The following is a 56,541-nucleotide window of genomic DNA, read 5'->3' as shown; positions in this document are numbered from 1 at the left end:
TCAGGCCGATCACGCCGACGATCTGCCCGTCAATACGCAACGGCAGGTTGATCCCCGGACGCACACCGTGCAAATGCCTGGCGACGCCTTCATCAATATCGACAATACGTTCCTGTGAAATTGCCAGCAATGCGCCTTCGTGCAATTCACCAAGACGCTGATCGTCGCCACTACCGATTATTCTTCCGCGGCCATCCATGACATTCACATTACTATCAATAATTTGCATGGTGCGGGCAACAATCTGTTGCGCCAGCTTTGCATCGAGATGATACGCCGACATGGATCCCCTGCCTTGGCTTATTGTTTTTTGTTCAGAGAGCATACCCACCGCGTTGCTGCCATACATTATGCAAATGCCCAAAGAGCAGAAGCACCTGTTGAAGTTGCGGCGAAAGTCACATTTTTAAGCAAATGCCCAACTGACACAAAGCATTGGCATAAAATACGGGCATAAAAAAAGGCACGCCGGAGCGTGCCTTACACAAGAGCCGTGCTGACGAATTACTGTGCCAGCAGGTAAATCGAGGTGTCACCACGCTGAATGTCCAGCGCCAGAACATTTGGTTTGGTGTCGAGAATTTTACGCAGTTCACCCAGATTGGTGACTTTCTGCTGGTTAACACCCAGGATCACGTCGCCTTTTTTCAGGCCGATGCGTGCTGCGGTAGAACCGGCTTTCACTTCATCGACTTTCACGCCTTTCTGATCACCTGCTGAACCGTTGCTGAGTTCAGCACCTTCGATGCCGGTGTAAATGTTGCCGGATTCGACTTTAGGCGTCTGCGTGCTTTGTTCAATGGTGACATCCACGTTCATCGGTTTGCCTTCGCGCAGCAGACCCAGCGTGACTTTTGTACCAATTGGCATGGTGCCGATATCAGCACGGAACGAGGCGAAGCTGCTGATTGGCTTGCCGTTCATGCTCAGGATCACGTCACCGGCTTTGATGCCCGCTTTCTCTGCCGCAGATTTCGGCATGACCTGGCTGATGAATGCGCCGCGCTGTGCGTCGACTTTCATGGCTTTCGCCAGTTCAGAGTTCAGCTCGGTACCCATGATGCCCAGTTCGCCACGTTTCACCTGACCGAACTCAATCATCTGTTTGGACAGGTTTTTCACCATGTTACTTGGGATCGCAAAACCGATACCAATGTTGCCGCCGTCCGGAGCCAGGATCGCGGTATTCAGACCGATCAGCTCACCGTTCAGGTTCACCAGCGCACCGCCGGAGTTACCGCGGTTGATCGCCGCATCCGTCTGGATGAAGTTTTCGTAGTTTTCAATATTCAGGCCGGAACGTCCCAGTGCAGAAACGATACCGGAAGTCACGGTTTCGCCCAGACCATACGGGTTACCGATAGCCACGGTGTAATCACCGACGCGCAGTTGCTCGGAATCGGCCATTTTAATGGCTGTCAGGTTTTTCGCGTTTTGCAGCTGGATAACCGCGATGTCTGAACGCGGATCTTTACCGATCACTTTCGCGTCGAATTTACGGCCATCGTTCAGCTGAACGCTGATTTTTGTCGCGTTATCAACTACATGATTGTTGGTAACCACATAACCTTTATCGGCATCAATGATGACGCCGGAACCCAGCGCGCGGAAATCTTCTTTCTGCTCAGGTGCTGGCTGACCATCCGGTCCCTGGCCGCCGCCCTGACAAACCGGTGAGCCCTGGAACGGAGAACCGTCCTGGCACAGCGGCGAGTTCTGACCAAAGAACTGCTGGAACTGCTGGCCCATGCGCGGTGTTTTTACCGGCGCACTGCCTTCCACGTTAACACTCACCACGGATGGCATCACTTTCTCAAGCATCGGCGCCAGGCTTGGCAGCTGTGTAGAGCTGGCGGACGAAGACGCTGTTTCAGCAGCCAGTGCAGAAGAAACCGGGGCCATTGCCATACCGATACTTAACGCTAATGCGCTGAGGAATAAACTCGATTTTTTCATTTTTCAGGATCTCTTAAAATTATTGTGGCAACCAAAATAGTCGCTTTGCTTGGTAGTCGTGATACTGAGATGGTATTAATAGCGTGAAGTTCATCAGGGTCGATCTGACAATGGTAAAAAATTATTGTCAGTATTTACAAATGGCGTTTTTTCAGACAGTTCCGTAAAGAAAATTAAAGAGAATTCAACTTGTCTTTTTAAAAACAAATTACTCAGCCGCCATGAGTCTTCTGTATTCATCATACGCATAAAGGTCAGTCATTCCGCTGATATAATCCTGAATCATTCTCGCCCGGTAATAAAACTCCTGCGCCGCATGGTTTGCGACCGGTAATCCTTCCAGCGCCGTCACGGCATTGTTGTAAGCCAGACGATGCTTGGCAGAGATCTTATGCAGCAGACGGGTTTCTATAGGATATTTCCTGTGTGTATCTTCCTGAACCAGCTGCGAAAAATCCGAAAGCGGCATGTCCAGCAGCGGGCTGTAAATATCCAGTAGTCCGCTGATCACCCGATAGCCCTGCAATTCCAGCTCTTCAACTTCGTGATGATTGAAAACCTGTTTGAAAGCCACGCTTTTATAAATCTCTAACAAACGATTAGCCTGACTGTCATCTTCGAGCAGGGCATGATTAAACGTGCCCTGGTAAATATCTTCTATATTATCAATGAAGCGGCGTGCAGCGTGCGGGACAAGTTGTTTAACAGTCTGAACACGCAATTCCATAAAGAAGTAATCGACCGGATTACGGAACGTTTTGGCTTTATCCATTTTCTCGTAAGCGGTGCGAACCACTTTATCGAAGAAGTCATTTTTCTCAATCTCGCCCCATTCGCGACACAGATAATGATAGAGCTGATCGACGCTAAAAATGTTTTTTTCGACCGCATCTTCGAGATCCGCAATACAGTAAGAAATATCATCCGCCGCTTCCATAATGTAGGTGAGCGGAAAACGGTTGAACTCACCCAGACTCAGTTCGCTGCGCAACTCTTTAATAAACGGCTCTTCCGCCAGATAAAAACCCGGTTTTTTCATCAGGTAATCATGCGAAGGCAGTTTAGCCATTGAATACGCCGGACGGGTATATTTCAAAATGCAGGCGGTCTGGCTGTAAGTCAGATTGAGTTTGAGCAGGGTAAATACCAGCCGGATGGCCTGCGCGTTGCCTTCAAAATTAGACAGATCGTAGCGGATTTTGCTGCGCAACTGATTGAGTTCAACGTCCCCGGACGTCAGGCGTAAACAGGCCACCAGACAGGAATCTGTTTCCTGCGGCGTTTCGCCACAACTGTCAGTATCCATCCTTTTGGCAAACCAGTTATTAATCGCCGATTCACCAAAATGTCCGAACGGGGGATTGCCAATATCGTGCATCAGGCAGGCCATTTCGACCACGCTTTCGAAAGGATCGGTGACATCGTCAAGGCCATATGCCTCGAGCTTTCCCTGACGCCGCAGACGGTGGAGCACTTCTTTGGCGATATGACGGCCAACCTGCTGAACTTCAAGAGAATGGGTCAGACGGCTGCGGACGGCGGCGTTTTTCTCCAGCGGAAAAACCTGCGTTTTTTGCTGCAAACGGCGGATGGCGGCGGAGTTGATAATACGCCCGCGATCACTTTCAAACTGGCGAACCACGTCGTACGCATCACGCGCCTCAATCGGGGCGCTGAAAGGACGCTGAAAATTGAATTTCGCTTTAAAATCGATCCCGGACATGATTTCCCACCTTTTCAGCCACTCGCGCGTCAAACCGACACCAGGACAGCATCCCAAACGCATTATCTCTTGTCATTAGCCATGATAGACTATCGGCCATTGTTTTCGTGATTAAACCGTCAATTCCGCACAAGCTGCGGCTTATTCCAACCACATCTGCGAGTATTTATATGAAAGTAGGCATCATCGGTGCAATGGAGCAGGAAGTCACCCTGCTGCGCGACAAAATCATCAATCGTCAGACTATCGAACGCGCGGGCTGCGAAATCTACACCGGTCAGTTGCACGGCGTAGACGTGGCGCTGCTGAAATCTGGCATCGGTAAAGTGTCTGCGGCGATGGGCACCACGCTGTTGCTGGAACATTGCCGTCCTGATGTGGTGATTAACACCGGTTCCGCGGGTGGTCTGGCAAAAACGCTGAAAGTGGGCGATATCGTGGTATCTGATGAAGTGCGTTATCACGATGCTGACGTCACCGCGTTTGGTTATGAACCAGGCCAGATGGCCGGTTGCCCTGCGGCATTCACTGCGGATCCGGAACTGATTACGCTGGCTGAAAACTGCATCCGTGAACTGAATTTAAACGCCGTCCGCGGTCTGGTGTGCAGCGGTGACGCATTCATTAATGGTGCTGCGCCTCTGGCCCGTATCCGCGCCACCTTCCCGCAGGTAGCGGCAGTGGAAATGGAAGCGGCGGCTATCGGTCACGTGTGCCATCTGTTTGAAACGCCGTTTGTGGTCGTTCGCGCCATTTCTGACGTGGCAGACGGTGAATCGCACCTGAGCTTTGAAGAGTTCCTGGTCGTTGCAGCACAGCAATCTACCCTGATGGTTGATGCGATGCTGAAAGCGCTGGCAGCGTCAGAAGAGTGATTGTTCGCGGGTTTTGTCTGGCACTGTGCTGCCTGTGGCTGCCTCTGATGGCCACAGCAGCACCGGCGCAACGGGTGGTCAGTCTGGCGCCCAATCTGACAGAACTGGCGTACGCGGCGGGTCTCGGTGGTCAGTTAGTCGGAGTTAGTGCTTACTCCGATTATCCGCCGCAGGCCAGCAAGCTGGAACAGGTGGCGAACTGGCAGGGGATCAACGTCGAACGCATTCTGACGCTGAAACCCGATCTGGTGCTCGCCTGGCGCGGCGGAAATCCTCAGCGTCCGCTGGATCAGCTGACGTCTCTTGGCATCAAAGTGCTTTATCTTGACCCGCAGAATGCGGATCAGGTGGCGCAGGCGCTGGAACAACTCGCCTCCTACAGCCCTTCTCCTGCCACCGCGCAAAACGCCGCAAAAACATTTCGCCAGCAATGGCTGGCACTTAAGCAGAAGTATCACCGGCAAACACCGGTTCCGGCGTTCATCCAGTTCGGCACGCAGCCCCTGTTTACGGCTTCTGCCGCCACGATGCAAAGCGAAGTGCTGGATGTCTGCGGAGCAAAAAACATTTTTGCCGACAGCCGTGTTCCCTGGCCTCAGGTTAGCCGGGAACAGGTTTTAACCCGTCGGCCACAGGTTATTGTTATTTCTGGCGGAAAATCGCAAAAACAGGTTATTGAGGATTACTGGCATTCGCTGCTTAAAGCGCAGGTCATTGCGCTGGATGCGGACTGGTTCAGCCGTGCGGGACCGCGGATTTTGCTGGCAGCACAACAGCTGTGTCCCCAGCTGGCAGCTCTGCCTGAAAGGTAAATGCTTACTAACAAAAAGTGCCACGGGTTCTCTTCCCTCTCTGTCGCACTTTTCTGAATTGTTCCTTTATTAACCAAAATCAATAATTCAGTGCTGTCATCTGGTAACATGTCCGGCGTAAAATCTTCGCTGCAATGCCGTTCCCCGCTTTGTTATTATCTCTTTGTTATACAACGTTGTTATACGACGAAATATAAAAAGTCTGATGTGTGCGTAAAAAAGAAACGTCAGAGAAAAGCGTGATTTCCATCCGGAACATAAGAAATCCGGATTAAAGGCTTCGAAAACTTTACCGATAACTTTTTCAGCCTGGGCTGAATTTTTATTACACCAGCAGGAAAGAAATTTAATGAAAGCTTTATTACTCAGTGCGTTGCTCGCCTTGAGCCCGCTGGTTGCTGTCGCTGGCATGACAAGTGGCGAGATTCATATCAGCCTGACCATTTTACCCAGCTGCAAAATTGATGCTGCGCACAGCGGCACGTCCGTCACCTGCGCCAGCCGGACAATGATGCAACCGCATATCAGCGAAATGATGCTCACCGCCGTTCCGGGGATCAGCATGGATTCAAAGCTGGTGACCGTTGAATGGTAACCGCTTGGTGAATGCTTACTTACCTGAACACCCGCGTCTGACCATTAAAAAAGCCCGTCTGCATCAGCACACGGGCTTTTAATTTATACGAAATCTCTACCCCAAATCATTCGAGCTGTATCAAGGCGGCAATTGAATGCAATCCCCGGGAGCTTACACAAGTAAGTGACCGGGGTGAATGAAAGCAGCCAACGCAGAGACAGCTTGAAGGATGAAGGGTAATTAGATGCTAAAGGAAGAGCCGCACCCACAGGTTGTCTTAGCATTCGGGTTGGTCACAACGAAACGTGAACCTTCCAGACCTTCTGTGTAATCCACTGAACCGCCGACCAGATATTGCAGGCTCATCGGGTCAACCACCAGCGCCACACCGGCTTTCTCGATGGTCATGTCGCCGTCGTTAATTTTATCGTCGAAGGTAAAGCCGTACTGAAAACCACTGCAACCGCCGCCGGTGATATAAACACGCAGCTTCAGGTTTGGATTTTCTTCATCCGAAATAAGGTGCTGTACCTTACGTGCCGCGGCCTCAGTAAACTGTAACGGCAACGCGGCTGTGTCATTCATCAATGCTTCGCTCATAATCTCTCACTCCCAATCCGCATTTGTTCAGGCCGCCGGATTGACTGTCTGAATAATGTACTCATTATCTAATACCTGAAAGTATGGTTCAAGTATGGGCATTTTTTGCTGCGCTGTCCTGCTTATTGGTGCCTTCGGCGTCGGGTTCTGCCTGCGCTTTCTCTGCATTTTCACGTTCCTGCCTCTGCAAGGTGCGGGTCAGGATCGCGGAATACAAGGGTTTACCGCCTAAAAACTGTGCCAGCAGGGTCGCGCCAAGGCAGGTAATGATCATCGGTAAAATAAGCTGATAGTTATCGGTCATTTCGAGAACCAGCACAATACCGGTGAGCGGGGCGCGGACACTGGCGGCAAACAGCGCCCCCATCCCGGCTATCGCAAACGTCGCGGGCTGGATACCGTACTGCGGGAACCACGTTAGCGCGGCGGTACCAAATGCCGTGCCCAGCAGCGTGCCAAGCGCCAGCATCGGGGCGAAAATCCCGCCCGGTGCGCCGGAAGCAAAGCACAAAAGCGTTGTCACCACGCGAACAAGAAAGATCACCAGTAACATCATCAGGCTGTATTTTCCTGCTGCTGCCAGCGGGATCAGCGCAAAACCGCCGCCGGTGACTTCCTGATGAACCAGCCCGAGCAGGCCACAGAATCCACCCAGCATCCCGCCAATCACCAGGATATTTCGCAGATTACCGCCATGAACACGGGCAAACATGTCCTGCGTGCGGAAAATCAGGGCGTTGAACGCCACCCCGACCACGCCAAAAACCATCCCCAATACCAGATATAACCACAGCGTATTCAGCGGTGCGTTGGCCAGCCGGCCCACTTCGATCACTGCGCCGTCGCCGTTGAAAATCCGGAAAACGATGCTCGACATGATCACACCGATAAACACTGCTTTTATCGATATCAGGCTGTAACGAAATTGCAGGCGCATCTCTTCGAGGATGAACAAAATACCTGCCAGCGGTGCGTTAAAGGCCGCAGAAAGCCCGGCCGCCGCACCGGTCGCCAGCAGTGAGTGGCGCGCTTCCGCACTGCGCAGACGGAAAATATCGAACATCATTTTCCCGACATTGGCACCCATCTGTACGGTCGGCCCTTCCCTGCCCAGCACCATTCCCGCGCCGAGCGTACCCAGACCGCCAAAAAATTTCACCGGGATCACCCGCCACCAGCGAACAGGACGCAACTCTTCCAGCGCCCCTTCGATTTCCGGGATCCCCGAACCGCCCGCTTCCGGCGCGTATTTGCGCACCAGATAATATCCAAACATCGCCATGACCGCCGAGATAACAAAGGTCAGCGGCCACAGCAGGATCCAGTAATCACTGAACATCCCAACGCTCGAAAGCCGCAACGCCATCACCAGATTCACGGTTTTTTCAAAAGCAACGCCCAGCAGACCGGCAACCGTGCCCACCAGTGCGGCCATGATCAAAATCGTGACCGGTGTTTTGTCACGGCGAAGTAAAAGGCGCAGCGCTTCGCTGCGTTTACGGGGGCCGCGGACCTGCGCGCCCGCTACATTCTCAGTTTCAGATTCATTCATCACGGAAAGGAAAATACAGAAATGGTTATGGAAGATGAATGAATTTAATCATACAAAGTGGCTCCCTGACAGGATCAGCAACAAAATGCAGCACGGTTTACGGTTTTATAACGCCGCTCAGTTCACTAGAATGGGCGCAACAAAATTTCTTTACCCAGAACCCAGCAATTTCAGGAGTTGAATAATGAGTAAGTCAGAAAGTCTGTTCACGCAGGCGCAAGCGCTAATCCCGGGCGGTGTTAACTCGCCGGTACGTGCCTTCTCCGGCGTTGGCGGCGTGCCATTATTCATCGCTCGCGCTGACGGTGCTTTCCTGTTTGATGCCGATGGCAAAGCGTATATCGACTATGTCGGTTCGTGGGGCCCGATGGTGCTTGGTCATAACAACGCCGAAATCCGCAGCGCGGTGATTGAAGCCGCAGAACGTGGCCTGAGCTTTGGCGCGCCGACCGAAATGGAAGTCAAAATGGCCGAACTGGTCACCGGTCTGGTGCCAAGCATGGACATGGTGCGCATGGTCAACTCCGGCACCGAAGCCACCATGAGCGCGATTCGTCTGGCGCGCGGCTTCACCCATCGCGATAAAATCGTCAAATTCGAAGGCTGCTATCATGGCCACGCCGACTGCCTGCTGGTGAAAGCCGGCTCCGGCGCGCTGACTCTCGGCCAGCCAAACTCTCCGGGCGTCCCGGCTGATTTCGCCAAACACACCCTGACCTGTACCTATAACGATCTGGATTCAGTGCGTGCCGCGTTCGCACAATTCCCTGACGACATCGCCTGCATCATCGTTGAGCCGGTCGCGGGCAACATGAACTGTGTGCCGCCTTTGCCGGAATTCCTGCCGGGCCTGCGCAAGATTTGTGACGAGTTTGGCGCGCTGCTGATTATCGACGAAGTGATGACCGGTTTCCGCGTCGCGCTGGGCGGTGCTCAGGAGTATTACGATGTGATGCCTGACCTGACCTGTCTGGGCAAAATCATCGGCGGCGGTATGCCGGTGGGCGCATTTGGTGGCCGTCGTGACGTGATGGAAGCACTGGCACCGACCGGCCCTGTCTATCAGGCAGGAACGCTTTCCGGCAACCCGATTGCCATGGCAGCGGGTATCGCCTGTCTGACGCAAGTCGCACAACCGGGCGTGCATCAGACCCTGACCGAGCGCACCACACAACTGGCCGAAGGCTTGCTGGATGCGGCGCAGGAAGAAAATATTCCGTTCGTGGTGAACCACGTCGGCGGAATGTTCGGTCTGTTCTTCACTGATGCCAAAACCGTGACCTGCTACCAGGACGTGATGAAGTGCGACGTTGAGCGCTTTAAGAAGTTTTTCCATCTGATGCTGGAAGAAGGCGTTTATCTGGCGCCTTCCGCGTTTGAGGCTGGCTTTATGTCTCTTGCCCACACGCAGGAAGACATCCAGCGCACCATCGACGCCGCACGCCGTTGTTTTGCTAAGCTTTAATATCTGGTGAAGTCGGCTCCTCCCCTGCGAAGGGGAGGAGCAAAAGCCACTTCCAAAGAAAGATCCGTTCTCAATATCTCTCTTTTTTGTTCACTGAAACTTTCTATTTCGCCTGTTTTCTCAGCAAATAGATGAAGTACGGCGCGCCGATAAATGTCGCGAGCAAACCTGCGGGGATCTGGTTGGGGAAGATAATCATCCGGCCGCACCAGTCGGCAAATACCATCAGTAAACCGCCGAGAATGCTGGCGACCATCCACTGCGGAACCGCACGACGAAAGCCCATCATACGCGCCATATGCGGTGCCATCAGACCGACAAAGCTCAGCGGCCCGATGGTCAGCGTCGCGGCAGCCGTCATCACCGCCGCCAGCAATAAAATCGCCATACGCGTTGGCGTCAGTGCAACGCCGACTGATTTGGCCGTCACGCTGCCCAGTGGCAAAATATTAATCCAGCGACGACAGAACGGCACAATCACCATCAGCACCGCAGCCAGAATGAGCGTCCGCCATGCGGCTTCAGCGGACACAGAATAAGTAGAACCGGAAAGCCAGGTCAGCAAACCGCCCATACGCGGATCACCGCTCGCCAGCAGCAGTGACATCAGCGTGGTGAATGCGGTACTCAGCGCGATACCGGTCAGCAGCATACGTTCAGCGGAAAAACTGCGCAGCCCCGATGCCATCATAATCACCAGCAACGTCAGCGCCGCACCGAGACTCCCCGCCGGTAACAGCCACGCAAAGGCATCACCCGGCACGATAAACATCATCACGACCACGCCGGTCGCTGCACCCGAGCTTATTCCCAGCACTTCCGGGCTCGCCATCGCATTACCGGTGAGTTTCTGAATCAGCACCCCGGAAGACGCCAGCATGATGCCCGCCGCCAGCGCCGCCATCACGCGTGGTAAACGCCACGGCAGCAGCGCCTGTAGATCCGCACCTGTTGACCAGTTCCAGCCTGTCGCGTTACGTCCGGCCATCAGCGCGATAACCAGCCCGATGAACAGCACCGCCAGCGCCAGCGCGACCCAGCGCACCAGATGGTGACGTTCAGCCGGCACGTTATCGCCCTGATCCATCGGCGGCGGCGTCATGCTGTTGCGAAGACGAGGCAGCAGCCACAGCAGCAACGGCGCGCCGACCAGCGCGGTCGCGGCACCGGTCGGAATTTCCATCCAGAACGTGGTGATGTACTGCATCACCTGATCGGTGAACCACAGCAGCAACGCACCTATCAGCGGCGCCATAATCAGACGTGAAGGCAAACGCCGCGCTCCGAGCATTTTCGCCAGCAGCGGGGCGAACAGGCCGATAAAACCGACGATGCCGACTGCGTTAACCAGCTGCGCACTCATCAGGATGGCCAGCGTCAGCACCGCCAGACGTGCCGCAGAAAGCCCGAGACCGAGATTTTTGGCCACGCCATCGTCCAGTCCCAGCAGCGTCATCGGACGCTGCAACAGAAACGCCAGCAGCCAGACAATAATCACACGCGGCAACAGGAAACTGGCGACATCCCAGTCCTGCTGCGTCAGTGAACCACTGCTCCACATGTACAGGCTTTGCAGGCTCTGATAATTGAAGATGCCGATCAGGCCGTTGACCGCACCGCAATACAAACCGAGCACCAGACCCGCCAGGACTAACGTGACCGGCGACATGCGTTTGCCCCAGGCGATACCGAACACCAGTGCACCAATCACCACCGCGCCGATCATGGCAGCAAACTGCTGGGTGATCATTCCGCCCGGCAGCGCCCACAACGTGGCAACCGTCAGGCCGAGTTGCGCGCCCGCCGAAACGCCCAGCGTCGCAGGTTCAGCCAGCGGATTACGCAACACCTGCTGGAACAGTAAACCGACCAGCCCGAGCCCGGCTCCCGCGAGCAATGCCACGGCGATGCGCGGCAGTGAGCTGTAATGGAAAAGCATCTGCTGCACGTTGTCGATATCCGGCTGCCACAGTGCGCCGCGCCATTGTGCGTAAGGCAATTGCAGATGCAGGTTGTAAATACTGAGCGCACCCGCAGCCAGTGCCAGAATAATCAGAAGAGTCAGCGAAACGCTGAGCGAACGGCGGTTCATACCGGTTTCCTCAGCGTGTTGGTTAAAATATTGCAGAAATGCATCGCGCTGAAGGTTGCGCCGTAGTACCAGACGGCAGGAATGACGGTGAACTGGTTCGCACGAACGAACGGCATGGATTTCCACAGCGGCGTTTTTTCGACGGCCTTCATGATGTCAGCGCTGTCGTGATCGAAGCACAACACGCGGGCATTTTTGATCGCCGCCAGCCTTTCCACTCCGACGGAAACACTGCCCCAGAAACTGCCCTCACCCTGCCAGGCGTTGGTGAGCCCGACATCGTTCATCACTTCATGCAGCATACTGCCTTGTCCGAAGACCAGAACATGGCGCGGATCGATGAACGTGATCAGCAACAACGGCTGCTGTGCTACTGGCTTCAGCTGTTCGCGGGTTCTGGCTAAAGTGTCCTGATACCGCTGCAAATGCTGTTCTGCACGATCTTGCAAACCGAGCGTATCCGCCAGTTTGTGCAGCGAACGGATCGCCAGATCTAATGGCTTCGCAGAGCCGTCATTGGCTTTGACACTCAGCACCGGCGCGATGGTTTCCAGCTGAGCGGTCGCCGGGCCGTAACCCTGCGTCAGCAGCACCAGTGACGGTTTCAGCTGCTGGATAAGTTCCATATTCGGCTCGGTGCGCTGACCGACGTCAATCACGCCCGACGCCAGCGGCGGTTCGGCTACCCAGATGTTGTAATTGCGAATATCCGCAATCGCCAGCGGCATCACGCCGAGTGCAATCAGAAGTTCAGCGGGAAGCCATTCGAGCGCAATAATGCGGCTGAGATCGGGGCGGGACGCAGAAAGCGCGGGCAAAGATGTCAGCAACGGAGAAAGCGCCATCATCTGCAAAATACGACGGCGCGTTATTCCGGAAAAGTGTGAAATATCAGACATATCAGTATACGAAGCTCACCGGTGCGCCACCCGCAGGATGCGGCAAAATACCCATCGGAATGCCATAGATTTGTTCGAGCACGTCACCGCGCATCATTTCTTCAGGTTCACCCTGAGCGATCATCTCGCCGCCACGCAGCGCCATCAGTTGGTCACAATAGCGGGCTGCCATATTCAGGTCATGCAGCACCGCAATCACGGTGAGGCCTTTTTCACGGCTCAGACGCTGGATCAACGCCAGAACGTCTTTCTGATGGGCGATATCGAGCGCAGAAGTCGGTTCGTCAAGCAGCAGGCAGCGGCTGTCCTGCGCCACCATCATCGCCAGCCACGCACGCTGACGTTCGCCGCCGGACAGGCTGTCGACCAGACGATGTGCAAAGGGTTTCAGCCCCACCAGCGAAATCGCTTCTTCGACTTTTTCTTTATCGTGATGTTTGAAACGCCCGAGCGCGCCGTGCCACGGATAGCGGCCAATCGCCACCAGCTCCTGCACGGTCATGCCTTCTGCCGCCGGAAGTTGCTGCGGTAAATACGCGACCTGCCGCGCAAAAGCTTTGCTGTCCCACTGCGCCAGCGGCGTTTCATTGAGGTAAATCGTTCCGGATGTCGCCGCCTGATGACGTCCCAGCATTTTTAACAACGTCGACTTCCCTGAGCCATTGTGACCAATCAGCCCGCACACTTTTCCTTGCGGGAAAGTCAGTGACAGTGGCGCAAGAAGCGTGCGGCCCGGGACGGAAAAACTCACATCCTGCAGGCGAAAGACGCTGTCTGGCAGCGGAGAAGAAGGATGTACGTTGTTATCAGGCATAAGATTTTCTACGTCGACATCTGGTTGAGAACAGGAAACGGGCACGACCAGCGTGCCCGGATTTTAGTACTTATGACGCTATCGATATCCTAAGTAATTCGGCTTGCAGGAAGGCGACAAGTTCGCGAATCCCCGGGAGCTTAGTCAGCTAAGTGACCGGGGTGAACGAACGCCGTCAACGCATCTGCGGCCTGAATTACGACGGATATCAGAAGCGGAATGTGGCGGTAGCTACCACCTGACGATCTGAACCCCAGTAACAGGCGTAATCGCGGTAGCAGCTGGCGACATATTCGCGATCCAGCAAGTTGTTGATGTTCAGACCCACGGAAGAACCTGGCAGGCCGAAGCGACCCAGATCGTATTTCACTGTGGCATCTACCAGCGTATAGGACGAAACGTTGAACGCTTCATTCTCTCTGGATGCATTCACACCATTCGCTGTATAGAAGCTGGAGCTGGCACCAACATAACGCACACCGGAACCGACTGTCAGGCCGCTGAGCGCAGTTTCGTGGAAGGTATAATCCGCCCACAGAGACGCCATATTCGCCGGTACCTCAACAGGACGCTTGCCTTCGAAATTGGTGTCATGCGTGTATTTTGCATCGGTGTAGGTGTAAGACGCCGTGACGTTGATGTTGGCGTTAACCGCGGCTTTGGCTTCGAGTTCCACACCACGCGAACGTATTTCACCAGACTGAACGCTAAAGGCAGCATCAGCAGGATTGGCGGTCAGGTTTTTGTCTTTGGTCAGCTGGTATACCGCTGCCGTCAGGCTGATCGGACGATCGTTCGGGATATATTTGATCCCGGCTTCGTACTGTTTGCCCATTGAAGGATCGAATGGCTTCCCTTCTTTGGTCGCGCCTGCGGTCGGTTCAAAGGATTCGCTATAACTGAAGTACGGAGAAATACCGTTGTCGAACAGGTAGTTCAGACCGCCACGCCAGGTGAACTGCTCATCGTTGATCTGCGACGCGCTGTTGGTCGTGCGGGTAAAGGTTGAGCTTTTCGCGAAGTCGTAACGACCGCCAACAGTCAGGATCCACTTGTTCCACTCCGCCTGATCCTGCACATACAGACCGGTTTGTTCCTGACGATTAAGGATTTCGTACGGGAAGTACAGGGAAACGTTGCCGTTACCATATTGCGGATTTGCCAGATTCAGGTTACTTGCACTGCCGTAGTCTGCGTCAATATCGTTACGCATACGCATGTAATCAACACCAGCCAGCACGGTATGATCGATATCGCCGGTGCCGAATTTGGCCTGTGCCTGTGTATCGACATCAAAGTTCGCCAGCTTCTCTTTAGACTGAACATAGCTGCGCGTAATGTTGCCGTTACCGAGGTAACCGAAGCCGTAAACGGATTTATATTCGGTATCGAGTTTGGTGTAGCGCAGGTTCTGACGAACCGTCCAGGTATCATCAAACTGATGCGCGAAGCTGTAACCGACCATTTTCTGGTTGCGGGACATACGGTTACCCGCTTCACCTTCGTTGAAATCTGTCGGGAGTTTATGTGCTTTACCGTTGGCATCGTAATACGGCACCACGGTACCTTCACGCGGCAACCAGCCGTAGTAACCCGCATCCGGATCGTTCTGGAAATTGCTCAGGAAGGTAAAATCAGTTTTATCATCAGGACGCCATGAGAAAGACGGGGCAATGGAATAGCGTTTCTCTTTCGCCATTTCCTGTTGCGCATCCTGACTGCGCGCCACACCGGTCAGACGGTAGGAATACACGCCTGCATCATCAATGGCATCGCTGAAATCAAATCCGGTCTGGTACAGGTTATCTGTACCCATTTTGAACTGCACTTCTTTCAGCGGTTCAGTGGTCGGGCGCTTGCTGACCATACTGACAACGCCGCCCGGATTGCTTTTACCGTACAAAACGGAAGACGGCCCGCGAAGCACTTCGACACGCTCAAGCATGTACGGATCCATCGATACTTCAGAATAGTTATCACCCTGAAGTTTGATGCCGTCGAGATACTGGTTAGTGTTAACAGAGGTGAAGCCGCGGATTGCCATGGCGTCGATGGTGTTAGAACTGCCACGGCTGGCAAAGACACCCGGCGTATAACCCAGGGCTTCTTTCACCGTCACCGGTTGCTTCATGTCCATTTCTTCGCGAGTCACCACGGAAACAGATTGTGGTGTCTTCACCAGTGGCGTATCGGTTTTTGTACCGGTAGCGCTATGTTTTGCTGCGATGGTCGCCGCAGGGCCCCATGCAGATTCCTGTGCCGCTTCGGGAGCAGAAGAAGCCGTCACATTAATGGTATCTTCCTTCGCAGGCGCGGTGGTGGCGGCACCGGCGTAAAATGCGGCAGTACCCAGTGCTGCGGTAATGGTTAAAGCTAACGTCCGACGCTTAAATGCGCCTTTTGGGACAGAATTTGAAAGCGAGCGTTGAGAAGCCATTGCATAATCTCTGGAGTGGAAATGGGAATGTAAACGATAATTATTATTATGACCGTCGCATATTATGCGCAATGCTTGCCCGCCTGCAACACTAATTCACATATAGATCGTCTGAATGAATAAAAAATATCCCCATGTTAAACATGGGTAAAAATGCCTATAAATTAAACGGGGATGAATGTGACGGGTTTGCGAAAAATGTAAAACGTGCGGGTTAATTTGCGTTAAGAATAACAAATAAAAAGGGCACGATTTTCATCGCACCCTTTTTTAATATCCTAAATCATTCAAGTTGATTTAACGCAGCCAACACCGAGCCAGCCTGAAGGATGACGGATATTTAGTTGCCTGAACCAAACATATCCTTAATCCAGCCCGCAACGCCGTTGCTGTCTTTCTTCTCATCCTGAGATTGTGGCTGTTGTTGTTGCCCAGATTGCTGTTGTTGTTGCTGCTGCATCTGTTGCTGTTGTTGCTGTTGCTGTTGCTGTTGCTGAACAGCGGTCACAGAAGCCTGGCACATGGCGTCCGGCGAATCCGTCCAGACCGGAATGGAACGCGTTGCGCCACCGCCGCCCAGCATTCCGCCGCTGTTGTTGCCGCAGACAAAGTTACCGCTGCTATCAATGTTCATCGTGCTGATGCCTTCCGGCATTTGCAGATCCAGAGGCTGCGGCGTGCCGTTCTCCAGATAACGTCCGTACAGCACCAGCGCACCGGTTGAACCCCACAGTTTTGACGGGCCGTTGTTATCGCGGCCAACCCAGGTAATCGCCACCTGATTGCCGTCGATGCCCGCAAACCAGCTGTCACGCAGTTCGTTGGAGGTACCCGTTTTTGCTGCCAGATGCAGTTTCGGGAACTTGTTCGCCAGCGCGCGCGAGGTCCCTTCCTGCACAACCTGCTGCATCGCATACAGCGTCAGATACGCCGCCTGGGATGGGATCACGCGAACCGCCTGCGGGAAGCTCTGATAAAGTACCGTACCGTCTTCCGCTATTACCGAGCGCACCGCGGACAGTGGCGCTTTGTTACCGCCGCTGGCAATGGTCTGGTATTCCTGCGCGACTTCCATCGGCGTCAGTGCAATCGCACCAAGCAGCATCGACGGTGTCTGGTTCAGGGATTCTTTCGGGATCCCCAGATTGATCAGCGTTTGGGTGATGTTATCCAGCCCTACCGCCATACCCAGATTTACCGTCGGGACGTTCATGGAACGCGCCAGCGCATCCACCAGCAGAACCTGACCACGGAACTGATGGTCATCGTTTTTCGGTGACCACGTCTGGCCATTTGCCAGTTTCAGCGTCAGCGGCTGGTCGGCCAGAATGGTGTTCAGACGGTATTTGTCCGGCTGAGAAAGCGCGGTCAGATAGGTCGCCGGTTTAGCCAGAGAACCGACCTGACGACGCGCCTGCATCGCACGGTTAAAGCCTGCGAACTGCGTTTCCGCGCCGCCGACCATCGCCCGCACTTCGCCGGTGTAACGGTCAACAATCACCATCGCGGTTTCGATGTCATTCAGGCCGCTTTTCTTACGCAGTAACGGAATGCCTTCTTCGACCGCTTTTTCCGCCGCATCCTGCGAAATAGGATCCAGTGTGGTGAAGATTTTCACCCCGGACATGTCCTGAACTTTATCGCCCAGTTTGGCCTGAAGCTCCTGACGCACCATCTGCATAAACGCAGGCTGAGGTGAAATCACGCCGCCTTTCGGCTGCACGCCGAGCGGACGCGCGCTGAGCATGTCATACAGTTCCTGATCGATAACTTTCTGATCAACCAGTAAACGCAGCACCAGATTACGACGCTGCAACGCCATTTGCGGGTTACGCCACGGGTTATACAGCGACGCACCTTTCACCATGCCGACCAGCAATGCCTGCTGATCCAGACTCAGTTCATTCACCGGACGACCAAAGTAATACAGGCTCGCCAGCGGGAAACCGCGGATCTGATCGGAACCGCTCTGGCCGAGATACACTTCATTCAGATACAGCTCGAGAATGCGGTCTTTGCTGTAATCCGCGTCCAGCAGGATCGCCATAATGGCTTCACGCGCTTTACGGCTCAGTGAACGTTCATTGGTCAGGAACAGGTTTTTCACCAGCTGCTGTGTCAGCGTAGAACCGCCCTGCACCGCATGACCGGCGGTCAGGTTTGCCAGCACCGCACGGCCAATGGAATAGAAGTTGATGCCGTCGTGTTCATAGAAATGACGGTCTTCCGTTGCCAGCAAGGTATCGACCAGCAAATCCGGGAAACCGGAACGCGGTACGAACAGACGCTGTTCGCCGTTAGCATTCGACGCCTGCAACATGGTGATCAGACGCGGGTCGAGGCGGAACAGCCCGAAATCACGCTGATTGTCCAGATTCTTAATTTCTGCAAGGCTGCTGCCATCAAACATCAGGCGGGCGTTCACCTGCCCTTCTTTACCTTCCGGGAAATCAAACGGACGACGCAGCAAATCGATATAATTCGCATGCACCGTAAATTCGCCCGGACGGGTGATACGCGTCACTTCGCGATACTGCGTACCTTCCAGCAATCCGACCATCTCAGCTTTGCTGATCTGCATGTCCGGCTCAAGGTTTACCTGACGACCATAGACCGCCGCAGGCAACTGCCAGACTTTACCGCCATCAATGCGGTCATGGATTTGTTTGTTGAGGTAAAACGCATAAATCCCGAGCAGAATAAGAAAAACGATGAACAGTTTGACTAACAGCCAGAAAATACGGCGTTTCACACTCTTTTTTCCACCTTTTTTGGCTTTACGCGGCGCTGCTTTTCGGCTCATGCGAGATCCCTGTTCTTCTTCGTACTCATCGTCATCCTCATACTCGTCATCAATTTCTTCTTCGTATTCTTCGTAGTCGTCATCCCGGCGGCTACGGCGGACGGGACGAGCCCGCTCAGGCTTCCGCCCGGCAGGTTTACCTTTACGGCCAATCGGCTCGCGATCATCGCCAGACATCAGTCAATCTCCCAACGTGCTGCTGTGTTCGTCATAATGATTCTGCTTAGCTGAGTCATTTTCATTTTTGATTTCAAAAAAACACTGTATTTCAAAAAGATACTGTTGATGGCCTGAAACCCAGGCCGCAAGGCGCTTACTCTGTGCCCCGCTTAAGTTTTCGCCCACAGGAAATGTCTGAAAAATCGCCCCTTCCCGGCACAATTTTTAAAAGCTCAGACAGACATCAGGGCGCGTGTTTTTTTGTCCGGCGCGTAGGCAACGCCTCCGCCGGATTGTCCGGCCACGGATGTTTCGGATATCGCCCTTTCATTTCTTTTTGCACTTCGCGATACGATCCCTGCCAGAAAGCGGCCAGATCGGCTGTTATCTGCAACGGACGCTGTGCAGGTGACAATAACTCAAGCACCACGGTAACGCGGCCTTCCGCCAGTTGCGGGCTGCGCTGCTCGCCGAACATTTCCTGCATCCGCACCGAAAGTGCCGGTGGCTGGTCTGCATGATAACGGATTAGCAGACGACTGCCAGTCGGCACGGTGTAATGTGTCGGTAATGCACTGTCAAGACGCTGACGTTGTTGCCAGTCCAGCAGCCTTAATAAGGCATCATGCAAATCAACCTGTTGCAGTGATTTTAACGAGCGAACGCCCTGTAAAGACGGCTGCAACCAGCGTTCCAGACCGTCGAGCAAAGCCTGGTCGTCGGCAGCTGGCCAGTCGGCCTCCGGCAGCCATTTTGCGGCACACAGAAGCCGGAGCCGCAGTTGTTCTGCCGCCACCGACCAGTTCAGCGCCTGCAAACCCTGTGTGCGGATCCAGTCGATCAACGCCTGTTGCAGTTCTTCATCATCCGGCTTCGCCAGCGGATTCGCTTTCAGCACCAGCCGGCCAATCTGCCAGCGTCGCCAGGCGCGCAGGGTGCCTTTTTCTTCATCCCATTCCACCGCCGTCTGTTCTTTAACGACATCGGGCAGGCGCGATGGAAGTTGCGTGATATCCAGCGAGACAGCCAGCAGAATGCGGGCATCCGGGCTGTTGTTGCCCTGCAATAACTGCGGCGCGACCAGCCACGGCGCGCGGGTTAACCCGTCGTCCTGCGGCAAAGACGCACCCAGTCCGTTCGCCAGCAGATAGCGCCCATCTTCGCCGCGGCGTTGTGCAATGCGGTCACTGAAAGCACGAGCCAGTAACCACGGTGCGAGCGAAGCATCCGGCTCACCGCTTTTCGCTCCGGTGCGCTGCGCCAGTTGTTTCGCCCGCCGCTGCCAGTTGCCCTGCGGGCGGCTGAACCAGTAATCGATATCCGGTAATCCGCCGCGTGGCGGTTCTTCGAGGATCGCGGCCAGTAAGGCTGCCGTTGCCAGTGCGTCCGGACTTTGTGTTGCAGCCGCAATCAGCATCGCCGCCAGCCGTGGCTCACAGCCAAGCTGTGCCATACGTTGTCCGGCGGCGGTAAGTTTTCCCTGCACATCGGTGGCACCGAGCTGCTGTAACAGATTTTTGGCGGCAGATAATGCGGCGACAGGCGGCTTATCCAGCCACTGAAGTTGCGCCGGATCCTGACAGCCCCACTGCAACAACTCCAGCCAGAAACTGCTCAGATCGCTTTGCAGAATTTCCGCTTCGGCCTGCGCACTGGCGCGTTCAGCCTGCTCTTTGCTGAACAGATGCCAGCACAATCCCGGTTCGAGACGTCCGGCACGCCCTGCGCGCTGAGTCATCGACGCCTGACTGATGCGCTGCGTTACCAGCCGCGTCAGGCCGCTGCGCGGGTCAAATTGCGCGCTGCGCTCCAGACCGCTGTCCACCACCAGGCGGATACCTTCGATGGTCAGACTGGTTTCCGCAATATTGGTCGCCAGCACCACTTTGCGGCGTCCTGCGGAGGAAGGCTGAATGGCTTTCTGCTGTTGTTCCAGCGACAACGCGCCGTACAACGGACAGAGATCGACATCCTCCGCCAGCCTGCCGTTCAGCAGATTTTGCACGCGGGTAATTTCAGAAACACCCGGTAAAAACAGCAGCATCGAGCCGTGATTTTCGCCCATCAGACGGCTGACCACGCGCGCCACGCCTTCGTCCAGCCGTTCGTGCGTGGCAAGGGAAAGATACTGCCGCTCGACCGGGAAACTGCGGCCTGCGGATTCAATCACCGGCGCATCCGGCAGTAAAGAAGACAGGCGCAGATTGTCGAGCGTCGCCGACATAATCAGGATTTTTAAATCATCGCGCAGCGCATTCTGCACATCGAGTAATAACGCCAGCGCCAGATCGGCTTGCAAACTGCGCTCATGGAATTCATCGAGGATCACCATCGACACGCCGGTCAATTCAGGATCCGCCTGCACCATGCGGGTCAGAATGCCTTCAGTCACCACTTCAAGGCGCGTTGCGGCGCTGGTTTTGCTCTCAGCGCGCATACGATAACCCACGGTCTGCCCCGGCGTTTCACCCAGCTGTTGCGCCAGACGGAAGGCGACGTTTTTTGCTGCCAGACGACGAGGTTCCAGCAGCAGAATTTTGCCCGGCAAATTAGCCTGTTTGAGCAACTGCAACGGCAGCCAGGTCGATTTACCGGCACCGGTCGGGGCAAGCAAAAGCACCTGCGGCGCCTGTTGCAGTGCGGCTAATAGCGGTTCAAGTACGGCGCTGACAGGCAAAGAAGGCAATGAATTCACCATGAGAGTTAACTTTAAACGGCGGGCATTGTAGCATTTAGCCCCACATCCGGCATGTTGCCGTGATTCGTCTTCACAGGAATTTCTATGTCTGCCGAACGCCGCCTGTTCTTCGCCTTATCCCTGCCTGCAAAAATGCAAAAGCAGGTGATTAAGTGGCGTGCGGATAATTTCCCGGCGGAAACCGGCCGCCCGGTCGCAGCCGCTAATCTGCATATTACGCTGGCATTTCTCGGTGAAGTCAGCGCTCTCAAGGAAGCCGCGCTGACCCGCGTCGCCGGGCGCATTCAGGGGCAAACATTCAGCCTGATGCTGGATGATATCGGCCACTGGCCGGGTTCCGGCGTGGTATGGATTGGCACCCGACGCGCGCCCAACGCATTGTTGCAGCTGGCGTCCGTATTGCGATCCCACGCAGCGCGCAACGGGTGTCATCAGAGTACACTGCCGTTCCACCCGCATGTGTCGCTTTACCGCAATGCGACGCGCCCGGTCGCTATTCCTCCGGCCACACCTGGCTGGCAACTGGATGCCACCGAATTCAGTTTATACGAATCGCTGTTTGAACGGGGACGCACCCGTTACCACTGCCTGCAAACCTGGCCGCTGGGCGATATGCAGGAAACCTGATCTCTTTTAGCATTCTCTTTGACCAGAGTATTTCACACGGAAACCCTCATGCATTTCGAGCCTGCGCTTCAATCTGCCACTCTCATTAAACGTTACAAACGGTTTCTCGCCGACGTGATCACGCCCGATGGCACCGAACTGACCCTGCACTGCGCCAACACAGGCGCGATGACCGGTTGCGCGACGCCCGGCGACACCGTCTGGTATTCCACGTCCGACAATCTCAAACGCAAATATCCGCACAGTTGGGAACTGACGGAAACACAGCAAAATCACTGGATTTGCGTCAACACGCTGCGGGCCAATCAACTGGTACGCGAAGCCATTGTGGCGCAACGCATACCGGAATTATCCGGTTACAGTAAACTCACATCAGAAGTAAAATACGGCACCGAAAATAGCCGTATAGACTTGATGTTACAGGCAGAAAATCAACCTGACTGCTATATTGAAGTGAAATCTGTCACGTTGCTGCAAGAGGGACGGGGATTCTTTCCCGATGCAGTCACACTGCGCGGTCAGAAGCATTTACGCGAGTTACAGTCGATGGCAGAACAGGGGCAGCGGGCGGTACTTTTCTTCGCTGTTTTACATTCAGGCATTGAAAGCGTGTCCGCAGCACACCATATTGATCCGCGTTATACCGAATTACTGACGTATGTTCAAAACAAGGGTGTTGAGGTGATGTGCTACGGTGCCGAACTTTCTGCTGAGGGTATCCGCCTCACAGAGAGATTACCGCTGGTGACGACATCAGTCAGTCAATAAAAAGAGTTCGGATAACCCTGTAATTACCTGTCGGCGGCATAAAAAACAGGTCGCGAATACGCTTTTCCTCACAGGCTTGTCAAGCACCTGCGAGGAATAATTGCCAACCTCGTTGCCTTCTGTTATTTATAGCGGCCTGATTTTTTCCCCCGTTGGGGATCGAAATGTTCGAAGCCTGCATGTTGCAGTCATATGCGGCATAAAAAGCGGATGAACATAGTGCGTGTTATGTAGGAGAAGCATCATGCAAGAAGGCCAAACCCGTAAGACGTCGTCCTTGAGCATTCTCGCTATCGCTGGGGTGCAGCCGTATCAAGAGAAGCCGGGCGAAGAGTACATGAACGACGCTCAGCTGGCTCACTTCAAAAAGATTCTTGAAGCATGGCGCAATCAGCTCAGGGATGAAGTAGATCGTACCGTTTCACACATGCAGGAAGAGGCAGCTAACTTCCCTGACCCGGCTGACCGGGCGACACAGGAAGAAGAGTTCAGCCTGGAACTGCGTAACCGTGACCGTGAACGTAAGCTGATTAAAAAGATTGAAAAAACACTGAAAAAAGTGGAAGACCAGGATTTCGGATATTGTGATTCCTGTGGCGTTGAGATTGGCATCCGCCGTCTTGAAGCCCGTCCTACCGCTGATTTGTGTATCGACTGTAAGACTCTGGCAGAAATCCGCGAAAAGCAGATGGCTGGCTAAGTTTCGGGTCCCACGCGGTGCGTCATGCACCGCGTTCCCTTTTAACGCCGTACCCCACTTTTATGCCGCAAGAACAACACTACACTGGCCGTTTCGCCCCCTCACCTTCCGGTGACCTTCATTTCGGTTCTCTGATTGCCGCGCTTGGCAGCTATTTGCACGCCCGTTCGCAAAACGGCAAATGGTTAGTGCGCATCGACGATATCGACCCGCCACGTGAAATTCCGGGCTCCGCTGACCGCATTTTAGCCACGCTCGAACGCTACGGACTGGAGTGGGATGGCGAGGTTGTCTGGCAGTCAAAACGTCATGACGCCTATCGTGCCGCGCTGGACTGGCTGTACCAGCAGCAAAAAAGCTATTACTGCACCTGTACCCGCCAGCGTATTTCGCAAACCGGCGGAACTTACGACGGCCATTGCCGTGATTTAAATTTGGGTGCAGAAAATGCCGCCATCCGCCTGCGTCAGACCCTGCCGGTGTACGGTTTTGATGATGATTTTCAGGGACATTTGCACGCCAGCGCGAAACTCGCTGAAGAAGACTTTATTATCCGCCGCCGCGACGGGCTGTTTGCCTATAATCTGGCGGTGGTAGTAGATGACCATTTTCAGGGTGTAAATCACATCGTGCGCGGCGCAGATCTGATTGAACCGACGGTGCGCCAGATTTCCCTATACCGGCATTTAGGTTATCCGCAGCCCGGATATCTGCATTTACCGCTGGCGCTCAATGAAAATGGCGATAAGCTTTCCAAGCAGAATCACGCGCCCGCGTTGCCGGAAGGCGATCCCCGTCCGGTTATCATTAACGCACTGAAATTTTTAGGCCAAAGGCTGCCGGAAAACTGGCAGGATTACACTTTGCCTTTATTATTACGCTGGGCGACAGCACAGTGGACGACGGCTGATATCCCGCATCAGGTGCGCTAATGCTGCGCAGATGTGACATCGGCATTCTCAAAGCGGCTACTGTGAGCTATGATTAGCCGCTGTTTTTGCGTCACGCCAATTTTTTCAGTCACTATCGAGGTGTACCATTTTTACCCGAGTAGCCAATTTTTGCCGTAAGGTGCTAGTTCGTGAAGATAAAGTCGTTCGTGAAGAAAAGGCTGTTCATGACGAAGCCGCGCTTCATGGAGAACCTAATCGCGAGGAAAATTCCCGTCGTGATCCGTCTCCTGTGGCCGAAGGCAATGTGAAGGCAACAAATCCTGAACGTCGTGACAACGAGCAACGCCGTGAAAATCGCGGCCGTCGGGATGACAACGCGAACCGGGGCGACCGCCGCAATAATAACAACCGCCGCTCTTCTTCCCCTTATCAGCCTCGTGGCGAACGCAGCGATTCCCGTGGCGATCGTCATCACGATCAGCGTACTGACCGTAATGACTCGCGTAACGAACCTCGCGCTCCGCGTCCTTCTGTCGAACACGTACAGAAACCGCGTCCGTCATTTGATTACGCCGGTGAAACCCGTGCGATGACCATTATCCCCCGCGATGAGCACAATATTTCTCGTCGTGATATCAGCGAAAACGCCCTGAAAGTCCTTTACCGTCTGAACAAGTCTGGCTTTGAAGCCTTCCTGGTCGGCGGTGGCGTGCGCGATTTGCTGCTGGATAAAAAACCGAAAGACTTCGATATCACCACCAACGCCACGCCGGATCAGGTGCGTAAACTGTTCCGCAACTGCCGTCTGGTCGGTCGTCGTTTCCGTCTGGCTCACGTGATGTTTGGCCCGGAAATCATCGAAGTCGCCACCTTCCGTGGTCACCACGAACAGCACGAAGAAACCGACGATAAAAACGTGTCCCAGCAGGCGGTCAACGGCATGCTGCTGCGCGATAACATTTTCGGCACCATCGAAGACGACGCACAGCGCCGTGACTTCACCATCAACAGTTTGTATTACGGCGTTGCTGACTTTACCGTTCGCGATTACACCGGCGGTCTGCGCGACCTGGAAAACGGCATCATTCGTCTGATTGGTGATCCGGAAACCCGTTACCGCGAAGATCCGGTCCGTATGCTGCGCGCCGTGCGTTTCGCCGCCAAACTGAACATGAAGATCAGCCCGGAAACCGCCGAGCCGATCCCGCGTCTGGCTACGCTGTTGCAGGAAATTCCGCCAGCGCGTCTGTTCGAAGAATCCCTGAAGCTCTTGCAGGCCGGTTACGGCTACGAGACATACAAAAAGCTTTGTGAATACCAGCTGTTCCAGCCTTTGTTCCCGCTGATTGCCCGCCAGTTTACTGAGCAAGGCGACAGCCCGATGGAACACATTCTGATCCAGGTGCTGAAAAATACCGACCACCGTCTGCATAACGATCAGCGCGTCAATCCGGCGTTCCTGTTTGCGGCAATGCTGTGGTATCCGGTGATTGAGCATGCACAGAAGCTGGCGCAGGAAGGCGGTCTCACATATTACGATGCCTTCGCGCTGGCAATGAACGACGTGCTCGACGAGCAGTGCCGTACGCTGGCGATTCCGAAACGTATTACCACGCTGGTGCGTGACATCTGGGCGCTGCAACTGCGTCTGTCACGTCGTCAGGGTAAACGCGCGCACAAGCTGATGGAACATCCTAAATTCCGCGCGGCTTATGATTTACTGGTGCTGCGTGCTGAAGTCGAACAACACCGCGAACTGCAAAGTCTGGCGCAGTGGTGGGGCGAGTTCCAGGAAGCCACACCGGCTTCACAAAAAAGTATGCTGGGTACGCTCGGTGACGATGCGACACCGGCACGCCGTGCGCGTGCGCGCCGTCCGCGTAAACGGGCTCCGCGTAAGGATGGCGGTCAATGATCCGCGTTTACCTGGCTCTGGGCAGTAATCTTGCCCGTCCGCTTGACCAGGTAAATTGTGCGCTGGAGGCGCTGGCACATTTGCCGCGCACCCGCTTTGTGGCCGCATCGCCGTTTTACCGCAGTAAACCGCTGGGGCCACAAGATCAACCTGATTATCTGAATGCAGTGGTGGCGCTCGATACGCTGCTGCCGCCGGAAGAGTTGCTCGATTGCACGCAAGGGATCGAGCAAAATCAGGGACGCGTTCGCAAAGCCGAACGCTGGGGACCGCGGACGTTAGATCTCGATATGCTGATCTATGGCGATCAGGTGATCAATACCGAGCGTTTAACAGTGCCGCATTACGATATGAAAAACCGCGAGTTTATGCTGTATCCGCTGGCCGATCTGGCGCCGGATCTGGTGTTTCCGGATGGCGAAACGCTGCAAAGCCTGCTCGCACGCGTTCCGCTCAACGGCCTGACTACATGGTAAGTCGCTCAGCGGCTTACCCGTACCATCAATCCCCCTTCTGCTTTGTTCTCATAGACGACTTTCAGCTGATGTAACTGCGCGATCCTCTGTACGATCGAAATCCCCAGACCGCTGCCGGTTTGTTCCTGTCCCGGTGGCCGGTAAAAACGCTCGCCGAGCCTTGCCAGATGTTCATCGCTGATCCCCGGTCCCTGATCTTCAACCGTCATTCCCCACGGTTTCAGTCGCACCGTCACGCAGGTTCCGGCCGGTGAATAACGGATCGCGTTATCCAGCAGATTGCGTACCATCAGTGAAAGCAGCAGCGACTGGCCCCGCATTTCAGGCGGAACGCCCTGCTCTTCAAAACGTAATTCGATACCTTTGCCATGCGCACGATAATCCTGTTCCGCCAGACTTTGAGCGACCAGCGAAGGCCAGTCGATCCGTTCCAGTTCTTCCGGGGCGGAGAAACTTTCCAGCCTTGAAAGCGTCAGTAACTGATCCACCAGCCGTGTGGCGCGATCGATGCTGGTGGTCAGATTTTCCAGCGCATGTTCACGCATTTGGGCGTCATCGCCGGAAAGCTGCACCACTTCCGTTTGCACCCGTAACGCCGCCAGCGGACTGCGCAGCTCGTGGGCGGCATCCGAAGTGAACCGGCGTTCGCGTACCAACATTTCACCGGTACGGGCAAACAGAGAATTCAGCGCATTCGCCAGCGGCAGCACTTCGCCGGGCAGAGAGTCCGTGACTATCGGCGTGGAATCTTCCGGCGAACGCTGACGCAATCCTTGCGCCACGCGACGCAGCGGACGCAATTCCAGCGTAACCATCACAATCAGCGCCAGTAACAGTACCGGCAGCGAGCCCAGCCACGGCGTCAGTTGTCCGCTAACCAGACTCCAGGCCATATCATTGCGATAATCATATTCCTGCCCGACGGCCACGCGATACTGGCCGTCCGGCGACGTCAGCCAGACCATCCGCCAGGTATCGCTGTCCCCTCTCAGTTCCGCATCGACAAAGCCCTGCGTATCACCATCGAAGCGAATGCGTTTGCCGTTCTCGCCATCATTAAGCAGCATTTGCCCGTGAAGGTTAAAAATAGCAAAGGTCAGCGCATCGTCATCGGTATGACCGCGTGACCCTTTGCGCACCATTTTTTTTGTATCCGGCAGTTCGGCATCTTTTGAGAGATTCAGGCGATCGCCCAGTCCCGTGGCGGCAAGACGTTTGGCGAACAGCATTTGCTGGGTATCGAAAACTTCATTGATGTGTTTGCGGGTCTGATGCCACGCCACGCCGCTGGCAATCATCCAGGTCAGCAGCGCCAGTATCGAGAAAAGCAGGATCAGACGCAGGCGCAGACTGAGGTTTTTCAGTTTCTTCACCCGCTTCACGCCTCCCCTCCATCATCCGCTTTAATCTCATCGCCCAGCGTATAGCCCACGCCATGCACGGTGCGGATAAAACCTTTGCCGAGTTTGCTGCGCAGATGGTGAATATGCACTTCCACGGCGTTGCTGCTGACCTCATCGTCCCAGTTGTAGAGTTTTTCCTGGATGAGCGTACGCGCCAGCACGCGGCCTTTGTTGTTGAGAAACAGCTCCAGTACCGCGACCTCACGCGGAGTCAGTGTCACCGCTTCTCCGTTAAGCATCACGCTGCGGGCAGCGGGATCAAATTCTATCGCGCCATGAATGACTTTTGGCGTCACTACGCCGTGACGACGGCGGATCAGTGCCTGCAGGCGCGCGGCGACTTCCACCAGCGCAAAAGGCTTACACAGATAATCATCAGCGCCGGCCTGAAGGCCACCGACGCGCTGCTCGAGCGCATCACGGGCGGTAAGGATCAGCACCGGCGTATCGCGTCCGGCCTTACGCCATTCGCGCAACAGATCCATTCCGTCCATGCCCGGCAGGCTTAAATCGAGGATCACCGCATCGTAAGGCGCGCTGTCGAGCGCGGCTTTGCCCGTCACGCCGTCGGTAAACCAGTCCAGTGTAAAACCTAATTTTGTCAGCCCGGCTTTGATACCGTCGCCGATCATCTTATCGTCTTCAACTAATAGAATTCGCATGGTTCCCTCCGTTTTTGCCATTATAGCTGACGCTTCTTAATCACTTCTTAAGAGCGGGATCAACGTCTCTGCGAGTGATCGTGCTGTCTGACTTTCCACTCATACAGTAGAATATCGGCATCATATTCATCCGATGAATTATTCAAAGGAACGTGTTCATGAAACCAACAACGCTGAGCCAGCTTCGCCAATGGAAGCAGGAAAAACATAAATTTGCGACCATTACTGCGTATGACGCCAGTTTCGCGCAACTGTTTGCTGAACAAGGCATCTCTGTGATGCTGATCGGCGACTCGCTGGGCATGGTCGTTCAGGGTCAGGATTCCACGCTGCCGGTGACGGTCGAAGAGATTGCTTACCACACCCGCTGCGTGCGCCGTGGCGCGCCTCACGCGTTATTGCTGGCTGACCTGCCGTTCATGAGTTACGCCACGCCTGAACAGGCGTTTGAAAGCGCTGCCGTGCTGATGCGCGCGGGCGGCAATATGGTCAAACTCGAAGGCGGCAGCTGGCTGTGTGATACGGTCAGAATGCTGACCGAACGCGCCGTGCCAGTGTGTGGCCATCTGGGGCTGACGCCGCAGTCGGTGAACATTTTCGGTGGCTACAAAGTTCAGGGACGCGATGAAGTCGCCGCCAATCAGCTGATCAAAGATGCGATGATGCTCGAAGAAGCCGGTGCGCAGTTGCTGGTGCTGGAATGTGTGCCGGTCGAACTGGCCCGCCGCGTGACCGAAGAACTGAGCATTCCGGTGATCGGCATTGGCGCGGGCAATGTGACTGATGGACAGATTCTGGTAATGCATGACGCATTTGGCATCACTGGCGGCCATACGCCTAAATTCGCCAAAGACTTCCTCAGCGAAGCGGGCGATATTCGTGGCGCAGTGCGTTTGTATGTCGATCAGGTCGCGCAAGGCGTGTATCCGGGCGAAGAACATTCCTTTAAATAAGCGGGAGAAGGCTGGTGTTGATAATTGACAGCGTGGCGCTGCTGCGTCGCGAAATCCGTGATTTTCGTAAGAATAACAAACGCATCGCACTGGTGCCGACGATGGGCAACCTGCACGAAGGCCACATGACGCTGGTGGAAGAAGCCAAAGCGCGTGGCGACGTGGTGGTGGTGAGTATTTTCGTCAACCCGATGCAGTTTGAGCGCGCGGATGATCTTGAACGTTACCCGCGTACCTTGCAGGAAGACTGCGAGAAGCTGAATAAGCGCGGCGTGGATCTGGTATTCGCCCCGTCGCCTGCTGAAGTGTATCCGAAAGGTCTGGCGACCCAGACTCAGGTAGATGTGCCGGTGATTTCCACCATTCTGGAAGGCGCGAGCCGTCCGGGACATTTTCGTGGTGTCTCAACCATCGTCAGTAAACTGTTCAATCTGGTGCAACCGCAGGTCGCCTGTTTCGGGCAAAAGGACTTCCAGCAACTGGCACTGCTGCGCACGATGGTGGAAGATATGGGATACGACATTGAGATTGTCGGCGTGCCGATTGTGCGTGCGAAAGACGGTCTGGCGCTCAGTTCCCGTAACGGTTATCTGACGGCCGATGAACGTAAAATCGCGCCTCAGCTGAACAAGATCATGAACGCGCTGGCACAACGTCTGAGCCAGGGTGAACGTCATACCGACGAAATGTTGCAGGAAACCGCGCAACAGCTTCGCGAAGCGGGTTTCACACCGGATGAACTGTTTATCCGTGATGCAAAAACCTTACAGGAATTATCCGTCGACAGCACCTCTGCGGTGATCCTGATGGCGGCCTGGCTGGGTAAAGCGCGACTGATTGATAATCAGGAAGTTGATCTGACGCAGTAGACAGCGCAGGTCAAATGGACAACTATGTTGGCCGCCGGAAACTTCGGACTTTTAGACTGTCCGCCCGGCGGATCCCCAGACTTTTTACGCACGAAGGGTCACACGCAATGGTACGTACAATGCTGCAAGGCAAACTGCACCGGGTTCACGTCACTCAGGCAGATTTGCATTACGAAGGCTCCTGCGCCATCGATCAGGATTTTCTTGATGCCTCAGGCATTCTGGAATACGAAGCAATTGATATTTATAACGTTGCTAACGGTCAGCGTTTCTCGACTTACGCCATCGCGGCAGAACGCGGTTCGCGGATTATTTCGGTGAACGGTGCGGCAGCACGTTGTGCCTGCGTCGGCGACCTGCTGATCATCTGTTCTTACGTGCAGATGTCAGATGAACAGGCCCGCCAGCACAAACCGAAAGTGGCCTATTTCGAGGGTGAAAACCAGCTGAAACGCACCGCCAAAGCCGTGCCGGTTCAGGTGGCCTGATAAAACGCCTTCCCCTGCGAAGGGGCTGTCTCTTGATCAGATCTCCTGATCAAGAGACAGTCGCAGGGGAGGGAGCACAGAAAAATCAACTTCTAAGACCACGCCCGCGCTCGATCAGATACCACGCCAGCAAATAAAACACCGCAATAAACGCCACCAGCACGCTCATGGTAAACACCAGCGGCACGTCTGAAATCCCCAGGAAACCGTAGCGGAAACCGCTGATCATGTAGACGATCGGGTTCAGCTTGGAAACCGCCTGCCAGATTGGCGGCAACAACGACAGCGAGTAGAACACGCCGCCAAGATAGGTCAGCGGCGTCAGCACGAACGTCGGGATCAGACTGATATCGTCAAACGTTGTCGCAAACACCGCGTTCAGTAAACCGCCCAGCGAGAACAGGATCGCAGTCAGCAATAAGGTCAGCGCGATGATCCACCAGGAGTGGATGACCAGCGGGACGAAGAACAACGAGATCGCCGTGACCAGGATCCCCACGCAGATCCCACGCGCCACGCCGCCGCCGACATAACCGGCGATCACCACGTGCGTTGGCACCGGCGCGACCAGCAGTTCTTCAATGTTGCGCTGGAATTTAGCGCTGAAGAACGACGACGCCACGTTGGCGTAGGAGTTAGTGATCACCGCCATCATGATCAGCCCCGGCACGATAAACTGCATATAGGTGAAGCCGTGCATGCTGCCGATCTGTGAACCGATCAGGTTACCAAAGATGATGAAATACAAGGTCATGGTGATGACCGGCGGAACCAGTGTTTGGATCCAGATCCGGCCAAAACGGTTGATCTCTTTCATCCAGATACTTTTGAGTGCCACCCAGTACAATTGCGACATTATTTCTTTTCCTCACTGCCGTTCACCAGCGTGACAAACAGCTCTTCCAGACGGTTCGCCTTGTTACGCATACTTAATACCTGCACACCCTGCTTGCTCAGCTGGCTGAACAGGGAATTCAGTCCCTGCTCGCGCATGACTTCCACTTCCAGCGTTGACGTGTCCGTCAGCTGGCTACGATAGCCTTCGAGCACCGGCAGCGGGCTTTTCGCGCCTAAATCCAGAATGAACGTTTCGGATTTCAGCTTCGACAACAGCTCTTTCATACTGGTGTTTTCCACCAGCTGGCCACCCTGAATAATGCCAATATTACGGCACAGCATTTCCGCTTCTTCCAGATAGTGTGTGGTCAGAATGATAGTGGTGCCCTGCGCGTTCAGCTCTTTCAGGAAGCCCCACATGGAGCGGCGCAGTTCGATATCCACGCCCGCCGTCGGTTCATCAAGGATCAGCAGTTTCGGCTCGTGCATCAGCGCACGGGCGATCATCAGACGACGTTTCATCCCGCCGGAGAGCATGCGCGAACGCTCGTTGCGCTTGCCCCATAAATCCAGCTGCGTCAGATATTTTTCCGCACGTTGCAGTGCCAGCGGACGTGGCACGCCGTAATAACCAGCCTGATTAACCACCACTTGCATGACGGTTTCAAACGGGTTGAAGTTGAATTCCTGCGGCACCAGACCTAACTGGCGTTTAGCATTCACAATATCTTTATCAATGTCATAGCCAAACACCTGCACTTTGCCGGCAGTTTTGTTGACCAGTGAACTGATGATACCAATGGTGGTGGATTTACCCGCACCGTTCGGCCCAAGCAGGGCATAAAAATCGCCAGCTTCGACGCGCAGATCGATTCCACGCAAAGCCTGTACACCACCGGCGTAAGTTTTGGTTAACTTTTCCAGTTCCAATGCATAATTCATAAAGGGAGCGTACCTTCTTGTGAAAACCCTGTTGTAGGAATGAGTAAGTAGAGATGCCGAATCTGTTTGAAAAGTCGGGGCATTGCCCTATATTACCCCATCGCAGTGAGCTCGTTACAGGCTATTGACCTCCATGAATGACATAGAAAGACTCATCAGTAACAACGCAGCCTGGTCTAAAACCATGATTGACGAAGATCCTGGTTTCTTTGAACGCCTTTCCCAGTCTCAAAAACCCCGTTTCTTGTGGATTGGCTGTTCCGATAGCCGTGTCCCCGCCGAGCGACTGACTGGCCTGGAGCCAGGCGAACTTTTCGTTCACCGTAACGTCGCCAATCTGGTCATCCACACCGACCTTAACTGCCTTTCCGTTGTGCAATATGCTATCGACGTGCTGGAAGTCGAACACGTGATTATCTGCGGTCACTACGGCTGTGGCGGTGTGCAGGCGGCGGTTGAAAACCCTGAACTGGGTTTGATCAATAACTGGTTGTTGCATATCCGGGACATCTGGTACAAACACAGTTCCCTGCTGGGCGAACTGTCGCCAGAAAAACGTCTCGATAAATTGTGCGAACTGAATGTGGTCGAGCAAGTCTACAACCTCGGTCACTCCACGGTGATGCAATCGGCCTGGAAACGCGGCCAGAAAGTCACACTGCACGGCTGGGTTTACGGCATTCTGGACGGACGACTGCGCAACCTGGAAGTTGACGCTACCAGCCGCGAAACGCTTGAACAGCGCTACCGTCAGGGCGTCTCCGCCTTGCTGAACGGCGACCCGCAATAACAAGCCGCACTACTCTACCGAATTTCAAAAAACAAAAGGCACAAAAATGTGCCTTTTTTACCATTTATTTTTCCTGCACTTATAACGTGATCACTATAAATCAATGAGTTATAAATGTTGTAAGCAGCTGTAAGCCCTATAAAGATGCTTAGGTGTGGACACTATGTGGACACTCCAGCCCCGCTTTTCCCCTCAGTGGATTAAAGGAAATTGCGTCCTGCAGGAAGTCCGGAGCGAAGTGAGCATAGACCATTGTCTGGTTGATATTCGCGTGTCCGAGAATTCTTTGCAGGGTGATTATGTTCCCGCCGTTCATCATGAAATGTGTGGCAAACGTATGTCGCAGCACATGCAATGATTGCCCTTTCGGTAAGTCTGGCTTTACCGATTTCAATAGCAGCCGGAAAGTCAAATAATCGGCATCAGGAAAAAGTAATCCAGACTTCTGATTTTTGACTGCCTTACATACCTCATCTGAGATCGGGACTGTTCTGGGTTTGCCGTTTTTGGTGTTGAGAAAAGTCACTCGGTTATTAATGACATTCTCCACCTTCAAACTGCTTATTTCTCCCCAACGGCCACCAGTGCTCAAACTCAGGATCGCAATCCGCTTATTGTCCCCTTCCAAAACAGACAGCAACTTCTCAATTTCATCAGCAGACATAAAAGTCATGGATGATAGCTGCCCTTTTAGCAACGTTACTCCATGCAACGGATTTTCAGCGTGGAATAAACCTGCTTCGTTCAGGTAAGTAAACAAACCACTCAGCAACATCAAATTGCGGTTTACCGTCGTTGCCTTAACGCCCTTCGCCAATCTTAAAGACTTAAATTTTGTAATAGCCAAGCTATCAATTTGGAAAGAACACGGGTCATCCATCAGGTTGCAGATGAATTCAGTTTGGCTTTGTCGAGCTTGCCGTGTTTCACGTTCTGCCCGTGATAGAGCCACCACAGTTCTATCAACTCGGATAACGGCCGCTTGTCTGCCGGTTTAGATAGCCATTCTTTGTCGTGATAATTCACCGCTACATATTTTTCGTAGGCGGCTGCTTCATGTTTCTTGTCGAACCTACGCCGGAAGCGCTTTCCGTTGCGCCCCTGCGGTCTGATGTCCACTTCATAACGACCATCATCGAGCTTCTTAATGGACATATTGAAGCCCTCCGGAATCGTGGGTACTGCAAAGACTCTGTGATTCTATAAAACGTAAAAAGTCGAAATGTAGCGTTAACCAGTCTTTTTGTCGGAGTGGGACGACGTTGTTTCGCCCTGCCCAAAGTGTGCGAGAACCGGCGCGATCTGTCCGGCTTCTGGTGCAATTTGATCAGTCATAAACCACATTGTGTATTTTGTGAACTTTGGATGCGCCAAAATTTTCATAGTGACGTCCGTCGGGGGAACAGATCTCCCGCTCTCGTAGTATGTCAAAGAGCTGTATGGAACCCCTGTTAACTCCGCAAATTGCTTACGGTTAATCCTTTCAGATTCTCTGATAAGTCCAATCTTCTCTGCTATCGAGCTTGACATGTTTTCAAGATCCTCTAATAATTAGATGTACACGATATTTGAATTCAACATTATCTAAACATCTGTAAGTGTCGTTAAGCGACTATAAGCAGTTGTCAAGATCTGAGAAAGGTTAGCAGATGAGCAAACAAATCGTAAGTGTGTCGGATGTCCTGCCTTATACGGAATTTGCCAAATCAATTGGTAAAACTCCCGCTGCCGTTAAGGCAATGATTGAGGCTGGCAAACTGCCAGTAGTCGAAATGCGTAACCCTGAAAATCCTGCGGCTCGAGCAGAGAATTGGATCTACATTCCAGCATGGAATGCAGGCATGAAATTAGCATTTGAAAAGCGTCCAAAAGAGATTCGTGACGGCTGGCTAATGTGGTTGGGCTTGGGCGAGCCGAAGTAACACGTTAGATGATATTTAAGTTGGAGGAAGGCATGCCTAAAAATATTGGTTCCACAATTCAGGACAGTATACTTTTCTTGGATTTTAAAGATGTAAATAAAGGAAGGACATTCGTCCTTTTGACTTCAATTATATCTGTTCAACGAAATGGTGAATGTACTGTTATTACCTTAGATTCAGGTTTAGATATTTCAGTTCAGCTAAGCGTCACAGCAGTAATGAGCACAATTGCATATGCCGTTAAGAGTTGCCGCAGATCCCATCCTGAAGTAGCAAACACAATACCTGCAATGTTTATTTTTTCCTTATCAGAAGAAGATAAGGCCAGTCTGGACCGGCCTATGGAAGCTATTAGTTGAGCTCGATAAAGCTTTTTAAATGAGGTTCTAAGGGGAATTTTTGATCAATTAGATGATCAATTTCATTCACAAGACCTTTGAGATCAGATCCTGAGGAACTCGCCCCATCAGGGGTTTCGATGGATTTTAACAGTTTTACTAAATCTGTCAGTTGAGCGCGAACCTTGGCTTCTCTACTCATAAATATCTCCTTTTGTAATGTGTTTAGACCTGACTCATCTCGCGAAAGGTAGTGAGGCTAAACAACTTTATCATATGAATCATAGTGAAAGAGCGCATGTTTGCATTTCAGGCACTCGAGCCAACATAGGACAGGTGAAGATGAGTATCTCAGTTGCACCACTACTGAAAAGACAAAGCCCTCCCCGCAGTTTTGGACACGGCTGGATTGAGCTACCAGGTGGCAAACGCTGGAATCCAGCTAAACCGCAAATGTATTCAACCGTTCCGAATCGGAAGCCCTTCTACAAACGCTTCTTTGATTGAGGTGTCTATGCAATCGCAAACATTGAGCTATTCGGAAAGTATCCCGAAGGAAAAAAGAGAGGCCTGTTTTCAGCATATTATCGGGATCCGAAAAATGCTGACCAGCCAGAAAAATATTGCGCAGGAAACGTTTGATGAAAGTACGCCGACCATGCGCAAATTGATCTGCTTCCATGCTGGATTGAAAAGTCGTCATATCAATATGCGTTTCTTTGAATTGGGACACAGTGAAAGAATAAAGGTCATTGAAGCACTTAACTCACTCATTGAGTTTGGTAACGCGCTTCCGGCCTTTATTAGTGAAACCGACTCAGTTCTCAACATAGAACATTAATACATCTGAAATTTAATTGGCGTTCAACTCGCCGGGCATTCTTTTGCCCAAAAACAGGATTGAATAATGGAAGAAATCATAAATGAAGCTCGTTTTGACGAACGTTTAAATCGTGCAGCCGTATTCGCTGCACGTCTTGAGGCTATCGCATGTTTCATCGTCAAGCAGGCAATGACCGGCACTGAAGCCGCCGAAGCTTTACGCGTTGAGGCTACCCGCATCCAAAACGAAGCGGGAGAATTTCATTAATGGCTGATGTTATTGACGCTGCCCAAGAACGAGGGGATCTGATCTTAGAGTCACAAATTCAAGCTGCCCGCATAAGCACTACTGGCGTTTCCTCCATGTATTGCCTCGACTGTGACCGCCCTATTCCTGAAGAACGCCGCGCAGCTCTGCCTGGCGTTGAGCTGTGTGTCTATTGCAAGGAAATCAGTGAGCTAAACGCTAAGCATTACCGAGAGAGTAAGTGATTTTGTTCTCAATGGCATTGCTCATTCTGGCTGGCATCAATGCTGGCTATCTGATCATTGATATCAAAGACGGTTTGTAATGCAGAACAATCGCTTTACTTCTCAGACTGAAACGCCCGATGTTTGGGCGTTCCCCTGGAATAAACCTCTAGCCCCAATCGTCCCTCAAGAAAGGCCGAGACCGCTTACCCGTGATGAATACGATCAGGGGCAAGCTGTTTTAATCAAAGTAAAAAACCTCTCTAAAGACCTGCAAGAAATTTTCACTGGCCGCCATAAGTACCTGCTCAAAACTCAGGGCATTCACGCAGCCAATAAATATCTGGTTTATACCCTTGGGCGCAGCATTCTGCCGCGTGTCGATGCGGTTAATAAAGCCCATGCAATGAATATCAATGCTTCCAGGAAATTCATCTCCGAGGCCGATGTTTATCACCAGTTACCAGGCATGAGCGACAAACCGCTACGTCGTTTCACACAGAATATTGCAGGACAATTGAAGGCCATTTATGAAGACCGTTGTGATCAGCTGTTGGCTGAACATGGTGGAGATTACGGGGTACTCCTTCACTCTGATACGCAGTGCGCTCTGTATCGTGATATTGCAGGAATGTCTCGTGCCTTCAACGTCAGCCCTATGTATTGGACAAAATTCACTAAAGGCAAGCTTGATGCAACGTCTGCCATCGCTGGCATGTCTCGGCTGGTAAATCCCGATTGGTGGTTAAGTCAGTTGAAAGGCCAGCGTACCCGCTGGCGTGAGTCATTGCTGATCGCAATCGGCAAGGTTAACCGTGACGCGTCTCCCTATGCTAGTAAGCAGGCTATCCGTGAAGTTCGTTCCCGCCGACTGTCTAATCTGGACTATCTAAAAAGCCGTGACCTGGAGAATGTCGAAACCGGCGAGCGTATCAGTTTGATTGAGAAAGTGATGGCGAGCATTTCAAACCCTGAAATCCGTCGCATGGAGTTAATGAGCACGATCGCCGGCACCGAAAAATATGCCGCCGCAAATGGCGACGTCGGGATGTTCCTGACCATCACCACCCCTTCCAAATATCACCCGACCCGCATGGTCGGCAAGGGCGATAAAAAACGTGTTCAGCGAAATCACGCATGGGACAAAGAAGCCTATACCCCGAAAGATGCGCAGCGTTATCTGTGCGGGATCTGGAGTAAAATGCGCACCGCGTTCAAGGATAGCGGCCTGTCTGTTTACGGGATGCGCGTTGTTGAGCCTCACCACGACGCGACCCCGCACTGGCACATGATGTTATTCACAAAGCCCGCCATGCGTCAGCGGGTGATCGATATCATGCGCAAATACGCCATGAAAGAAGACGTTGACGAACGCGGCGCAGCTAAAAACCGCTTTGACTGTAAGCACCTGAACCGTGGCGGCGCGGCTGGCTACATCGCCAAATACATTGCAAAGAACATCGACGGTTACGCACTGGAAGGCGAGCGCGACCACGAAACAGGCGAGTTGCTGACAGACTCCGCTGCTGCTGTTACTGCCTGGGCTGCTACCTGGCGTATACCTCAGTTCCATCCTATCGGCCTGCCTACCATGGGTTCATACCGTGAGTGCCGCCGCATCCGTTCCATCAGTCTGACTAAAACCTTTGACGAAGAAGTGGAAGCTGTCCGCGCTGCTGCTGATGCCGGTGATTTTATGGCGTACATGTCAGCCCAGGGCGGCGCAAATGTTCCACGCGATGATCAAACTGTGCGTGTAGCTCGCCGCGTTGCTGATGAGCTGAACGCATACGATGAGGAAGTGAAAAAGGTTGTGGGCATTTTCGCGCCTCACCTCGGCGACTCCCGCGTTTATGAAACCCGTACAACACAATGGCGCATCGTTTCTTCCGCCGTTGACGTTGAGGTTTTGACCTTAAAAAGCGCCTCCGGCGCGCCTCGGAGTCCTGTCAATAACTGTGGGCTAGGTGGAAAGAAACAGGCAACAAATTGGCGTAATAGACAGGCTGAAGGCGCTCCTGCAGCGTCCAATTCTGACAACCTGCGAGTTATAGACTGGACAGACACTGCCGCCGTGAGGGCGATTGTGGCACGCATACGGGCAGAAACGCCGAGAGTCAGCAAGGCGCAGCGAAGTTTTGACCCAACGAAAGCCCGGGATGTTGCTCCATCAGCAAGATTGACGGCTGAAGAACGGGCGCGATTGCCTGAGATTGGACGGGAATTGATGAAAAAGGGCATCACTGCGCATCGCTGGGAGCTGGAAGCATTAACACGGGGGGCTCACATGAAGTTCGGTGATATCGATATGCATTTTGAAGCTGTTGATGATTGGGATGAGTTCAGCTAATAAAAAACATCTTGAGATAGGACTTATCTGTATTAAGTGAGGCCTAATCTGAATTTGATTAACAAGTCGCAGTTAAGAATGGTAGGGACAAAGAGTGAAATGCGGACATTGATACTGGTTAGATAGCGTAAGTAAGGATAAAATCACGTTAAACTTCTAAGGGTAATATGATGAAATCATTCGATCATTATTCAATTGTAATCGCATTAAACCATCTTACGGATGTAGTAGGGGCTGCGAGCCAGACCAATTTGTTTAAAGATTATATTATGCCAGTTTTTGTGGTTCTTCTCTCTGCAGTAACGGCCTATTTTATAGCTATAAGGGGTTATCGGTATCAGGAAATCGCCAGAAACGAACGTATCAAAGCTGACGCACTCAACACAATTATTCTTCAAATGCAGGTCATGCAATCTAATTTAATTGCTATTAAGCAAAATTACCATGATGTCCTGGGTAGTCATCCTTTGCAGCGTGCTTTAAATATTCCAACAATTGCAGTAGTAATAGATGTAGTAGATTTCAAGCCTAACGAGATAGCACAGCTTCTATACGCGCGTAAGAATGATGTTGAAAAATATCCATGGATGAATATAGCTTCGTTTATCGCTACCTATGGTAACTATAATCAACTTGTTGCAATGTTAAACCTCAGAAATCAACTCGATAAAGAAGTAAAAGAAAAATTAGCCCCCTTATTTTCAGGTGCAGGTGCTAGAGGTTCGGTGAAAATAATCGATGTAGAATCTACATTAGATGATAATTTAAAGATGAAGTATGTTGACTTGACGGAAATGTTTATATTGTCAGTTGATGACCTTTTAATTACTATTAATGATTTCTTGCTCAATTTCCCTAGAAAGGCTTCAGAACCATTAAATAAGAAATACCTCACTAATTATGTTTATCTTAATACTTACACAAATCCATCAAAAGAATTTCAAGAATGTCTAAAAAGATGTACGGGAGTGGATTTTGACATTCTTTCAAATATAATGAAATTTGATAAGCAGGAAACAGTAAAGAGGTATGTTGAAAGTTCAGTGGTAATTACCACACCTAAGGATTAACCCATGACGTTGTCAGTTTGGCTCCTATTCGTTAACGTGTTTTGATGCATTAAGGTTCGCTCCTGGTACTCAAAAGATTGAGTACCAGTAATGTAAATGTATGAGCTATTATACTATCTTAGTAACTCTATACCCTAATCAATGGCATCCAGTTGTCGCCGTATATATAGATGTAATAAAATAGTAACTCCTATTGCAAGCAAGGCTGAAACAGTCATCGCTGTATTTAGGTATAGGTCTAAAATTCCCTCTGCATCATAGATACCAAAGATCCACGCAAAGTTGTGCATTGCGTCCTCAGTGATGAAGTTATCAATTACCTGAGTGAATAAAGTGAACACGACGATAAATATCAGTAAGTAACCCACAGCAGCAAAGAACCGTTTGACCCATTTCATTACACTGTTACTTTCATGATACCGTGAGCCCTCAATGAGGTTCCCGGCACGCCGATCATTGATGTGTTTAACAATGCAGCTCTTAGATAATCAAAATCTGCAAGTGCCGTCATTGTTATACAGCCTTCACTTAAAGCTTGTGGCCCGATTGGATGAAGGCGGAAATTCCCACGTTTGACACCTTCAATGAAGGTGTCATCATTGATTTTTCCGTCATCACGATAAAGTGAAAACCATTCTTCCCGACCTGCTCCGTAATAGTATTTCAAAGCAGCCATACGTAAGCTTCCTAAGCGTCCTCCAGACTCCCGACTAACAATAAAATAGCGCCCCGTTGGCAAGGCTCCGGTCATTGAGACATTGGTTAAGGTAGGATTGTTTCGTCCAACCATTCGACCTGAGAATGCAGGAAAATTACCGACTCCTGCACAGCTCAAAATGGAAGTTTCCATGCCATTCAGCACAAAACTACAATTAAGAGCCATTTAAGCTGTCACTCTTTCATTCCAAGCGTCGGCAAAAATTACGTTACCGTCACAATATTTCCATGTGATTTTTTCATAGCGAAGCTCAACACTTTCGTTGTGGTTATGCTTTTCGAAGGCTGGGTTTTTGATATGGTGCATTGTTGGGCAGATTGATACAATTTTAACGCCTTCGAGATACATGTTGAAGTACTCAACTTCCTGGCCTGCATCGTTGATTTTGTACCATTTAAATTCGGCAGATTGGAGAGTTTGGCCGGTTGCGGTTGCTTTATAGAGATAAGGGCTAGAGCTGTCGAATTCTTTCTCAAAACCTAATGCCGCATGTATACGTGTGCCGGTGATCTTGCCTGTAGCCCCGTCAGTTGGAAGATGCAGAGAGTGCCCGAAACCTTGAATCTCAATTGAACCTTCACGTCCATTCACATCGACAGATCCTTTAATATCTGCTCCGCCGTCATCCTTCAACCATAAATACGCTGGTATAGCCATTGTTAACAACTCCTTATGTTTTGTAGGGAAAACATACACCCAAAAAACCACTTGAACAATATGGACTTTTACCGCAAGGCAGGGATTGTCCATTTTGCAGGCAAAGCATTCAGGTGACAGATAATTGCCATGCATAACATCCAGAAATATATGGAAATCATATCGGAAAAAACTTAGCATACTGTATAAATACACAGTTAAATGAGGTGGAAATGGAAGGATTACAAACGGCTGCATTGTTGGAGAGGATCGCGTTAATTGCCAAATTGGCCACATCTACAGATTGCGATCATGATGAACGTGAGATGGTTGCCATTTGGATTGCGGAAATGGCCGTAACCGCAAAAGAGGAGTTACTTGCCGTTATCTTTGATGTAAACGGTGCGGGCAAAATCCATTGATTTCGGTGCATAGCTCTTTGAGGAGCTATGCATGCATTACCTGCATGTATTTGCATGATCCAGAAAGGATCAAAAAATGCCTGTTCGCCCCTATAGCTGGGCTTAGGGGCGCTCTTAGTCATGCATTAAAAACAGTGAACCAAGTCAGAAGCGGGCAGGCGGGTAACATTGCGCGCGCTGAGGTGCCGCGTCATGAAAATGAACCAACCCCACTTTCCTAGACGGTCACGTGCCTCATAGACAAGGCACCCTTTGTGCACTGAATTGAAATTCTGTAAAGTGCTTATGGTCACTATCACTGCAATGTGCGTAATTGTGCGACGTTCTTGACATGAATTCGTCTTTTCAGCATCCTGTGATTTGTGCAATACGTGTACCGAACTTCTTCTCTGCGTTAACAATGGTATTTTGTTCTACATCATAAAAATACTAGCTTAGTAGTTATACCCTTTTAATGGGGGCGACCTTTTCGTGCTCACTGAACATTATTCTTACTCTGCATAAAGGACTACAAGATGTCTTATAGCGTGAACAATGCATTCATTACATTGATGAAAGAATTTGTTAATCTTACTGCTGATTCTAGCCAGGAAGGAAAAAAAAGTAGAAAGTGGCTTGTTGAGGAGCAAATAACAAAATTTCCAATAAATGATGATAAGTTCCCTCTTATGCAAACTAATTATAAAATGTGGTTCGGATCTTTTTCACGCCGGACAAAAATAAGAGAGTTGGACGATATCGATATGATGATCATTATGCACGCACAAGGGAGTTCGTATTATGATTATGGAAGTACTGTATATCTCTCACCCGGCGAGAATTCACGATTTTTAAACTACCTTGATGAGTCAGGACAGTGGATAAATTCTAGAAAAATCGTAAATAAATTTGTTTCATCACTTAAAGAGGTGCCACAGTATTCAAAAGCTGATAGCAAGCGGCAAGGAGAAGCTGCCACCCTTAAGCTACTTAGCCGAACCTGGAACTTTGATATCGTACCAGCCTTCAGTACTGTAGCAGAATCAGATGGCACAAATTTTTATCTAATCCCTGACGGATATGGTAACTGGAAAAAAACCGACCCAAGGATTGATAAAGATCGAACTACTCGCTTAAATCAGAAGCATAACGGCAAAGTTCTTAATGCCATTCGTCTTGTAAAATACTGGAAGAGAAAGCGTGGCGTGCCAGCAATCGGCTCTTATCTTTTAGAAACTATTTTACTTAACCGCTATGAAAATCTTTTTCAAGGTGAGATGAGTGACTGGGTTGATCGAGAATTCCCCCTTGCGCTGCGATCGCTCGCCAATGCTATATTGCTTCCTGTTTATGACCAGAAAAGTTTCCAGGGAGACATCAATAACTTGAGCTCAGATGAACGCTGGAAAGTATGGGAAAAAGCATCTACAGATGCAACTCTGGCTGAGGAGGCCATCGCTTTGGAGTTTAGTGATCCTTTAAAATCCGGAAAATATTGGCAACAGGTTCTGGGCAATGACTTTCCGATTGAGGAGGCATGATGAACAATTACTTTGAAAATCAGAATCATCCCGAGATGATAAAGTTACAAGCGGCACAGCGGGAACTATATTCATTGGTAAAAAAATATCTAGCATACAGCTTTTTGTTTGCCGTATTAGTTCCGACAGTAGCATCTGTCTTATATTTGATATTGAGCTTTTTTCCAAACTATACATTTCCATGGCTGAAAACCGCATTAACCGTTTACGGCTTTATAATGCTTTTCATCAACAATTTACTACTTAACCATATCAGCTCAATTAAAAAAAGGGCGGCACGTATCCAGGAAGAATTTGACACACGACTCTTCGCAATGGAATGGAATGACGTAGTAGCAGGCAAACGCCCTGGACCACATGAGTGGATTGAACCTGCTGACAAGCATCTGAAAAAAAATGGAAGTGCAGCTCTCACCGATTGGTATTTGAACTATTCAATTGCCTTACCCTCTTCAGTAATGACGTTGCTGTGTCAGAGCAAAAATCTAGGATGGGATGCACGTTTAAAAAAAATCATTTCGGATTTTCTTTCCATAATTTTAGTCATTAATGGCATTGTATTACTAATACTTTCAATTATTATTAACCCTCCTGCAGCGAATATATTTTCACTTATCGCCCTGTTGGCTCCGGTTTATCAGTTTTACTACCGTTATGTTAATGAAAATAAAAAATCAGTTGCCCGCGCTGATGAATTGCGTGAGAAGGTCGAATCACAACTTGATAAAATCACAGAGACAGGTTTTTTTGATGAAGCATCCCTAAAGAGACTATCAAGAAATATCCAGGATCAGATCTTCATATATCGTTCATCCGGCAACCCAGCTCCGGATAGGATGCATCGATATAACAGAATGAGAGATGAAGAACGCTATGACCGTATATTTGATACTTATTCAGAAAGAATGAAATTATTGGAGCCACTTATATGATCTGAATGGTGTCACGGTACACTTGACACTGAATATTGTAATTGAGAATAAGGTTTTCTCCAGTTCCATGAGCGCCAATACTGAGACTATCTCGAACAAATGGCCTCAGTATGCCTCGTTACATATGCTATCGGATACATTTACAACCATATATGTGCAGGCTGAATATTAACTCGTGATAAAATAGCATTTCTTTCCAGATCCAGCCTAACGCCCTGCTAAATAACACTGTTAAAATAAGTCTTATAATAAAAACTAAGAGACAAAAGATTGTTTTAGCCCCGTTTCTCGGGGCTTTAGTCCTGCTCTGGCGTCAATTCATAAGAAGTAAATCTAATCACCTCCTCCCCAAACCACGCATTCAATTCCTTAAACCGTTCCTGCAATGGTGTCAGCTCATTGCGGACAAACACCTGCGACGCCTTCACTGAATCACCAAACCCGCCGCTGTTCTCCGGAATAATGCCCATCATCTGCGGTGGCACGCGGTGCGCGCACAGCAGGTCATTCTGGCTGGCTTTCTTGATGTTGAAGAAATCGTCTTTGGTCGCAACTTCACTGAGCGGCAAAATCTTGATCCCATCCGGTTTACCGTTCGGCGCGTACATGAACAGGTTGCGGAAGTTGCCCAGGCCTTTTGTGTCACGCATCGCCTTACGCATCTGGTCAATATCACTGCTGCTCTGTGCCGCATCAGTCATGTACAGGATATATCCGGCGTGCGCGCCGTTCTGATAGTACTTCCGACGAAAGAGCGTGGCAGCCTCATTCAGCCAGGCAGAATTCAGGGCGCTGAGGTATTCAGGCAGGCCGTACAGTTCCTGATTAATGTCCGGTTCGATCAGATGAAACACGCTACCGGCTTCGAACCGATGGGCATCCTTCCATTGCTGCACAAACCAGTAAGTATCTGGCTCTACGCCGCGCCGTGCGTATTTAGCGGGCACCGTTTTCATCACCACGGCGTCGGCAAGCTGGTTGCGGATCACTTCTAAAAACGCATTCCCGAATACCAGGTAATCCAGGGCAAAGCGGCTAAATTCCTGCTGTGATAGCAGCGGGTGCGGGATATAGGTCGAGGCCAGAATGTTGCGCTTCACATACAGCGAGGAGCTGTGATGCACGGCTGCCCGCAGCGTGCGGGCGAGGCCGTCAAAGCTGACCGGCGGCTCATACCACTGGCCATTCCCCGTGCATTCTATGTAATCCAGGATTTCACGGCGGTCTAATACCGGCGTCGGGTCGCCAAAGCTGAACGCCTCCGCGCCGCTGGTCTGCTGCGCGGCTGCTGTTTGTGCCGACTTGCGGAATTTACGCTTACTCATAATTAATAAAACTCCAGGATGTTAGGGCTTTGGCCGCCGCTGGCGGCGGTCAGTGGTTCATTGAGCAGCGCGTGCATGATTGCCCAGGCGACATCTGCGTGGCTGGCTTCCTCGCTGCGGCTGGCCTCGTAGGTGGAGCGGCTGCCGCTGGCGGTCATGGTTTTGCGGATCGCCATGAATGACGACGTGATGTCTTTGTGGTTGGTGTCGTACTCCAGGCGTCCGGACGTGATGGTGTCCTTAGCTTTCAGTACCATTTTCGTTTTGGTTTCCGGGCTATAGCGGATTTCCATCGCGGCAGGGAAGAACTGCCGGACAAGCTGGAACACGCCCTGACCGATGCCGGTGGCATCAATGCCGATATATTCCACGCAGTAGCGTTTTGTGAGTTCCTCAATGCTTTTCGCCTGGGCGGCAAAATCCATACCCTTCCACTGGTGGCGTTCCAGTACGCGGAATTTGCCGCCGTCTACTAGCGGCGGAGCCAGTACGGCGCAGCCTGCACTGTCGCCGGTGTGCGACGGGTCGTAACCAATCCAGACGGCGCGATAACCAAACGGACGCGTCGCGAACGGACTGAAATCCTCCCATTCCTCCGCACTTTCCACCATGCAGCGTTGCAGCTCGGCGAACGGGAATACGGACGCCTGATCGTCAACAAACTCACACATAAACAGGTTGCGGAAATCTTCGGCGCTGTTTTCCTGTTTTAGCGTGTCGATGTTGAACAGGTTGCAGCCACCGGCTAACGCATCCTCAATGGTGACGATTTGCCGCCACTGCCCGTCACCGCAAAGCTGGCCTTTCGCCAGGGCGTGATGGCTGATATCCAGCTCAATCCTGTCGTTGCGATCTTCCCGTCCCTTGTTGAACAGTTCGCCTGACCAGAATGGATAAGCGCCGTGCGTCAGTGCTGACTGGGTGGAGAAATAGGTCGTGCGCAGATGTTCCTGCGACGCCATGCCGCTGGCGACCTTGCGCAGCTTCTGGAAGTTCGGGATCCAGAAGATTTCGTCCACGTAGAGGTCGCCGTTATGGCTTTGGGCGGTGTTGGAGTTGGTGCCTAAGAAAATCAGCTTTGCGCCGTTGTTCCCGATCACAATCGGGTCGCCGGTTAGCTCAACATCAACCTGGCGGGCAAACTGAATGATGTATTCACGAAACACGTAAGCCTGAGTTTTACTGGCTGAAAGAAATATCTGGTTGTGGCCGGTAGCCAGGGCGCGCAACAACGCTTCGCGAGCAAAGAAGAACGTCGCGCCGATTTGTCGGGATTTCAGGATGTCACGGATCCGGTGTTTAAGCCCCGCGTCGTACCACACACGCTGATACCGGAAGCACTGGGCAAGAAAAATATCCTCCAGTTTTTCCAGCGCCTCGTCGCTGAAAAAGTTCTTGGTCGGCTTCTTACGATCCCCCTTGTTCCTGTTGGAAATCTTCGGGTTTAAATCCACCTCGTTTCCGCTTTGACCGTAACGGTTCACCCTGGCCAGGCGTTCCATTAAACGGCCTAACGCCTCCATTTCCTTGTAATCCGCATTCCCTTTCACGTCTTTGGTGGTGAGTTGGATCAGGCGCGCTTCCAGGCTGGATTCCACGCGGGAAATGGGCGCGACGTTGTCCCAGGCGTTGCGTGTTTTCCAGCTCTGCACCGTTGGTAACTTTTGGTTCAGCATCTCCGCGATCTGACGGACGGAAAAACCCTGCCAGTAAAGCAGTGCCGCCTGTCGCCGTGGGTCGCTGATGATGGTTGAGTGAGTCGTTTTCATGACTGCCACGTTAACGGGCGGCACGCTGATTTTCCTGCTGCCCACGTTGTGCCATCAAGCATCAACCCGCATCGGCTGGCGATGTTGGGCATCTGTCGGGAAACTTGGATTTCTCAGAAGCACACACCGACTGGAGTCCGACACATGGCAACAAAAGCAAAGCGTTTTCGCATCTGTACCGAAGGGGCAACCACCGACGGACGCGAAATTACCCGCGAGTGGATTGAACAGATGGCGGCGACCTATGACCCTAAGGTCTACGGCGCACGCATCAACATGGAGCACATCAAGGGATATTTTCCTGACAGTGCGTTTCGTATGTACGGCGATGTCACCGGCGTTTACGCCGAAGAAGTGGCGGACGGTGCCCTGAAAGGCAAGCTGGCACTGTATGCCGATATCGACCCGACGCCTGATTTAGTGTCGATGGTGAAAGCCCGCCAGAAGGTTTACACCTCCATTGAAGTGAATCCCTCGTTTTCCGATACCGGTAAAGCCTATCTGATCGGCCTGGCCGTGACCGACAGCCCCGCCAGCCTTGGCACCGAGTACCTGCAATTCAGCGCGAAGGCGCAGCAAAACCCGCTAGCTGGCCGCAAGCAGGATGCCGGAAACCTCTTTACCGCCGCCGAAGAAACGGTGTTTGAGTTTGAAGTAGAAAAACCGGCCGCGCCGTCACTGTTCTCTCGCGTGAAACAACTGCTTTCCAGCAAATCCGCCTCGGATGATGCCCGTTTTAAAGACGTGCATGACGCCGTGGAAGTGGTGGTGGAACACGTCGAAACCGGCCTGAAAGCCAGCGATGAAAAGCTGTCCGCGCTGCAAACCTCACTGACGGAACGCCTCAACACGCTGGAACAAACCGCGAAAGATGACCGCGAACAGTTCAGCACGCTCAAAGGCAAGCTGGAAAAGTCCGCGCCGCAGAGTTACACACAGCGCCCCGTTTCAAGCGGCGGCGGCAAGGGTGATGCAGCCAACTTCACCGACTGCTAAGCACGACGCTCGCGATTAACCCGTTAACCAATTTGGAAAAAAGCATGAAACAAACAACCCGTTTTCAATTTAACGCCTACCTGTCCCGCATTGCTGAACTGAACTCAGTGGACACCGGTGACCTGGATAAAAAATTCAGCGTGGAGCCGTCGGTAACGCAGACGCTGATGACCCGCGTGCAGGAATCCTCCGCGTTCCTGCAGATGATTAACATCGTGCCCGTGGATGAAATGAAGGGTGAAAAGGTCGGAGTGGGCGTGTCCGGTTCGATTGCAAGCACCGCAGACACCAGCGGTACCGGTGAACGCCAGACGGCTGACTTCAACACTCTGACCGCTGAGGGTTATGAGTGCCGCCAGACGAACTACGATTTCCATTTCCGTTACGCCACGCTCGATCTCTGGGCGCGCTATCAGGACTTCCAGGCGCGTTTACGTGACGCCATCGTGAAACGTCAGGCGCTGGATCGCATCACCATTGGCTTCAATGGCGTAAAGCGTGCGGCAACATCAGACCGCGCTAAATACCCGTTGTTGCAGGACGTGAATGTGGGCTGGCTGCAGAAGTACCGAAACAATGCGCCGGAACGCGTGATGGATAAGGTTATTGGTGAGGATGGCACAGTGACTTCTGAAATCGTCCGCGTCGGTGATGACGGTGACTATGAAAATCTGGACGCGCTGGTAATGGACGCCACCAACGACATGATTGACCCGATTTATCAGGACGACACCGGCCTGGTGGTTATCTGCGGGCGTCAGCTGCTGGCGGACAAATACTTCCCGCTGGTGAACAAGGCGCAGGAGAACTCTGAAAGTCTTGCGGCGGATATGATTATCAGCCAGAAGCGCATCGGTAACTTACCGGCGGTGCGCGTACCTGCCTTCCCAGCCAATGCGCTCATGATCACTCGTCTGGATAATCTGTCCATTTACTGGCAGGACGGCACTCACCGCCGTCATATCGAAGAAGTGCCGAAGCGTGACCGTATCGAAAACTACGAATCCATCAATGAAGATTTTGTGGTGGAAGATTATCGCGGCGGCTGCCTGATCGAGAACATCAAGATCGGCAACTTCAAAGAAGTTAAGCCGGATTCAGCGTCCGAAGCAGCGGAATAAGGGGAACTTCATGATTAGCCCTTGCCGTCGTCACATGTTGCGACAGTCAGCCATCATCGCCGCACAGCAGGCCGCCGGTCAGCTGACTCACGCCACCGGCTACGAACTGCAAATGCAAAAGCTGAATGCGGATAAGCAGGCGCTGCATAAACTTCAGTCCTTCCAGGCGAAAGCGGAACTGAAACGTCAATTGCTCCCTGAATACGCCCCGTGGGTGTCGGGCGTGCTCGCCGAAGGGAACGGCGCACAGGATGCCATCCTGATGACCGTCATGATCTGGCGTATTGATGCCGGTGATATTGCCGGTGCGCTGAACATTGCCCGCTACGCCTTTAAACACCGGTTAGCGATGCCGTTCGGAACCCGCACGGCGGGATGTGCTTTCACTGAGGAAGTGATAGACCAGGCTGTTCGTGCCCGCACCGCCGGTGAACCGGTCAGCATTGAGCTGATGCTGGAAGTGCTGGAACTGACTGACGCTGAGGATATGCCCGATAAAGTCCGTGCCCAGTTGCACAAAATTGTCGGCTATCTCTACCGCGACGGCGGCAAGGACACGTTAGCCCTGGAGCGTCTGAAAAGTGCCTTAATTCTCGACGGCAAATCAGGCGTTAAAAAAGACATTGAGCGCCTGGAGTCTGCCATCAAAAAGGCATCCGGCAGCTAAAAAGAATGCGCCCCGCGCAGGGCGGCACGCCAGCCGAGACCGGTCTTTGACCTTGTTCAACGCTGGCGTCCACCGCCCCCCATTCAGAGGTCATTATGTCCCTTGTTGTACCTGCACCTAAACCGGACGCCGCGACGGAACCCGCGATTAAGAACACTCATTTCTGGCCTGATGTGGATCCTGTTGAGCTGCGCGACACGCTGCGCCTGGAGGGCACCGTCACCGCTAAACGGCTGAGAACTGCCGCAAAGTTTGCCATGACCGAAGTGAACGCCGAGCTGTACAACTTTCGCGATGCGCAGATTGCCCAGGGCTTTACACGTCTGGCGGATGTTCCCGCCGATCAGATTGACGATGAAAGCGTGAAGGTCTGCGCCTATCAGCGCGCCGTGGCGTCTATTGCAGCGGCCTTCCTGGCGGAGCGTTATCCGAATAACGACACCACCGATAAAGGCAGTAAAAAGGCCGAAATCGTGGAAAGCACCGTTGATGATTTGTGGCGGGACGGGCGCAACGCGATCAGCGACGTCGCCGGTGTGTCTCACTGCATCATCGGGCTGCTCTGATGAGAGTCTATGCCGAACAAGGTGACACCGTTGATTCGCTCTGCTGGCGGTATTACGGGCGTACTGAGTCGGTGATGGAACAGGTTTACGCGGCTAACGTTGGCTTAGCCGCACAGGGGGCAATCCTGCCCCATGGCTACGCGGTGGAGCTGCCGGACATCACCCTGGCCGCAGTCAGTGAAACCGTTTCACTTTGGGACTGATGACCATGGAGCGCATCACCTCGTTTATCTGTTATTGCATCGCCGTGTTTCTGGCCTGGCTGGGTGGGATGTCTTATCAGGATATCGCCTTTTTAGTCGGTGCCGCCGTCGGCGTCGCGACCTTCCTGGTGAACTGGTATTACCGTCGCAAAACCTACCGCCTGCTGAAAGCAATGGGCATCAGTGGAGAAATCAATGCAGCCATCAATCGTTAGACGCTGCGCCGTCGCCGCCGTCCTGGCGATTGCCGCGCTGCTGCCGCAAACGCAGACCCTGAAAACCTCCGCCGCCGGTCTGGCACTGATTGCTGATTTTGAAGGCTGCAGTCTGTCCGCTTATCAGTGCAGCGCGGGTGTCTGGACAAACGGCATCGGGCACACCGCAGGCGTGAAACCGCAAACGCACATCAGCGAACGGCAGGCCGCCATGAATCTGGTGGAAGACGTGATGCGGGTGGAGAAAGGCATTGCGCGCTGTATGCCGGTTGCCATGCCGCAACCCGTGTATGACGCCGTGGTGTCCTTTGCGTTTAACGTCGGCGTGACGGCGGCCTGCAAATCAACGTTAGCGTTTTTCATCAATAAAGGTCGATGGCGGGACGCCTGCGAACAGTTGCCGCGCTGGGTGTTTGTGAAGGGCGAGCGCGTCACCGGCCTGGAGCACCGCCGCGCGAATGAGCTGGCCTACTGCCTGCAGGGAGTCTGATGCGTATTTTAATTTTGTTACTGCTGGCAGCCTGCGCGCTGGCGGGGCTGCAAACCTGGCGTATTGGTGGCCTGCATGATGAAGCCGAACAGGCGCAACGCATCATCGGCACGCTGTCCGCCGGAATCGAAAGCCGCGACAACGTTATTAATCGCCTGAACGATGATGCCGTGACGCGGGAACGCCAGGAGCAAAGCTTGCGCACCCAGCTCGCACGGGCAGGTCAGGAGGCGCGGGATCGTGAAGTTCATATTCAAAGGTTACTCAATGAAAATCAGGAAATGCGCGACTGGTATGCAGCTATTCTGCCTGATGGTATTAGCCGGATGCACGCACGTCCCGCCTTCGCCAGCGCCGCAGATTATTTACGTTGGCTGTCCGGCGGTGACGAGCTGCCCGATACCGGCAAGCTCACCCGCCACTAACGGCGATTTAAGCAGCGATGTCAGAAACCTGGAGGCCGCGCTGACAGCCTGCGGCCTCCAGGTGGAAGCGGTCAAACAATGCCAGGAGGAACACCGTGTTAAAACCCGCCCAGCTGAGAAAAGCGTTAACTGACGCGGTGCCGGTGCTGCAAACCAGCCCCGACACCTTGCGGATGTTTGTGGATAACGGGCGCATTGTTTCCACGTTAGCCAGCTCGCTGTCGTTTGAATACCAGTATCAGGTCGAACTACTTATTACTGACTTTGCACACGACTGTGATCTGATCATCGTGCCTATTCTCGCATGGTTGCGTGAGCATCAGCCGGACATCATGGCAACACCCGATAAACAGCAGACGGGCTATAAATTCAAAGCCGATATGCTCAATGATGGCAGCTACGATATTGCCGTATATTTGCAGCTTACCGAGCGCGTGATCGTTAAACAGATTGATGCCGGTCTGTACGTGGAGCATGTTCCTGAACCGCAGCTGCCCGAGCCGGTGGAAAGGCCGCGTGAGCTTTACCTGCACGGCGAGTTAGTGAGCCAGTGGAATGAGTGAACTGTCAGCGTTTGATACCCGCCTCGCTGGCCTGATTGCCGCCCTGTCCCCGCAGAGTCGTAAGGCCATGGCGTCTACCATTGCAAAGCGTCTGCGCAAACATCAGCAGCAGCGAATCAAACGGCAGGTTACGCCAGAGGGGCAGCCGTTCGCGCCGCGACGGGCGCAGCCTCTGCGTGCGAAGAAAGGCCGCATCAAGCGGGAGATGTTCGCCAAACTGCGCACGGCTAAATACATGAAGGCCAAAGGCACGGACAAAGACGCAGTGGTGGAATTCACCGGCCAGGTTCAGCGCATGGCAAAGGTGCATCAGTACGGCCTGCTGGATCGTCCATCGGTGAGGGCAAAAGAAGTACAGTATCAGGCGCGCCCGCTTTTAGGGCTGGACGCGGAGGATATGAAAATTGTGGAAGATGAATTGCTAATACTTATTAGCTCAGGCTTAACCTGACACAACTGCGGCACAGAGCCAAACCTAATCTGAGAGGCAGCTCTGTGCCAAAAGCCGAAATAGAACGTCACGACACGTATGGTCAGATATCTAAAAAAGCATGGCGCCGATTTCAGGGATGCTTACTGGATGTGATGTGCAATGCCAGCATTACTCCCACTCAACAATATGGCATACCAAAACAGCAACACCTGAGAGTCGATTCGGATAGGTTTGATCTGATGTAGCTGTTGATATGTAGGCGAGTTCGATGATAGTACTATGTTTTCCTGGGAAAGCTAATTTTGACATGCTCAAAGAATGATGCTGTCAGTCTAACTAAGATACAAAAAAACCGCCTAGGTTTGGCGGTTTTTTTGGAAAGTAAAATGGGTAGTTCTACTTTCGGGTAGTGCAAGACTACACATTAGACGGTTAAATTGTCGGCTAATTCGCCTTATACGTCAAGTGCCAGACGTACATAGTTAGCTTCTATGATGTCAAACGGCTTCTACTAGCTGGAATTGATTGACCTAACCTAAATCATCCATTCATTACTCACACATTATGTAATATTTGTTGTTTGTTCTTTTTTCGCCGATATAATTGATTTGTCTAATGTAAAAATTGCGACCCAACACATTATTCAAGTGAGCTTATCCCCTAGGGGACTATGGGTTATGAGGATAATGTTTTAAGTGTAAGTCTTTGATTAGAAAGTAAGGAAAGGAGTTAACGCTCACCATACTATCGCTGGCAGAGCTGTAAGCTCTTGTCATTCAATCATCAACTAAGAGGATATCCAAATGAGATCGCATGTATCTATATTAGGAAAAGCCCTGCTTAGAGGGACTTTTCACTAAATTGATTTGCCGTTAGTTTCGGCAGTTAAGTCATGGCGTTCCTGTAAGCAGGAACACATGAGTCTGGCCTTGGGTTACCTTAGCCAGACGAAAGGCAGTACAAATGTAGTAAAGCTGGGGCCATTTTCGCTATGCCATTAACAAACCAGCGGTGGTGAGTTTATGGCGCTGTAGGGACTGGAACTGAGGATTGTTAAGGCCCTCAATTCCGGGCCGCAAGATTACACATTAGACAAAATTTGTAAGTCTTCCTCTCTTGAAGCTTTCCAGTCAGATAGAGAGTAGTGCCCATCATATGATGAGGTACGTATCATGAAGCATGGTAATAAAGGAAGTAAAGGAAGTAAGTGGTGGGTTGCTGTTTGTTTTGGTATGTTTTTTACTGCAGCGCCTGTACCTGGTGGGGAAGCAAAATTGAATTTCAACGGCGCATACCTATTCAACGTGAATGTAACGCAAGTGACTAACAATGTTATGATTACAAGCGTTCAACCGGTACATCCTAGTTTTACATCACCCAAGCCTAAGCCAAAAGTAAACAAGGTTCCCCGCAAGGGAAGCTGCGTGCGCTGATAGGTAGTATCCGTTTAATGGACGGTAAAAAAGCCTCCGTAAGGAGGCTTTTTTTACATGGTGTTATCTCTAAGGTTGAGAGATCTGCTTAACTTATTGAAATTTATATGGATAATGATTTATGATACTTCCTGGCGGAGAACCGAGGATTGCTACGATTCCTGTGAAAGTAGGGTATGAGATATCACTGGAGTATCAGCTTGCAAAGGTCATGTGGTGCGCAGAAAAATTTATGGAAAAATTCCATAAAGATCAGCATGTTAATGATCTTGAAGATGAAACCTACTATCTTTTCGATACGCTGATTAACAGTGCGACAACTTTGATAGAGTATTATTTTTCAAATGTCATATACTCTTTAATCGGTACGGTAATCGAGGCACCGAAAAAAGTAGAGTTTAGAGCATTTAATAAATCTAATTATATTAATAGGAAAGCTGAGATTTTCAAAGAGTACAAAATTGGTGAGTTGATTAATGGCGATGTAATTGCTCAAAAAAAACATACTGAACAATGTGAACAAAAGTTTGACTTATATTTGAATTTTATTATAAATGAAAGATACGATTTATTTTTTGAAATAAATAATTATTTGAAGCATAACGGAAGGCTTCGAGGGTTTTGGCTAAAGAAAATATTCCCTGAAATAGATTTCATTAAACACCATTTTATTAGATTTGAAATAGAAAACGCATTTTTATTGAAAAACAAAGCAATTAAAAAATTATTGGATATTGACTTCGGTGACTTCAACCCTGCGAATCTTGATGAATTTTTTGTGGGGGAACCGTATAAGATTTTAGGCCATCATGGTGGCTCTATTTATTTCAGTAGCGATGACTGGGTCTATGTGAAAGGTTCCCAGAGTGTTGGCATAACCTCGCTTTCAGTTGTGATTAAAGTCTATCAGCTTTGTTTAGAGGTTATTAATCATCTTATTCCTTCAAAGCCAGGTGAGATTACAACTTTAATAAAACTAAATTCATTCAAAGAAAAATTTGAGAAGCAATTGGAAAAACTAATGGGAATATAAAATTTTCATTAAAAAATTATCTTGTTAAAATGCCCTAAAGCTCATTGCTATTGCCCTGAACTTCTTAGTTTATTCAGGATAATCAGAGTCTAGTTCACATCATGTCCGTTCCTCACTCAAACCAGACTGTCAGGTTTAATGATGTTCTACCTACGACATCTGTCACCTCAAGTTTAAGCTAATACTCCTCAGTCATTGGTCCTCCTGTTGTGCTACCCACCTGACCTGCTCCCCGTTGATTAGTACACCCCGATGTTAGTAATGTCTTCATAAGCCACATGAGGACACCCCCATGAAGAAGCGTTTTTCCGACCAA

Annotated in this window: 59 protein-coding genes and 1 pseudogene (1 of these 60 only partly in view); 38 read left to right on the top strand and 22 right to left on the bottom strand. The window is 51.8% G+C overall.

Translation table 11 applies throughout. The features are described 5' to 3' along the window. The 3 genes from EC840_RS08030 to dgt all read right to left on the bottom strand — a co-directional run. Positions 1-283 carry the 5' end (the start) of a CdaR family transcriptional regulator gene (locus EC840_RS08030; protein ID WP_112287823.1) on the bottom strand. Its footprint begins 878 nt before the window's first position, so 283 of the gene's 1,161 nt are visible here — the first part of the coding sequence; its start codon is at positions 281-283; the stop codon falls past the left edge of the window. A 221-nt stretch (positions 284-504) separates the two neighbouring features. Beyond that, a complete protein-coding gene (gene degP / locus EC840_RS08025) occupies positions 505-1,956 on the bottom strand; it encodes a serine endoprotease DegP (protein ID WP_113876396.1) in 1,452 nt (483 codons plus the stop codon). Between the two features lie 208 nt (positions 1,957-2,164). Continuing rightward, the gene (gene dgt, locus EC840_RS08020; RefSeq protein ID WP_132964893.1) at positions 2,165-3,679 is read right to left on the bottom strand and encodes a dGTPase; all 1,515 of its coding nucleotides are present in this window, start codon (positions 3,677-3,679) and stop codon (positions 2,165-2,167) included. A gap of 170 nt (positions 3,680-3,849) precedes the next feature. Here dgt and mtnN point away from each other — a divergent pair, with 170 nt between their 5' ends. The 3 genes from mtnN (at position 3,850) to EC840_RS08005 (ending at position 5,961) form a co-directional block, all read left to right on the top strand. Further along, entirely contained in the window at positions 3,850-4,554 is a 705-nt protein-coding gene (mtnN, locus tag EC840_RS08015; RefSeq protein WP_129639757.1) for a 5'-methylthioadenosine/S-adenosylhomocysteine nucleosidase, read from the top strand. Next, the gene (btuF, locus tag EC840_RS08010) at positions 4,554-5,366 is read left to right on the top strand and encodes a vitamin B12 ABC transporter substrate-binding protein BtuF (RefSeq protein ID WP_132965214.1); all 813 of its coding nucleotides are present in this window, start codon (positions 4,554-4,556) and stop codon (positions 5,364-5,366) included. The genes mtnN and btuF overlap by 1 nt, the downstream gene beginning before the upstream one ends. A gap of 349 nt (positions 5,367-5,715) precedes the next feature. Then, entirely contained in the window at positions 5,716-5,961 is a 246-nt protein-coding gene (locus EC840_RS08005; protein WP_132964891.1) for a hypothetical protein, read from the top strand. Positions 5,962-6,183: 222 nt separating this feature from the next. Here EC840_RS08005 and erpA read toward each other — a convergent pair whose 3' ends face one another. Both erpA and clcA read right to left on the bottom strand, forming a co-directional pair. Beyond that, a complete protein-coding gene (gene erpA / locus EC840_RS08000) occupies positions 6,184-6,528 on the bottom strand; it encodes an iron-sulfur cluster insertion protein ErpA (RefSeq protein WP_112287829.1) in 345 nt (114 codons plus the stop codon). A gap of 103 nt (positions 6,529-6,631) precedes the next feature. Beyond that, positions 6,632-8,095: a H(+)/Cl(-) exchange transporter ClcA gene (gene clcA, locus EC840_RS07995; protein ID WP_129640092.1), complete on the bottom strand. Its 1,464-nt coding sequence runs from the start codon at positions 8,093-8,095 to the stop codon at positions 6,632-6,634. 184 nt (positions 8,096-8,279) lie between these two features. Between clcA and hemL the strand changes: the two genes are divergently transcribed. Then, positions 8,280-9,560 (top strand): glutamate-1-semialdehyde 2,1-aminomutase, encoded by a 1,281-nt coding sequence (gene hemL / locus EC840_RS07990; RefSeq protein ID WP_132964889.1) that lies wholly within the window; start codon positions 8,280-8,282, stop codon positions 9,558-9,560. 103 nt (positions 9,561-9,663) lie between these two features. Here hemL and fhuB read toward each other — a convergent pair whose 3' ends face one another. From fhuB to hrpB, 6 genes are all read right to left on the bottom strand, one after another. Next, on the bottom strand, positions 9,664-11,652 hold the full coding sequence (gene fhuB / locus EC840_RS07985; protein WP_132964887.1) for a Fe(3+)-hydroxamate ABC transporter permease FhuB: 1,989 nt from the start codon (positions 11,650-11,652) through the stop codon (positions 9,664-9,666). Beyond that, positions 11,649-12,551 (bottom strand): Fe(3+)-hydroxamate ABC transporter substrate-binding protein FhuD, encoded by a 903-nt coding sequence (gene fhuD, locus EC840_RS07980; protein ID WP_132964885.1) that lies wholly within the window; start codon positions 12,549-12,551, stop codon positions 11,649-11,651. Before fhuD ends, fhuB begins: the two co-directional genes overlap by 4 nt. 1 nt (position 12,552) lies before the next feature. Continuing rightward, complete coding sequence (fhuC, locus tag EC840_RS07975) at positions 12,553-13,365, bottom strand: Fe3+-hydroxamate ABC transporter ATP-binding protein FhuC (RefSeq protein ID WP_113876389.1); 813 nt, start codon at positions 13,363-13,365, stop codon at positions 12,553-12,555. 208 nt (positions 13,366-13,573) lie between these two features. Next, the gene (fhuA, locus tag EC840_RS07970; RefSeq protein ID WP_113876388.1) at positions 13,574-15,802 is read right to left on the bottom strand and encodes a ferrichrome porin FhuA; all 2,229 of its coding nucleotides are present in this window, start codon (positions 15,800-15,802) and stop codon (positions 13,574-13,576) included. Between the two features lie 340 nt (positions 15,803-16,142). After that, a complete protein-coding gene (mrcB, locus tag EC840_RS07965; RefSeq protein ID WP_132964882.1) occupies positions 16,143-18,782 on the bottom strand; it encodes a bifunctional glycosyl transferase/transpeptidase in 2,640 nt (879 codons plus the stop codon). 226 nt (positions 18,783-19,008) lie between these two features. Beyond that, positions 19,009-21,450, bottom strand: a complete 2,442-nt coding sequence (gene hrpB / locus EC840_RS07960) for an ATP-dependent helicase HrpB (RefSeq protein ID WP_132965212.1) — start codon at positions 21,448-21,450, stop codon at positions 19,009-19,011. 96 nt (positions 21,451-21,546) lie between these two features. Between hrpB and thpR the strand changes: the two genes are divergently transcribed. From thpR to folK, 6 genes are all read left to right on the top strand, one after another. Then, the gene (gene thpR / locus EC840_RS07955) at positions 21,547-22,089 is read left to right on the top strand and encodes an RNA 2',3'-cyclic phosphodiesterase (protein ID WP_113876385.1); all 543 of its coding nucleotides are present in this window, start codon (positions 21,547-21,549) and stop codon (positions 22,087-22,089) included. A 48-nt stretch (positions 22,090-22,137) separates the two neighbouring features. Beyond that, a complete protein-coding gene (gene sfsA, locus EC840_RS07950) occupies positions 22,138-22,857 on the top strand; it encodes a DNA/RNA nuclease SfsA (protein WP_132964880.1) in 720 nt (239 codons plus the stop codon). Between the two features lie 244 nt (positions 22,858-23,101). Continuing rightward, positions 23,102-23,557, top strand: a complete 456-nt coding sequence (dksA, locus tag EC840_RS07940; RefSeq protein WP_112287808.1) for an RNA polymerase-binding protein DksA — start codon at positions 23,102-23,104, stop codon at positions 23,555-23,557. Positions 23,558-23,619: 62 nt separating this feature from the next. After that, on the top strand, positions 23,620-24,489 hold the full coding sequence (gene gluQRS / locus EC840_RS07935) for a tRNA glutamyl-Q(34) synthetase GluQRS (RefSeq protein WP_132964878.1): 870 nt from the start codon (positions 23,620-23,622) through the stop codon (positions 24,487-24,489). 550 nt (positions 24,490-25,039) lie between these two features. Beyond that, a complete protein-coding gene (gene pcnB / locus EC840_RS07930) occupies positions 25,040-26,365 on the top strand; it encodes a polynucleotide adenylyltransferase PcnB (RefSeq protein WP_207914749.1) in 1,326 nt (441 codons plus the stop codon). Then, the gene (gene folK / locus EC840_RS07925) at positions 26,362-26,841 is read left to right on the top strand and encodes a 2-amino-4-hydroxy-6-hydroxymethyldihydropteridine diphosphokinase (RefSeq protein ID WP_112287806.1); all 480 of its coding nucleotides are present in this window, start codon (positions 26,362-26,364) and stop codon (positions 26,839-26,841) included. The genes pcnB and folK overlap by 4 nt, the downstream gene beginning before the upstream one ends. A 5-nt stretch (positions 26,842-26,846) precedes the next feature. On the opposite strand, the gene qseC is transcribed toward folK, so the two are convergent. After that, positions 26,847-28,205 (bottom strand): quorum sensing histidine kinase QseC, encoded by a 1,359-nt coding sequence (gene qseC, locus EC840_RS07920; RefSeq protein ID WP_165929021.1) that lies wholly within the window; start codon positions 28,203-28,205, stop codon positions 26,847-26,849. 14 nt (positions 28,206-28,219) lie between these two features. Next, on the bottom strand, positions 28,220-28,906 hold the full coding sequence (gene qseB / locus EC840_RS07915) for a quorum sensing response regulator transcription factor QseB (RefSeq protein ID WP_112287804.1): 687 nt from the start codon (positions 28,904-28,906) through the stop codon (positions 28,220-28,222). 158 nt (positions 28,907-29,064) lie between these two features. Here qseB and panB point away from each other — a divergent pair, with 158 nt between their 5' ends. The 3 genes from panB (at position 29,065) to panD (ending at position 31,216) form a co-directional block, all read left to right on the top strand. Next, the gene (gene panB, locus EC840_RS07910; RefSeq protein WP_112287803.1) at positions 29,065-29,859 is read left to right on the top strand and encodes a 3-methyl-2-oxobutanoate hydroxymethyltransferase; all 795 of its coding nucleotides are present in this window, start codon (positions 29,065-29,067) and stop codon (positions 29,857-29,859) included. A gap of 14 nt (positions 29,860-29,873) precedes the next feature. Continuing rightward, positions 29,874-30,728, top strand: a complete 855-nt coding sequence (panC, locus tag EC840_RS07905; protein WP_113876381.1) for a pantoate--beta-alanine ligase — start codon at positions 29,874-29,876, stop codon at positions 30,726-30,728. 107 nt (positions 30,729-30,835) lie between these two features. Beyond that, positions 30,836-31,216 (top strand): aspartate 1-decarboxylase, encoded by a 381-nt coding sequence (gene panD / locus EC840_RS07900; RefSeq protein ID WP_112287801.1) that lies wholly within the window; start codon positions 30,836-30,838, stop codon positions 31,214-31,216. A gap of 85 nt (positions 31,217-31,301) precedes the next feature. Here panD and EC840_RS07895 read toward each other — a convergent pair whose 3' ends face one another. Then, on the bottom strand, positions 31,302-32,072 hold the full coding sequence (locus EC840_RS07895) for an ABC transporter permease (protein ID WP_095924696.1): 771 nt from the start codon (positions 32,070-32,072) through the stop codon (positions 31,302-31,304). Next, positions 32,072-32,995: an ABC transporter ATP-binding protein gene (locus tag EC840_RS07890; RefSeq protein ID WP_112286855.1), complete on the bottom strand. Its 924-nt coding sequence runs from the start codon at positions 32,993-32,995 to the stop codon at positions 32,072-32,074. Before EC840_RS07890 ends, EC840_RS07895 begins: the two co-directional genes overlap by 1 nt. Before the next feature lie 133 nt (positions 32,996-33,128). Between EC840_RS07890 and can the strand changes: the two genes are divergently transcribed. Beyond that, positions 33,129-33,785, top strand: a complete 657-nt coding sequence (gene can, locus EC840_RS07885; RefSeq protein WP_037033385.1) for a carbonate dehydratase — start codon at positions 33,129-33,131, stop codon at positions 33,783-33,785. Between the two features lie 148 nt (positions 33,786-33,933). Here the strand turns inward: can and EC840_RS07880 are convergent. After that, positions 33,934-34,940 (bottom strand): annotated as a pseudogene (locus EC840_RS07880) (tyrosine-type recombinase/integrase). Between the two features lie 75 nt (positions 34,941-35,015). Further along, complete coding sequence (locus EC840_RS07875; RefSeq protein ID WP_132964875.1) at positions 35,016-35,315, bottom strand: helix-turn-helix transcriptional regulator; 300 nt, start codon at positions 35,313-35,315, stop codon at positions 35,016-35,018. Positions 35,316-35,434: 119 nt separating this feature from the next. Between EC840_RS07875 and EC840_RS07870 the strand changes: the two genes are divergently transcribed. Beyond that, on the top strand, positions 35,435-35,707 hold the full coding sequence (locus EC840_RS07870) for a Cox family DNA-binding protein (protein WP_132964872.1): 273 nt from the start codon (positions 35,435-35,437) through the stop codon (positions 35,705-35,707). 32 nt (positions 35,708-35,739) lie between these two features. Continuing rightward, complete coding sequence (locus EC840_RS07865; protein WP_132964870.1) at positions 35,740-36,066, top strand: hypothetical protein; 327 nt, start codon at positions 35,740-35,742, stop codon at positions 36,064-36,066. Here EC840_RS07865 and EC840_RS07860 read toward each other — a convergent pair. Next, on the bottom strand, positions 36,059-36,247 hold the full coding sequence (locus EC840_RS07860) for a hypothetical protein (protein WP_132964868.1): 189 nt from the start codon (positions 36,245-36,247) through the stop codon (positions 36,059-36,061). The genes EC840_RS07865 and EC840_RS07860 overlap by 8 nt on opposite strands. Before the next feature lie 140 nt (positions 36,248-36,387). Here EC840_RS07860 and EC840_RS07855 point away from each other — a divergent pair, with 140 nt between their 5' ends. The 6 genes from EC840_RS07855 (at position 36,388) to EC840_RS07830 (ending at position 40,758) form a co-directional block, all read left to right on the top strand. Beyond that, the gene (locus EC840_RS07855; RefSeq protein ID WP_132964866.1) at positions 36,388-36,552 is read left to right on the top strand and encodes a phage filamentation protein Fil family protein; all 165 of its coding nucleotides are present in this window, start codon (positions 36,388-36,390) and stop codon (positions 36,550-36,552) included. A gap of 7 nt (positions 36,553-36,559) precedes the next feature. Beyond that, positions 36,560-36,886, top strand: a complete 327-nt coding sequence (locus EC840_RS07850) for a hypothetical protein (RefSeq protein WP_243701043.1) — start codon at positions 36,560-36,562, stop codon at positions 36,884-36,886. Between the two features lie 66 nt (positions 36,887-36,952). Then, positions 36,953-37,135 (top strand): DUF2732 family protein, encoded by a 183-nt coding sequence (locus tag EC840_RS07845; protein WP_132964864.1) that lies wholly within the window; start codon positions 36,953-36,955, stop codon positions 37,133-37,135. Next, on the top strand, positions 37,135-37,359 hold the full coding sequence (locus EC840_RS07840) for a TraR/DksA family transcriptional regulator (protein WP_132964862.1): 225 nt from the start codon (positions 37,135-37,137) through the stop codon (positions 37,357-37,359). Before EC840_RS07845 ends, EC840_RS07840 begins: the two co-directional genes overlap by 1 nt. Before the next feature lie 79 nt (positions 37,360-37,438). Then, positions 37,439-39,688 (top strand): replication endonuclease, encoded by a 2,250-nt coding sequence (locus EC840_RS07835; protein ID WP_132964860.1) that lies wholly within the window; start codon positions 37,439-37,441, stop codon positions 39,686-39,688. Between the two features lie 170 nt (positions 39,689-39,858). Then, on the top strand, positions 39,859-40,758 hold the full coding sequence (locus tag EC840_RS07830; protein WP_132964858.1) for a hypothetical protein: 900 nt from the start codon (positions 39,859-39,861) through the stop codon (positions 40,756-40,758). A gap of 397 nt (positions 40,759-41,155) precedes the next feature. Here EC840_RS07830 and EC840_RS07825 read toward each other — a convergent pair whose 3' ends face one another. Both EC840_RS07825 and EC840_RS07820 read right to left on the bottom strand, forming a co-directional pair. Continuing rightward, positions 41,156-41,608 carry a DUF2778 domain-containing protein gene (locus tag EC840_RS07825; RefSeq protein ID WP_243701042.1) on the bottom strand — a complete coding sequence of 151 codons (453 nt, stop codon included), beginning with the start codon at positions 41,606-41,608 and terminating at the stop codon, positions 41,156-41,158. A gap of 33 nt (positions 41,609-41,641) precedes the next feature. Beyond that, complete coding sequence (locus EC840_RS07820) at positions 41,642-42,133, bottom strand: Hcp family type VI secretion system effector (RefSeq protein WP_047607110.1); 492 nt, start codon at positions 42,131-42,133, stop codon at positions 41,642-41,644. A gap of 212 nt (positions 42,134-42,345) precedes the next feature. Between EC840_RS07820 and EC840_RS07815 the strand changes: the two genes are divergently transcribed. The 3 genes from EC840_RS07815 to EC840_RS07805 all read left to right on the top strand — a co-directional run bounded on the left by EC840_RS07815 (position 42,346) and on the right by EC840_RS07805 (position 44,986). Beyond that, entirely contained in the window at positions 42,346-42,534 is a 189-nt protein-coding gene (locus EC840_RS07815) for a hypothetical protein (protein WP_120164078.1), read from the top strand. Positions 42,535-43,049: 515 nt separating this feature from the next. Next, positions 43,050-44,054: a nucleotidyltransferase gene (locus EC840_RS07810; protein ID WP_120164079.1), complete on the top strand. Its 1,005-nt coding sequence runs from the start codon at positions 43,050-43,052 to the stop codon at positions 44,052-44,054. Then, entirely contained in the window at positions 44,054-44,986 is a 933-nt protein-coding gene (locus EC840_RS07805; RefSeq protein ID WP_120164080.1) for an S-4TM family putative pore-forming effector, read from the top strand. The genes EC840_RS07810 and EC840_RS07805 overlap by 1 nt, the downstream gene beginning before the upstream one ends. Positions 44,987-45,282: 296 nt before the next feature. Here EC840_RS07805 and EC840_RS07800 read toward each other — a convergent pair whose 3' ends face one another. Beyond that, complete coding sequence (locus EC840_RS07800) at positions 45,283-46,311, bottom strand: phage portal protein (RefSeq protein WP_132964855.1); 1,029 nt, start codon at positions 46,309-46,311, stop codon at positions 45,283-45,285. A gap of 2 nt (positions 46,312-46,313) precedes the next feature. Continuing rightward, positions 46,314-48,080, bottom strand: a complete 1,767-nt coding sequence (locus EC840_RS07795; protein WP_132965208.1) for a terminase ATPase subunit family protein — start codon at positions 48,078-48,080, stop codon at positions 46,314-46,316. 144 nt (positions 48,081-48,224) lie between these two features. Here EC840_RS07795 and EC840_RS07790 point away from each other — a divergent pair, with 144 nt between their 5' ends. The 13 genes from EC840_RS07790 to EC840_RS07730 all read left to right on the top strand — a co-directional run bounded on the left by EC840_RS07790 (position 48,225) and on the right by EC840_RS07730 (position 56,225). Further along, positions 48,225-49,076, top strand: coding sequence for a GPO family capsid scaffolding protein (locus EC840_RS07790; protein ID WP_132964853.1), 852 nt, complete (start codon positions 48,225-48,227; stop codon positions 49,074-49,076). 44 nt (positions 49,077-49,120) lie between these two features. Further along, on the top strand, positions 49,121-50,197 hold the full coding sequence (locus EC840_RS07785; RefSeq protein ID WP_132964851.1) for a phage major capsid protein, P2 family: 1,077 nt from the start codon (positions 49,121-49,123) through the stop codon (positions 50,195-50,197). Between the two features lie 10 nt (positions 50,198-50,207). After that, entirely contained in the window at positions 50,208-50,864 is a 657-nt protein-coding gene (gene gpM, locus EC840_RS07780) for a phage terminase small subunit (protein ID WP_132964849.1), read from the top strand. 95 nt (positions 50,865-50,959) lie between these two features. Then, the gene (locus tag EC840_RS07775; RefSeq protein ID WP_132964847.1) at positions 50,960-51,430 is read left to right on the top strand and encodes a head completion/stabilization protein; all 471 of its coding nucleotides are present in this window, start codon (positions 50,960-50,962) and stop codon (positions 51,428-51,430) included. Beyond that, entirely contained in the window at positions 51,430-51,633 is a 204-nt protein-coding gene (locus EC840_RS07770; protein WP_132964845.1) for a tail protein X, read from the top strand. The genes EC840_RS07775 and EC840_RS07770 overlap by 1 nt, the downstream gene beginning before the upstream one ends. Before the next feature lie 5 nt (positions 51,634-51,638). Continuing rightward, entirely contained in the window at positions 51,639-51,848 is a 210-nt protein-coding gene (locus EC840_RS07765) for a holin (protein WP_013574808.1), read from the top strand. After that, positions 51,829-52,338, top strand: coding sequence for a lysozyme (locus EC840_RS07760; RefSeq protein WP_132964843.1), 510 nt, complete (start codon positions 51,829-51,831; stop codon positions 52,336-52,338). Before EC840_RS07765 ends, EC840_RS07760 begins: the two co-directional genes overlap by 20 nt. Beyond that, positions 52,338-52,763: an Rz-like lysis system protein LysB gene (gene lysB / locus EC840_RS25500; RefSeq protein ID WP_132964841.1), complete on the top strand. Its 426-nt coding sequence runs from the start codon at positions 52,338-52,340 to the stop codon at positions 52,761-52,763. Before EC840_RS07760 ends, lysB begins: the two co-directional genes overlap by 1 nt. Then, on the top strand, positions 52,651-52,896 hold the full coding sequence (gene lysC / locus EC840_RS25355) for an Rz1-like lysis system protein LysC (RefSeq protein ID WP_243701041.1): 246 nt from the start codon (positions 52,651-52,653) through the stop codon (positions 52,894-52,896). The genes lysB and lysC overlap by 113 nt, the downstream gene beginning before the upstream one ends. Continuing rightward, on the top strand, positions 52,859-53,326 hold the full coding sequence (locus EC840_RS07745; RefSeq protein WP_132964837.1) for a phage tail protein: 468 nt from the start codon (positions 52,859-52,861) through the stop codon (positions 53,324-53,326). The genes lysC and EC840_RS07745 overlap by 38 nt, the downstream gene beginning before the upstream one ends. Continuing rightward, on the top strand, positions 53,319-53,777 hold the full coding sequence (locus EC840_RS07740; protein WP_132964835.1) for a phage virion morphogenesis protein: 459 nt from the start codon (positions 53,319-53,321) through the stop codon (positions 53,775-53,777). The genes EC840_RS07745 and EC840_RS07740 overlap by 8 nt, the downstream gene beginning before the upstream one ends. Positions 53,778-54,931: 1,154 nt before the next feature. Further along, positions 54,932-55,192, top strand: a complete 261-nt coding sequence (locus EC840_RS07735) for a hypothetical protein (protein WP_132964833.1) — start codon at positions 54,932-54,934, stop codon at positions 55,190-55,192. Between the two features lie 121 nt (positions 55,193-55,313). Further along, a complete protein-coding gene (locus EC840_RS07730) occupies positions 55,314-56,225 on the top strand; it encodes a hypothetical protein (RefSeq protein ID WP_132964831.1) in 912 nt (303 codons plus the stop codon). Positions 56,226-56,541: the final 316 nt, after the last annotated feature.

The sequence above is a fragment of the Rahnella sp. JUb53 genome (assembly GCF_004346065.1).
GTDB classification, from domain to species: Bacteria; Pseudomonadota; Gammaproteobacteria; order Enterobacterales; family Enterobacteriaceae; genus Rahnella; species Rahnella variigena.
This window is presented reverse-complemented; position numbering and strand designations above follow the sequence as displayed.

What these genes read in the sequence shown, in the direction of transcription:
- EC840_RS07785 (WP_132964851.1), top strand. Translation starts at nt 49,121, where the DNA reads ATGAAACAAACAACCCGTTTTCAATTTAACGCCTACCTGTCCCGCATT.
- folK (WP_112287806.1), top strand. Translation starts at nt 26,362, where the DNA reads ATGATCCGCGTTTACCTGGCTCTGGGCAGTAATCTTGCCCGTCCGCTT.
- lysC (WP_243701041.1), top strand. Translation starts at nt 52,651, where the DNA reads ATGGTATTAGCCGGATGCACGCACGTCCCGCCTTCGCCAGCGCCGCAG.
- dgt (WP_132964893.1), bottom strand. Translation starts at nt 3,679, where the DNA reads ATGTCCGGGATCGATTTTAAAGCGAAATTCAATTTTCAGCGTCCTTTC.
- EC840_RS07775 (WP_132964847.1), top strand. Translation starts at nt 50,960, where the DNA reads ATGTCCCTTGTTGTACCTGCACCTAAACCGGACGCCGCGACGGAACCC.
- thpR (WP_113876385.1), top strand. Translation starts at nt 21,547, where the DNA reads ATGTCTGCCGAACGCCGCCTGTTCTTCGCCTTATCCCTGCCTGCAAAA.
- EC840_RS07860 (WP_132964868.1), bottom strand. Translation starts at nt 36,247, where the DNA reads ATGAGTAGAGAAGCCAAGGTTCGCGCTCAACTGACAGATTTAGTAAAA.
- sfsA (WP_132964880.1), top strand. Translation starts at nt 22,138, where the DNA reads ATGCATTTCGAGCCTGCGCTTCAATCTGCCACTCTCATTAAACGTTAC.
- degP (WP_113876396.1), bottom strand. Translation starts at nt 1,956, where the DNA reads ATGAAAAAATCGAGTTTATTCCTCAGCGCATTAGCGTTAAGTATCGGT.
- EC840_RS07865 (WP_132964870.1), top strand. Translation starts at nt 35,740, where the DNA reads ATGCCTAAAAATATTGGTTCCACAATTCAGGACAGTATACTTTTCTTG.
- EC840_RS07870 (WP_132964872.1), top strand. Translation starts at nt 35,435, where the DNA reads ATGAGCAAACAAATCGTAAGTGTGTCGGATGTCCTGCCTTATACGGAA.
- EC840_RS07850 (WP_243701043.1), top strand. Translation starts at nt 36,560, where the DNA reads ATGCAATCGCAAACATTGAGCTATTCGGAAAGTATCCCGAAGGAAAAA.
- fhuA (WP_113876388.1), bottom strand. Translation starts at nt 15,802, where the DNA reads ATGGCTTCTCAACGCTCGCTTTCAAATTCTGTCCCAAAAGGCGCATTT.
- EC840_RS07790 (WP_132964853.1), top strand. Translation starts at nt 48,225, where the DNA reads ATGGCAACAAAAGCAAAGCGTTTTCGCATCTGTACCGAAGGGGCAACC.
- EC840_RS07805 (WP_120164080.1), top strand. Translation starts at nt 44,054, where the DNA reads ATGAACAATTACTTTGAAAATCAGAATCATCCCGAGATGATAAAGTTA.
- qseB (WP_112287804.1), bottom strand. Translation starts at nt 28,906, where the DNA reads ATGCGAATTCTATTAGTTGAAGACGATAAGATGATCGGCGACGGTATC.
- EC840_RS07735 (WP_132964833.1), top strand. Translation starts at nt 54,932, where the DNA reads ATGAAGCATGGTAATAAAGGAAGTAAAGGAAGTAAGTGGTGGGTTGCT.
- hemL (WP_132964889.1), top strand. Translation starts at nt 8,280, where the DNA reads ATGAGTAAGTCAGAAAGTCTGTTCACGCAGGCGCAAGCGCTAATCCCG.
- EC840_RS07835 (WP_132964860.1), top strand. Translation starts at nt 37,439, where the DNA reads ATGCAGAACAATCGCTTTACTTCTCAGACTGAAACGCCCGATGTTTGG.
- EC840_RS07770 (WP_132964845.1), top strand. Translation starts at nt 51,430, where the DNA reads ATGAGAGTCTATGCCGAACAAGGTGACACCGTTGATTCGCTCTGCTGG.
- EC840_RS07890 (WP_112286855.1), bottom strand. Translation starts at nt 32,995, where the DNA reads ATGAATTATGCATTGGAACTGGAAAAGTTAACCAAAACTTACGCCGGT.
- erpA (WP_112287829.1), bottom strand. Translation starts at nt 6,528, where the DNA reads ATGAATGACACAGCCGCGTTGCCGTTACAGTTTACTGAGGCCGCGGCA.
- mrcB (WP_132964882.1), bottom strand. Translation starts at nt 18,782, where the DNA reads ATGTCTGGCGATGATCGCGAGCCGATTGGCCGTAAAGGTAAACCTGCC.
- panD (WP_112287801.1), top strand. Translation starts at nt 30,836, where the DNA reads ATGGTACGTACAATGCTGCAAGGCAAACTGCACCGGGTTCACGTCACT.
- EC840_RS07820 (WP_047607110.1), bottom strand. Translation starts at nt 42,133, where the DNA reads ATGGCTATACCAGCGTATTTATGGTTGAAGGATGACGGCGGAGCAGAT.
- EC840_RS07825 (WP_243701042.1), bottom strand. Translation starts at nt 41,608, where the DNA reads ATGGAAACTTCCATTTTGAGCTGTGCAGGAGTCGGTAATTTTCCTGCA.
- pcnB (WP_207914749.1), top strand. Translation starts at nt 25,040, where the DNA reads ATGACCATTATCCCCCGCGATGAGCACAATATTTCTCGTCGTGATATC.
- fhuB (WP_132964887.1), bottom strand. Translation starts at nt 11,652, where the DNA reads ATGAACCGCCGTTCGCTCAGCGTTTCGCTGACTCTTCTGATTATTCTG.
- EC840_RS07830 (WP_132964858.1), top strand. Translation starts at nt 39,859, where the DNA reads ATGAAATCATTCGATCATTATTCAATTGTAATCGCATTAAACCATCTT.
- fhuC (WP_113876389.1), bottom strand. Translation starts at nt 13,365, where the DNA reads ATGCCTGATAACAACGTACATCCTTCTTCTCCGCTGCCAGACAGCGTC.
- panB (WP_112287803.1), top strand. Translation starts at nt 29,065, where the DNA reads ATGAAACCAACAACGCTGAGCCAGCTTCGCCAATGGAAGCAGGAAAAA.
- EC840_RS07810 (WP_120164079.1), top strand. Translation starts at nt 43,050, where the DNA reads ATGTCTTATAGCGTGAACAATGCATTCATTACATTGATGAAAGAATTT.
- gpM (WP_132964849.1), top strand. Translation starts at nt 50,208, where the DNA reads ATGATTAGCCCTTGCCGTCGTCACATGTTGCGACAGTCAGCCATCATC.
- gluQRS (WP_132964878.1), top strand. Translation starts at nt 23,620, where the DNA reads ATGCCGCAAGAACAACACTACACTGGCCGTTTCGCCCCCTCACCTTCC.
- clcA (WP_129640092.1), bottom strand. Translation starts at nt 8,095, where the DNA reads ATGAATGAATCTGAAACTGAGAATGTAGCGGGCGCGCAGGTCCGCGGC.
- mtnN (WP_129639757.1), top strand. Translation starts at nt 3,850, where the DNA reads ATGAAAGTAGGCATCATCGGTGCAATGGAGCAGGAAGTCACCCTGCTG.
- EC840_RS07815 (WP_120164078.1), top strand. Translation starts at nt 42,346, where the DNA reads ATGGAAGGATTACAAACGGCTGCATTGTTGGAGAGGATCGCGTTAATT.
- EC840_RS08005 (WP_132964891.1), top strand. Translation starts at nt 5,716, where the DNA reads ATGAAAGCTTTATTACTCAGTGCGTTGCTCGCCTTGAGCCCGCTGGTT.
- EC840_RS07800 (WP_132964855.1), bottom strand. Translation starts at nt 46,311, where the DNA reads ATGAGTAAGCGTAAATTCCGCAAGTCGGCACAAACAGCAGCCGCGCAG.
- EC840_RS07840 (WP_132964862.1), top strand. Translation starts at nt 37,135, where the DNA reads ATGGCTGATGTTATTGACGCTGCCCAAGAACGAGGGGATCTGATCTTA.
- dksA (WP_112287808.1), top strand. Translation starts at nt 23,102, where the DNA reads ATGCAAGAAGGCCAAACCCGTAAGACGTCGTCCTTGAGCATTCTCGCT.
- can (WP_037033385.1), top strand. Translation starts at nt 33,129, where the DNA reads ATGAATGACATAGAAAGACTCATCAGTAACAACGCAGCCTGGTCTAAA.
- EC840_RS07795 (WP_132965208.1), bottom strand. Translation starts at nt 48,080, where the DNA reads ATGAAAACGACTCACTCAACCATCATCAGCGACCCACGGCGACAGGCG.
- EC840_RS07895 (WP_095924696.1), bottom strand. Translation starts at nt 32,072, where the DNA reads ATGTCGCAATTGTACTGGGTGGCACTCAAAAGTATCTGGATGAAAGAG.
- EC840_RS07855 (WP_132964866.1), top strand. Translation starts at nt 36,388, where the DNA reads ATGAGTATCTCAGTTGCACCACTACTGAAAAGACAAAGCCCTCCCCGC.
- lysB (WP_132964841.1), top strand. Translation starts at nt 52,338, where the DNA reads ATGCGTATTTTAATTTTGTTACTGCTGGCAGCCTGCGCGCTGGCGGGG.
- EC840_RS07730 (WP_132964831.1), top strand. Translation starts at nt 55,314, where the DNA reads ATGATACTTCCTGGCGGAGAACCGAGGATTGCTACGATTCCTGTGAAA.
- EC840_RS07740 (WP_132964835.1), top strand. Translation starts at nt 53,319, where the DNA reads ATGAGTGAACTGTCAGCGTTTGATACCCGCCTCGCTGGCCTGATTGCC.
- EC840_RS07845 (WP_132964864.1), top strand. Translation starts at nt 36,953, where the DNA reads ATGGAAGAAATCATAAATGAAGCTCGTTTTGACGAACGTTTAAATCGT.
- EC840_RS07875 (WP_132964875.1), bottom strand. Translation starts at nt 35,315, where the DNA reads ATGTCAAGCTCGATAGCAGAGAAGATTGGACTTATCAGAGAATCTGAA.
- EC840_RS07765 (WP_013574808.1), top strand. Translation starts at nt 51,639, where the DNA reads ATGGAGCGCATCACCTCGTTTATCTGTTATTGCATCGCCGTGTTTCTG.
- EC840_RS07760 (WP_132964843.1), top strand. Translation starts at nt 51,829, where the DNA reads ATGCAGCCATCAATCGTTAGACGCTGCGCCGTCGCCGCCGTCCTGGCG.
- fhuD (WP_132964885.1), bottom strand. Translation starts at nt 12,551, where the DNA reads ATGTCTGATATTTCACACTTTTCCGGAATAACGCGCCGTCGTATTTTG.